51 protein-coding genes, 1 rRNA gene and 1 pseudogene (1 of these 53 cut by a window edge) are annotated in these 52,088 nt (G+C 71.0%); 9 read left to right on the plus strand and 44 right to left on the minus strand.

Features of this window, described 5'->3' with window-relative positions; genetic code table 11:
* From ADL03_RS29000 to ADL03_RS29010, 3 genes are all read right to left on the minus strand, one after another.
* Nucleotides 1-336 carry the 5' portion of a nucleoside deaminase gene (locus ADL03_RS29000; protein ID WP_053736725.1) on the minus strand. 111 nt of this gene lie to the left of the window's left edge, so only the first 336 of its 447 coding nucleotides appear in the window; its start codon is at nucleotides 334-336; its stop codon lies off the left edge, out of view.
* A gap of 10 nt (nucleotides 337-346) precedes the next feature.
* Complete coding sequence (locus ADL03_RS29005; protein ID WP_053736726.1) at nucleotides 347-2,671, minus strand: immune inhibitor A domain-containing protein; 2,325 nt, start codon at nucleotides 2,669-2,671, stop codon at nucleotides 347-349.
* Nucleotides 2,672-2,775: 104 nt separating this feature from the next.
* The gene (locus ADL03_RS29010) at nucleotides 2,776-3,105 is read right to left on the minus strand and encodes a TfoX/Sxy family protein (RefSeq protein WP_053736727.1); all 330 of its coding nucleotides are present in this window, start codon (nucleotides 3,103-3,105) and stop codon (nucleotides 2,776-2,778) included.
* An 84-nt stretch (nucleotides 3,106-3,189) separates the two neighbouring features.
* On the opposite strand from ADL03_RS29010, the gene ADL03_RS29015 reads away from it, so the two are divergent.
* Nucleotides 3,190-3,453: a YggT family protein gene (locus ADL03_RS29015; RefSeq protein WP_157529426.1), complete on the plus strand. Its 264-nt coding sequence runs from the start codon at nucleotides 3,190-3,192 to the stop codon at nucleotides 3,451-3,453.
* Here ADL03_RS29015 and ADL03_RS29020 read toward each other — a convergent pair.
* The 3 genes from ADL03_RS29020 to ADL03_RS48825 are packed head-to-tail and all read right to left on the minus strand — an operon-like array spanning nucleotide 3,416 to nucleotide 8,011.
* Nucleotides 3,416-4,966: an FAD-binding oxidoreductase gene (locus ADL03_RS29020; protein ID WP_053736729.1), complete on the minus strand. Its 1,551-nt coding sequence runs from the start codon at nucleotides 4,964-4,966 to the stop codon at nucleotides 3,416-3,418. The two genes, ADL03_RS29015 and ADL03_RS29020, sit on opposite strands and share 38 nt — an antisense overlap.
* 40 nt (nucleotides 4,967-5,006) lie before the next feature.
* Nucleotides 5,007-7,592: a CHAT domain-containing protein gene (locus tag ADL03_RS29025; RefSeq protein WP_053736730.1), complete on the minus strand. Its 2,586-nt coding sequence runs from the start codon at nucleotides 7,590-7,592 to the stop codon at nucleotides 5,007-5,009.
* Complete coding sequence (locus tag ADL03_RS48825) at nucleotides 7,589-8,011, minus strand: hypothetical protein (RefSeq protein WP_197288724.1); 423 nt, start codon at nucleotides 8,009-8,011, stop codon at nucleotides 7,589-7,591. The genes ADL03_RS29025 and ADL03_RS48825 overlap by 4 nt, the downstream gene beginning before the upstream one ends.
* On the opposite strand from ADL03_RS48825, the gene ADL03_RS29030 reads away from it, so the two are divergent.
* The 3 genes from ADL03_RS29030 to ADL03_RS29040 all read left to right on the plus strand — a co-directional run bounded on the left by ADL03_RS29030 (nucleotide 7,982) and on the right by ADL03_RS29040 (nucleotide 9,985).
* Entirely contained in the window at nucleotides 7,982-8,869 is an 888-nt protein-coding gene (locus ADL03_RS29030) for a S8 family serine peptidase (protein ID WP_197288725.1), read from the plus strand. The two genes, ADL03_RS48825 and ADL03_RS29030, sit on opposite strands and share 30 nt — an antisense overlap.
* A 65-nt stretch (nucleotides 8,870-8,934) precedes the next feature.
* Nucleotides 8,935-9,561, plus strand: coding sequence for an RNA polymerase sigma factor (locus ADL03_RS29035; protein ID WP_082373552.1), 627 nt, complete (start codon nucleotides 8,935-8,937; stop codon nucleotides 9,559-9,561).
* Entirely contained in the window at nucleotides 9,539-9,985 is a 447-nt protein-coding gene (locus ADL03_RS29040; protein WP_053736731.1) for a hypothetical protein, read from the plus strand. The genes ADL03_RS29035 and ADL03_RS29040 overlap by 23 nt, the downstream gene beginning before the upstream one ends.
* A 151-nt stretch (nucleotides 9,986-10,136) precedes the next feature.
* On the opposite strand, the gene ADL03_RS29045 is transcribed toward ADL03_RS29040, so the two are convergent.
* From ADL03_RS29045 to ADL03_RS29065, 5 genes are all read right to left on the minus strand, one after another.
* Nucleotides 10,137-10,652 (minus strand): snapalysin family zinc-dependent metalloprotease, encoded by a 516-nt coding sequence (locus ADL03_RS29045; RefSeq protein ID WP_053736732.1) that lies wholly within the window; start codon nucleotides 10,650-10,652, stop codon nucleotides 10,137-10,139.
* Between the two features lie 268 nt (nucleotides 10,653-10,920).
* Entirely contained in the window at nucleotides 10,921-11,517 is a 597-nt protein-coding gene (locus tag ADL03_RS29050; RefSeq protein WP_053736733.1) for an ATP/GTP-binding protein, read from the minus strand.
* A gap of 32 nt (nucleotides 11,518-11,549) precedes the next feature.
* A complete protein-coding gene (locus ADL03_RS29055; RefSeq protein ID WP_053736734.1) occupies nucleotides 11,550-11,972 on the minus strand; it encodes a roadblock/LC7 domain-containing protein in 423 nt (140 codons plus the stop codon).
* Nucleotides 11,969-14,674: a nitrate- and nitrite sensing domain-containing protein gene (locus ADL03_RS29060; protein WP_197288726.1), complete on the minus strand. Its 2,706-nt coding sequence runs from the start codon at nucleotides 14,672-14,674 to the stop codon at nucleotides 11,969-11,971. Before ADL03_RS29060 ends, ADL03_RS29055 begins: the two co-directional genes overlap by 4 nt.
* Nucleotides 14,675-14,972: 298 nt before the next feature.
* On the minus strand, nucleotides 14,973-15,989 hold the full coding sequence (locus ADL03_RS29065) for an ABC transporter substrate-binding protein (protein ID WP_053736736.1): 1,017 nt from the start codon (nucleotides 15,987-15,989) through the stop codon (nucleotides 14,973-14,975).
* A gap of 179 nt (nucleotides 15,990-16,168) precedes the next feature.
* Here ADL03_RS29065 and ADL03_RS29070 point away from each other — a divergent pair, with 179 nt between their 5' ends.
* Nucleotides 16,169-17,338 carry a 4-hydroxybenzoate 3-monooxygenase gene (locus ADL03_RS29070; RefSeq protein WP_053736737.1) on the plus strand — a complete coding sequence of 390 codons (1,170 nt, stop codon included), beginning with the start codon at nucleotides 16,169-16,171 and terminating at the stop codon, nucleotides 17,336-17,338.
* 155 nt (nucleotides 17,339-17,493) lie between these two features.
* On the plus strand, nucleotides 17,494-18,219 hold the full coding sequence (locus ADL03_RS29075; protein WP_053736738.1) for an IniB N-terminal domain-containing protein: 726 nt from the start codon (nucleotides 17,494-17,496) through the stop codon (nucleotides 18,217-18,219).
* A gap of 302 nt (nucleotides 18,220-18,521) precedes the next feature.
* On the opposite strand, the gene ADL03_RS47515 is transcribed toward ADL03_RS29075, so the two are convergent.
* The 5 genes from ADL03_RS47515 to ADL03_RS29100 form a co-directional block, all read right to left on the minus strand.
* Nucleotides 18,522-18,935, minus strand: coding sequence for a DUF5956 family protein (locus ADL03_RS47515; RefSeq protein WP_053736739.1), 414 nt, complete (start codon nucleotides 18,933-18,935; stop codon nucleotides 18,522-18,524).
* 13 nt (nucleotides 18,936-18,948) lie between these two features.
* Complete coding sequence (locus tag ADL03_RS29085) at nucleotides 18,949-19,746, minus strand: ABC transporter ATP-binding protein (RefSeq protein ID WP_053736740.1); 798 nt, start codon at nucleotides 19,744-19,746, stop codon at nucleotides 18,949-18,951.
* Nucleotides 19,730-20,497, minus strand: a complete 768-nt coding sequence (locus ADL03_RS29090) for an ABC transporter permease (protein WP_053736794.1) — start codon at nucleotides 20,495-20,497, stop codon at nucleotides 19,730-19,732. The genes ADL03_RS29085 and ADL03_RS29090 overlap by 17 nt, the downstream gene beginning before the upstream one ends.
* A complete protein-coding gene (locus ADL03_RS29095; RefSeq protein WP_197288727.1) occupies nucleotides 20,494-21,237 on the minus strand; it encodes an ABC transporter permease in 744 nt (247 codons plus the stop codon). The genes ADL03_RS29090 and ADL03_RS29095 overlap by 4 nt, the downstream gene beginning before the upstream one ends.
* 81 nt (nucleotides 21,238-21,318) lie before the next feature.
* Entirely contained in the window at nucleotides 21,319-24,051 is a 2,733-nt protein-coding gene (locus tag ADL03_RS29100; RefSeq protein ID WP_053736741.1) for a helix-turn-helix domain-containing protein, read from the minus strand.
* Nucleotides 24,052-24,388: 337 nt separating this feature from the next.
* Here ADL03_RS29100 and ADL03_RS29105 point away from each other — a divergent pair, with 337 nt between their 5' ends.
* Nucleotides 24,389-24,619: a hypothetical protein gene (locus ADL03_RS29105; protein WP_157529428.1), complete on the plus strand. Its 231-nt coding sequence runs from the start codon at nucleotides 24,389-24,391 to the stop codon at nucleotides 24,617-24,619.
* Nucleotides 24,620-24,643: 24 nt separating this feature from the next.
* On the opposite strand, the gene ADL03_RS29110 is transcribed toward ADL03_RS29105, so the two are convergent.
* The 9 genes and pseudogenes from ADL03_RS29110 to ald all read right to left on the minus strand — a co-directional run bounded on the left by ADL03_RS29110 (nucleotide 24,644) and on the right by ald (nucleotide 34,070).
* Nucleotides 24,644-27,373 carry a hypothetical protein gene (locus ADL03_RS29110; RefSeq protein ID WP_053736743.1) on the minus strand — a complete coding sequence of 910 codons (2,730 nt, stop codon included), beginning with the start codon at nucleotides 27,371-27,373 and terminating at the stop codon, nucleotides 24,644-24,646.
* Nucleotides 27,374-27,448: 75 nt separating this feature from the next.
* A complete protein-coding gene (locus tag ADL03_RS29115) occupies nucleotides 27,449-28,294 on the minus strand; it encodes a pseudouridine synthase (protein WP_369809033.1) in 846 nt (281 codons plus the stop codon).
* A pseudogene (gene scpB / locus ADL03_RS29120) lies at nucleotides 28,179-28,742 on the minus strand (SMC-Scp complex subunit ScpB); the annotation flags it as partial. The gene ADL03_RS29115 and the pseudogene scpB, both read right to left, overlap by 116 nt.
* Before the next feature lie 803 nt (nucleotides 28,743-29,545).
* Nucleotides 29,546-30,376, minus strand: coding sequence for a ScpA family protein (locus tag ADL03_RS29125; protein WP_053736745.1), 831 nt, complete (start codon nucleotides 30,374-30,376; stop codon nucleotides 29,546-29,548).
* Nucleotides 30,373-30,699 (minus strand): hypothetical protein, encoded by a 327-nt coding sequence (locus ADL03_RS29130; protein WP_053736746.1) that lies wholly within the window; start codon nucleotides 30,697-30,699, stop codon nucleotides 30,373-30,375. Before ADL03_RS29130 ends, ADL03_RS29125 begins: the two co-directional genes overlap by 4 nt.
* Entirely contained in the window at nucleotides 30,696-31,619 is a 924-nt protein-coding gene (locus ADL03_RS29135; RefSeq protein ID WP_053736747.1) for a ParA family protein, read from the minus strand. Before ADL03_RS29135 ends, ADL03_RS29130 begins: the two co-directional genes overlap by 4 nt.
* Nucleotides 31,620-31,761: 142 nt before the next feature.
* Complete coding sequence (locus ADL03_RS29140; RefSeq protein WP_053736748.1) at nucleotides 31,762-32,091, minus strand: helix-turn-helix transcriptional regulator; 330 nt, start codon at nucleotides 32,089-32,091, stop codon at nucleotides 31,762-31,764.
* A 24-nt stretch (nucleotides 32,092-32,115) separates the two neighbouring features.
* Entirely contained in the window at nucleotides 32,116-33,003 is an 888-nt protein-coding gene (xerD, locus tag ADL03_RS29145; protein WP_157529430.1) for a site-specific tyrosine recombinase XerD, read from the minus strand.
* Nucleotides 32,997-34,070 (minus strand): alanine dehydrogenase, encoded by a 1,074-nt coding sequence (gene ald / locus ADL03_RS29150; protein ID WP_053736749.1) that lies wholly within the window; start codon nucleotides 34,068-34,070, stop codon nucleotides 32,997-32,999. Before ald ends, xerD begins: the two co-directional genes overlap by 7 nt.
* Before the next feature lie 53 nt (nucleotides 34,071-34,123).
* Here ald and ADL03_RS29155 point away from each other — a divergent pair, with 53 nt between their 5' ends.
* The gene (locus tag ADL03_RS29155) at nucleotides 34,124-34,765 is read left to right on the plus strand and encodes an NINE protein (RefSeq protein ID WP_053736750.1); all 642 of its coding nucleotides are present in this window, start codon (nucleotides 34,124-34,126) and stop codon (nucleotides 34,763-34,765) included.
* A gap of 37 nt (nucleotides 34,766-34,802) precedes the next feature.
* Here the strand turns inward: ADL03_RS29155 and ADL03_RS29160 are convergent, their stop codons facing one another.
* From ADL03_RS29160 to ADL03_RS29175, 4 genes are all read right to left on the minus strand, one after another.
* Complete coding sequence (locus ADL03_RS29160; protein WP_053736751.1) at nucleotides 34,803-35,198, minus strand: DUF2752 domain-containing protein; 396 nt, start codon at nucleotides 35,196-35,198, stop codon at nucleotides 34,803-34,805.
* A gap of 9 nt (nucleotides 35,199-35,207) precedes the next feature.
* On the minus strand, nucleotides 35,208-35,828 hold the full coding sequence (locus tag ADL03_RS29165; protein WP_053736752.1) for an NUDIX domain-containing protein: 621 nt from the start codon (nucleotides 35,826-35,828) through the stop codon (nucleotides 35,208-35,210).
* Nucleotides 35,825-37,507 carry a CTP synthase gene (locus tag ADL03_RS29170; protein ID WP_053736753.1) on the minus strand — a complete coding sequence of 561 codons (1,683 nt, stop codon included), beginning with the start codon at nucleotides 37,505-37,507 and terminating at the stop codon, nucleotides 35,825-35,827. The genes ADL03_RS29165 and ADL03_RS29170 overlap by 4 nt, the downstream gene beginning before the upstream one ends.
* 134 nt (nucleotides 37,508-37,641) lie before the next feature.
* Nucleotides 37,642-38,271 (minus strand): class I SAM-dependent methyltransferase, encoded by a 630-nt coding sequence (locus tag ADL03_RS29175; RefSeq protein ID WP_053736798.1) that lies wholly within the window; start codon nucleotides 38,269-38,271, stop codon nucleotides 37,642-37,644.
* An 80-nt stretch (nucleotides 38,272-38,351) separates the two neighbouring features.
* On the opposite strand from ADL03_RS29175, the gene ADL03_RS29180 reads away from it, so the two are divergent.
* Nucleotides 38,352-39,035, plus strand: a complete 684-nt coding sequence (locus tag ADL03_RS29180; protein WP_053736754.1) for a hypothetical protein — start codon at nucleotides 38,352-38,354, stop codon at nucleotides 39,033-39,035.
* A gap of 9 nt (nucleotides 39,036-39,044) precedes the next feature.
* On the opposite strand, the gene ADL03_RS29185 is transcribed toward ADL03_RS29180, so the two are convergent.
* The 15 genes from ADL03_RS29185 to rrf all read right to left on the minus strand — a co-directional run.
* The gene (locus ADL03_RS29185; RefSeq protein WP_053736755.1) at nucleotides 39,045-39,983 is read right to left on the minus strand and encodes a copper transporter; all 939 of its coding nucleotides are present in this window, start codon (nucleotides 39,981-39,983) and stop codon (nucleotides 39,045-39,047) included.
* Entirely contained in the window at nucleotides 39,980-41,164 is a 1,185-nt protein-coding gene (gene steA / locus ADL03_RS29190) for a putative cytokinetic ring protein SteA (protein WP_053736756.1), read from the minus strand. The genes ADL03_RS29185 and steA overlap by 4 nt, the downstream gene beginning before the upstream one ends.
* 62 nt (nucleotides 41,165-41,226) lie before the next feature.
* Nucleotides 41,227-41,667 carry a hypothetical protein gene (locus ADL03_RS29195; RefSeq protein WP_053736757.1) on the minus strand — a complete coding sequence of 147 codons (441 nt, stop codon included), beginning with the start codon at nucleotides 41,665-41,667 and terminating at the stop codon, nucleotides 41,227-41,229.
* Nucleotides 41,664-42,095, minus strand: coding sequence for a hypothetical protein (locus ADL03_RS29200; protein WP_053736758.1), 432 nt, complete (start codon nucleotides 42,093-42,095; stop codon nucleotides 41,664-41,666). Before ADL03_RS29200 ends, ADL03_RS29195 begins: the two co-directional genes overlap by 4 nt.
* The gene (locus ADL03_RS29205; RefSeq protein ID WP_053736759.1) at nucleotides 42,092-42,685 is read right to left on the minus strand and encodes a hypothetical protein; all 594 of its coding nucleotides are present in this window, start codon (nucleotides 42,683-42,685) and stop codon (nucleotides 42,092-42,094) included. Before ADL03_RS29205 ends, ADL03_RS29200 begins: the two co-directional genes overlap by 4 nt.
* Nucleotides 42,678-43,277 (minus strand): hypothetical protein, encoded by a 600-nt coding sequence (locus ADL03_RS29210; protein ID WP_157529434.1) that lies wholly within the window; start codon nucleotides 43,275-43,277, stop codon nucleotides 42,678-42,680. The genes ADL03_RS29205 and ADL03_RS29210 overlap by 8 nt, the downstream gene beginning before the upstream one ends.
* Nucleotides 43,270-43,452, minus strand: coding sequence for a hypothetical protein (locus ADL03_RS29215; RefSeq protein ID WP_053736761.1), 183 nt, complete (start codon nucleotides 43,450-43,452; stop codon nucleotides 43,270-43,272). Before ADL03_RS29215 ends, ADL03_RS29210 begins: the two co-directional genes overlap by 8 nt.
* Complete coding sequence (locus tag ADL03_RS29220) at nucleotides 43,445-43,993, minus strand: hypothetical protein (protein ID WP_053736762.1); 549 nt, start codon at nucleotides 43,991-43,993, stop codon at nucleotides 43,445-43,447. The genes ADL03_RS29215 and ADL03_RS29220 overlap by 8 nt, the downstream gene beginning before the upstream one ends.
* Before the next feature lie 655 nt (nucleotides 43,994-44,648).
* Nucleotides 44,649-46,430 carry a DNA repair protein RecN gene (gene recN / locus ADL03_RS29225; RefSeq protein WP_053736763.1) on the minus strand — a complete coding sequence of 594 codons (1,782 nt, stop codon included), beginning with the start codon at nucleotides 46,428-46,430 and terminating at the stop codon, nucleotides 44,649-44,651.
* 95 nt (nucleotides 46,431-46,525) lie between these two features.
* Complete coding sequence (locus ADL03_RS29230) at nucleotides 46,526-47,416, minus strand: NAD kinase (RefSeq protein WP_053736764.1); 891 nt, start codon at nucleotides 47,414-47,416, stop codon at nucleotides 46,526-46,528.
* Nucleotides 47,416-48,210: a TlyA family RNA methyltransferase gene (locus ADL03_RS29235; RefSeq protein WP_053736765.1), complete on the minus strand. Its 795-nt coding sequence runs from the start codon at nucleotides 48,208-48,210 to the stop codon at nucleotides 47,416-47,418. Before ADL03_RS29235 ends, ADL03_RS29230 begins: the two co-directional genes overlap by 1 nt.
* Before the next feature lie 6 nt (nucleotides 48,211-48,216).
* The gene (locus tag ADL03_RS48830) at nucleotides 48,217-48,384 is read right to left on the minus strand and encodes a hypothetical protein (RefSeq protein ID WP_197288729.1); all 168 of its coding nucleotides are present in this window, start codon (nucleotides 48,382-48,384) and stop codon (nucleotides 48,217-48,219) included.
* A gap of 4 nt (nucleotides 48,385-48,388) precedes the next feature.
* Nucleotides 48,389-49,183, minus strand: coding sequence for an HAD-IIA family hydrolase (locus ADL03_RS29245; RefSeq protein ID WP_053736767.1), 795 nt, complete (start codon nucleotides 49,181-49,183; stop codon nucleotides 48,389-48,391).
* Complete coding sequence (locus ADL03_RS48835) at nucleotides 49,180-51,903, minus strand: hypothetical protein (RefSeq protein ID WP_197288730.1); 2,724 nt, start codon at nucleotides 51,901-51,903, stop codon at nucleotides 49,180-49,182. Before ADL03_RS48835 ends, ADL03_RS29245 begins: the two co-directional genes overlap by 4 nt.
* Nucleotides 51,904-51,993: 90 nt before the next feature.
* Nucleotides 51,994-52,088: ribosomal RNA gene (gene rrf / locus ADL03_RS29255) — 5S ribosomal RNA — on the minus strand; the annotation flags it as partial.

The raw sequence follows: 52,088 nt of genomic DNA on the forward strand, positions 1-52,088 counted from the left end.
GGCCAGCCAGTCGTGGCCGCCGTGGAACGTCGTGGCCTCGCCGATCAGCACGTGCGAGATGCCGAACTGCCGCACCAGCCCGCTGCAGTACCAGCACGGCGACAGGGTCGTGACCATCGTCGTGCCGCGGTAGCCGCGCTGCCGACCGGCGTTGCGGAAGGCGGAGGTCTCGGCGTGCATCGAGGCGTCGCCGTCCTGGACGCGGCGGTTGTGGCCACGGCCCAGCAGACGGCCGTCGCCGTCGAAGAGCGCCGCGCCGATGGGGATCCCGCCCTCGGCGAGTCCCATCCGCGCCTCTTCGACGGCGACGGCCAGCATGTCGGAAGCAGCGGTCATACCGCCCAAGCTACTTCGTCTTGAACAGTTTCACCGTCATCGACGTGCCGGACTGCTTCGTCACCCGCAGGCCGACGCCGACCGCGGGCAGCTTGACGCCGGCGTTGGGCTGCTCGGCGAACCAGAACTGCCTGGTGTCGTCGAACACCGGCTGGGCCGCCTGCCCGCGGACGTAGGACGCCTTGCCGTTGACGTGCAGCGTGAAGGAGTCCGACTTCTGCAGCGAGAACGGCGCGTCGTAGCCGCCGATCGTGGGTGACCAGCGCTGGCCCTCGATGTTGTAGAGCGGGGCCGGGTTGGCGTCGATCGGCAGGATCAGGCCCTCGCCGGGGTGCTCGCTCACGTTGTTGTCGAGGTACGAGGTGTTCCACAGCGAGACGAGCAGGCCGTCCTGGTACGGGAAGTGCTCCACGAGGTCGGGCTTGTCCGGGAAGCCGTAGCGGTACGGGCCGGTGCGGTTGTACTGGCCGTAGGACTCGTAGGTGCGGTTCGACGCGATGTAGAACTGGTCGAACGCCTTGGTCTCCTTGCCCTCGGTGGTGCGGAACCCGCGGGTGGTCCACGTGCCGGCCGTCTCGGCGCCGTCGGTCAGCACCGGCGTGCCGTCGGCGACGACCGTGATCGCGTCGGCGAAGAAGCCCTGCGGCGCGAACGCCCCGTCGGTGCGGTAGGCGAGCCGCAGCTTGGTGTTCTTGCCGGCGTAGGCGTCCAGCGGCACGGCGACGTCGACCCACTGGCCGGCCGACGAACCGCTGATCGCCGGTGCGTTGCCGGAGTCGCGCACGAACGGCACACCGTTCGCGGTGCCGTCGAGCTGGGTCCAGCTGCCGTCCTCGTTGGACGCTTCGACGTAGAGGTAGTCGTAGTCGGTCTCGACGTCGTAGCGGGCCTTCAGCGACAGCGCCGCCGTGGTCTTGCCGCGCAGGTCCAGCGCGGCGGTCATCGAGTGGTCGAGGTCGTTGCCCTTCTCGCTCCACCACATCCGGCTGCCCTCGAACGGCGCTCCGTAGTCGAACGACTTGGCGATGTCCGGCAGCACGACGACGAGGCCCTGCGCCTTCTTGCTGTTGTACTCGTGCGGGCCGAGCTGGAACGTCCGCTCCTGGCCGGCGACCGCGATCTCGTAGTCGAGCCAGCCGAGCTGCAGCTTGTCCCACGCGGAGAACTCGTTGGGCCGCTCACCGGTCGCCTCGCCGGGCGCGCTCACCCGGTTCTGGCCCATGATCGACCACCAGTTGACGCCGTTCGAGCCGCCGTTGGTGTCGTAGTGGTCGGGCAGGCCGAGGTCGTGACCGAACTCGTGCGCGAACACGCTGACGCCGCCGTTCTCGGGCTGCACGGTGTAGTCGCCGACCCACAGGCCGGTGTCGCCGATGGGCGCGCCGCCGAGCTTGTTCGCGCCGGGACCGGAGTTGTAGTTCTTGAAGGCGTAGCCGCGGTGGCTCCACAGGGCGTCCTCGCCCTGCCACGGGTCGCCGTCGGCCTGGTCACCACCGGCGTGCACGATCTGGAAGTGGTCGATGTAGCCGTCGGGCTCGTTGAAGTCGCCGTCGAAGTCGTAGTCGTAGCGGTCCCAGACGTCGTACTCGCGCAGCGCCGCGGTGATCTGCTCGCTGGTCTGCCCCGCGGCCTTCCGGTCGGCGACCCACTGGGTGACCGCGTCCTTGATCAGCTCACGGGAGTTGTTGCAGATGTTGTCGGCGCACGGGTAGCCGTTGCTGCGGCCGTAACGGGCCTCGTTGTAGCGGACCTTCACCCAGTCCGTGATCAGGCCGTCGACCGTGTAGCGCCCGGAGGACTGCTTGTCGTAGAAGTTCGCGACGGAGTTGGCGCCCTGGGAACGGGAGAAGTACAGGTCCTGGAAGTACTGGCGGCTGAAGTCCGGGCGCCAGATCGTCGTGTTGTCCACGGCCCGGTCCGGCTCGGGGATCTGGTTGCGCAGCGGGCCGTCGAACCGCTGCGGGCCCGGCGTGGCGGGGCTGGTGTCCCGGTCGGGGAAGTCGGGGTGCCGCTCGTTGCCGAACTCCGCGAGGATCACGAAGATCTTGTCGGTCTTCTCCCGCTTCAGCTCGACGTACTGGTCCTTCGACTGCTTCTTGCCGATCTTCGCGACGGTGCTGGCACCGCGCTTCTCCGTCGTCGCCTCGCCGGTCAGCACCTCGGCCAGCGCCTGCTGCTTCAGTGCGCGGCGCTTGAGCTCCAGCTCGTGCGGCTGCTCGTCGCTCTGCTGCCGCACCTGCGCCTCGGGTTGGTCGACCGGTGTGGCGGTGGCCGGCGTGGCCAGGCCCGCCGTGATCACCGCGAGCGCCGCCGCACCCGCCAGAGTTCTTCGCACGTTCGTTCTCCCCTCTCGGAATCCGAGAGGGGACGCTACGTAGGCGTCCGGTGCCTCGACACGGCCGGAAGTCGGGTAGTTGCGCACGCAACCCGCGGGACGTGTCACTTCGGCGGGAGCGCCGCCACGAAGTCGCGGCACCGCGCGATCCACTCGTCGAGCGCCTCGTCCTCGCTCACCGCCTCACCGGACACGACCACCCACCCGTTCATCGGCCGGCCGGTGAAGTCGAACACCCGCGTGCCGGGCCGGGAGAGCGCGTCCTGCTGCGCCTGCGGCCCGACGCGGGCGATCACGTCCTCGCCGAGCACCCCCACCAGCATGTTCCCGTTCCACAGGAACACCAGGCTGCCGAACATCTTCCGCGTGCTGATGCCGGGCAACGCGCCCAGCGCGTCGCCCAGCCGGTGTGCCAGGCCCTCGTCGTACGCCACGCCACACATCATCCCAGCGAGTTGCCAGGCGCCTCTCAGGTTCGTGTGGCTTGATGGACATACCGGACGTGGAGGAGAAACATCGTGATCGGCTTCGTGCTCGGCTGGCTGCTGACGCTCTTCATCCTGGTGCTGGTCGCCAGGATGATCGTGGACTGGGCGGTGACGCTGGAGGCGCGCGGTGACTGGGTGTTCAAGGCCCGGCGGGTGACGCACGCGGTCACCGAACCGGTGCTCTCGCCCGTGCGCAAGGTGCTGCCACCGCTGCGGTTCGGCGGGTTCGGGCTGGACCTGGCGTTCACGGTGGTGTTCATCGCGGCGCTGGTCCTGCGCTCGTTCGTGTGGTGAGGACGCCGGGGTTGAGCACCCCGGCGGGGTCGAGGGCGGCTTTGGCACCGGCCAGGGCCGCCCCGAACACGTCCGGGCGTTGCCGCGAGTACCACGGCATGTGGTCGCGGCCCACGGCGTGGTGGTGGGTGATGGTGCCGCCCGCGTTGATCAGCGCCTCGGACACGGCGGCCTTGATCTCGTCCCACTGCCGGTGCAGGCTGCCCCACCGGCCGGGTGCGTAGATCCCGTAGTAGGGCGCGGGCCCGTCCGGGTAGACGTGGGTGAAGCGGCACGTGACGATCCCGGCCCCGCAGACCTCGGCGAGCACCGCCGTCGCCGCCTCGGTGACCGCCGCGTGCAGCTCGGCGAACCGGTCCCACGTGCAGGCCGTCTCGAACGTCTCGGTGATCATCGCGTGCTGCGCCAGCGCGTCGCGCTGGTAGGGCATGCGCAGAAACGACCCGCGCCACCGCTGCGCCACCCCCTCCACGACCTCGCCGTCACAGAGTTCGAGCGCCCGCCTCAGGTGCGCGTCCACCGGGTGGTCGGCCGACTCGAAGCCCAGCACCAGCACCGACCCCGGCTCGCCCGCGTTCAGGAACGCCTCCGCCGGGTCGAGCAGCCGGCAGTTCGCCGGGTGCAGCCCGGACTGCGCGATCACCCGCACCGCCTCGACCGCCCGTTCCCACGACGCGAACCGCACCGACGCCCCCGCACGGTGCACAGGCGGCCGCTGCACCCTCAGCCACGCCTCGGTGATCACCCCCAGCGTCCCCTCCGACCCCAGGAACAACCGGTCCGGCGACGGCCCCGCCCCACTGCCCGGCAACCGGCGCGACTCGCTGATCCCGACCGGCGTGACCACGCGCAACGACTCGACGAAGTCGTCGATGTGCGTCCCGAGCGTCGCGTAGTGCCCGCCCGCGCGCGTCGCGAGCCACCCGCCCAGCGTGGAGAACTCGAACGACTGCGGGAAGTGCCGCAGCGTGAACCCGTGCGGCTTCAGCTGCGCTTCGAGCGCGGGCCCGAGCACCCCGGCCTGGATCCGCGCGGCCCGGCTGACCGGGTCGACCTCCAGAACGCGGTTCAGGTGCTGGAGGTCGAGCGTCACCACGGGTCCGTCGAGGTTGCGCGGCTCGACCCCGCCGACCACGGACGTGCCGCCACCGAACGGGATCACGGCGATGCCGTTGCTGCCGCAGTGGTCGAGGATCCGCACGACGTCCTGCTCGGTGCGCGGCCGTGCCACGGCGTCGGGGACCGTGCCGATGTCACCGGCCAGGTTGCGGACGACGTCGCGGTAGGCCTGGCCGCGGGCGTGGGCGAGGCGGTCGACCGGGTCGGTCGAGTACAGCTCCGACGGCGAGATGCGCGGGTCCGGAAGGGCGAGGGTCTTCGGGTCAGGCGGCGTGTGCAGGGTCAGGTCGGCGTTCGGGAGCACCGATCGAACGCGGGTGACCAGGTGCTGTCGTTCGTCCGGCGTGACGGCGTCCTCGACGGTGCCCCAGCCCCACCACGACCTCGTTGTCATGGCGAGCAACGGTAAGCGAGACGCACACGTTTCGTAAGGGCTAACCGGCTCCGAAGCAGACGAACCCCACGGCCGCCGCGTACGAGGCGTCGTCCGCCGCCCGCTGCACCTCGGCCAACGCCTTCGCCGGCGCCGTCCCGGCCGCCAGCTTCCGGTGCAGCTCCACCATCACCGGCGCCGTCCCGTCCGTCGGCACCGGCACGACAGGCGCGATCAACGTCCGCGTCCCCAGCCCCAGCAGCGCCGCCGTGAACCCCATCAGCTCGTCCCCTGGCCGCACGGCGGACTGCCCGGTGTCGCACGCCGACAGCACCACGCGCGTGGGTGGCGTACGGAGACGTTCGATGTCGTAGACCGTCAACGGCCCATCGGCCAGTTCCAGCGCACTGAACAACGGGTTGTCCACGCGGAACGATCCGTGCGCGGCAACGTGCGCGAGGGCGGCACCGTCCATTGCGGACGCGACAGCGCTCACGGTCGCATCGTCGTCGACGAGCACACGACCGGGCACGTGCGCGGAGATGGCCTTGATCTCCTCCGGCGCGGCGGCCATCCGCGGCCCGGCGGCCAGCACCGCCTCCCCGACCGCGTCCGCCACCGACGTCGCCCGCAGCCACACGGAAGCCGACGGCGCGACCGTGACCTCACGGCCCAGCACCGCCCACGGCAGGCTGTTCAACGGACCGGTCGGCACCACCACCAACGGCCGCCCGTCGATCCGCGAGGCCAGCGGCGACAGCAGCCGCGCCGACAGCAGCGCGGCCGCGTGGGTGGCGGAGGAACGGGCCACGGCGAGGTTCGGCAGCTGCGGCGGCAGCGTCACCAGGCGGTGCAACCCGAAGCGCAACAGCCGGATCTCGCGGACCACGCCCTCCAACGCTCCCAGGGAGTGCAGTGACGTGCGGCCGTCCGCCAGGACCACGGCCAGCAGCACACCGTCGTACTCGACGAACTCGATCAGCGCAGACGATCCCAACGCCGCCGCCAGCGACGCGATGGACGGCGGTTTGAACACCGCTCCCCCACCGGACATCTGCCGGGTCAGGTCGCGGACGCGCTGCTCGGCGCGCACCAGCTGCACGCGCAGCGCCTGAGCGGGTCTCCCGGCCAGCACGGCGGACTCGACGTCGGAGGTGACCGCGCGCAGGGACGCCAGCGCGTCCTCCAGCCGGGGGTCGTCCGGTGGCGACACCGACTTCATCCGCAACGCGCCCGCGCGCCAGCTCTCGGTCCACGACAGCACGCGGGCCGCGTTGCCGGAGGCGACGGCGAGCCGCAGGCCCTCCAGCGCGAGCGCCTGGCCCTGCGCCCCGGTCAGCGCCCGCAGCTCGGCCGCGCCCAGCGACACCCGGTACTCGTCGAGCAGCCCGATGCCCCGCCGCAGCGCGGAGGACGTGCCCCGCACGTCGCCGGAGAGCTTGCGCCGCAACGCCTCCGCGTACCAGCCGCGCACGCGCAACCCCGCGGGGCCGCGCCTGCGTGCCGCGGCCGCCACCGAGAGCTCGGCCACCGCACGGGTCCGGTGCCCGAGGTCGGCGGCCACGAGACCGGCGTCGATGCGCGCCTCCAGCGCGGGCAGCCGCCAGTCCATCGCGTCCAGCTCGTCGGCCACCCGTGACAACGCCACCCGCAACGACCGCGTCCGGTCGCCGCGCAGCACGGCCGCGTGCAGCTCCAGGTACCGCGCGCCGGCCGCCCACAGCAGCCGCTGCTCGCGGCGGAACCGGCGGCGGGCCTCCGCGGCGAAGACGTGGGCCGCGTCCAGGTCGTCGTCCAGCAGCGCGATGCGGGCGCGGAAGAACAACGCCTCCGAGGTCGCGAACGGGTTCTTCAGCGCCTTCAGCTCGGTGATCGCCCGGTCGGCGGCGGCGCGGGCCTCGTCGACCAGCGGCACGGAGACCAGCAGCTCCAGCCGGTTCACCAGCAGCGCCGGGCGGGGCACGTCCAGCCGCCGGTAGACCTCGTCGGCCTTGTCGAACAACGTCAGCGCGGCGGGCACGTCACCCGAGCGGGTGGCCATGATGCCCGCGTTCCAGTGCACGTCGGCGACACCGAGCTCCTGGCCCAGCGAGCCCAGCAGCGCCGCGGCCACGTCGAAGTCGGCGGACGCCTCACGCATGTTGCCGACATACGCGCGCACGAGCCCGCGATTGTTGTGAGCGCGCGCCTCGACCAGTTTGTCGTCCACGCGTCGTGCGCCCGCAATAGCTGCCGTGTAATCGCGCTGCGCGTCGTCGTACCGCGTCAGGTAGTGGAAGACGACACCGCGCTGCATCAACGCCGCCACCGCGTCGGCGCCCGACAACGACGGCATGGCCACGTCCAGCGCACGCAGCGCGGCGCGGTGGCGGCCGGTGTAGGCGAGCACCCAGGCCAGTGACATCTGCGCCAGCGCGGACAACCGGGGCAGCGCGGCGTCCGTCGCGACGCGGATCGAGCGGCGCAGGTGGCGGATCGAGCCGCTGTAGTCGTGCAGCTCGCGCAACGCGAGACCGATCGCGCGTTCGGCGATGGCCCGTTCCGACCGGTCCTGCGTCGTGCGGAGGACCGCGCGGGCCATCTCGACGGCCGCACGCGGGTTGCGCTGCCTGGCCGCCAGCGCGTCCTCCGCGGAAAAGTCGGTCACGGCGTCACTTTATCCGCTGTGGTAGCTTGATCAAGCTCGGTCGGGGCCCCCGTCAAACGCTGCTTTGTGAGGCCGTGGTGTCGAAATCGCCGGAACGTTCCGATCTTTACGAAAGAGCTTTTCAGCAGCTCATCGCCGAGGACAAGAACATCGGCTTCCACGCTGAACGCGGGCGCGAGTTCCTCTACCGCCCAGGTCAGCTGCTGGTCGCCCCGGCGGACCGCGACCGGGTGATCGCGAAACTGCGGGAAAACAATGTCGAGGCGCGCCCCGCCGACGGATTCGGTGGAATGGCCCGCTTGATCCTTCCGAACAACCTCGAAGACATTCCCAGGATCGTTCGGTTGTTGAGGGATCAACGGAACTGGCCGAACGCACGAGTGCCGCTCGTGCAGCCGCACCACGTGGTCGTCGGCCACGGCGGCAACGTGATGGGCAACCCCGGCGACCGGCCGCTGCCGACCGACCCGGTGAACCCGGCCAAGCCCGACGACCGGCTCTCCGGCATCCGGGTCGGCATCCTCGACACCGGCATCTCCTCCGGCGCGCAGCTGGAGCACCCCGACTGGTTCTCCAACCGGTTCTTCAAGGAACCCGACGACGTCGACCCCGCCTACACCAGCGGTGTCCTGTTCGGACTGCAGGGCGGCCACGGCACGTTCGTCGCCGGCGTCGTCCAGAGCGCCGCGTGCGGTGTCGCGTTCGACCCCGAGGTCGCGCTCGACGTGAACGGGTTCGGCGACGAGGAGCGGCTGGTCGCCAAGATCACCGAGATGGGCAAGAAGAACGTCGACCTGCTCAACCTCTCCCTCGGCTGCTACACCGAGGACGACGTCGCCTCCGAGCCGCTGCGCAACGCGATCACCGCGCTGCCGCAGCAGACGGTCGTGGTGGCCTCCGCGGGCAACCGCGGCGACCAGCGCCCGAGCTGGCCGGCCGCGTTCCCCCGCGTCACCGCCGTCGCCGCGCTCGCGCAGAACCGGGACGGGTCGATGGTCCCCGCCTGCTACTCGAGCTTCGGCCACTGGGTCGACGCCTGCGCCATCGGCAACCGCTCGTCGACCTACCTCAAGGGCGAGTGGAAGCTGCCCGGCGAGACCGACGCGACCCCGTTCGCGCTGTGGGCCTACTGGTCCGGCACGTCGTTCGCGGCGCCGTGGGTGACCGGGCGGATCGCCGCCACGATGGCGAAAGACGGCCTCACCGCGGTTCAGGCACGTGACAAACTGCTGTTGAACCCGGAGTACCACGCCGGCTACGGGGTCTTCGTCAAATAACCGGCGACGAGTTGTATCTGGGGAGCAGCCTCGGCCTCCGCAAGTCGTGACCGCAAGGAGTCGACGTGACCTCAGCATCCCCGATCGCCGCGCTCGTCAGCGCGGCGGCCGAGGGCGACCAGGGTGCGTGGAACGAGATCGTGGACCGCTACACACCGCTGGTCGTGTCGGTGATCTACAAGCACCGGCTGCGCCCCGTGGACGCGGCCGACGTGAACCAGACGCTGTGGCTCCGGCTCGTGGAGCAGATCGGCCGGCTCCGCGAGCCGGAGGCGCTGCCCGGCTGGATCATGACGACCACCCGCAACGAGTGCCTGCGCGTGTTGCGCGTGCAGCAGCGGACGCACCTCTACGACCCGCTGACGGAGTCCGACGCGCTGGAGCCGGCCGAGGACGCCGAGGTGGAGGCGGACCTGCTCGTCGTGGAGCGGCGGCAGGCGCTGCGCGACGGGTTCGCCGAGCTCACCGAGCAGTGCAAGCGGTTGCTGACCAAGCTGATGACCGATCCCCCTCCGAGCTACCAGGTCGTGAGCGAAGAGCTCGCGATGCCGGTCGGCAGCATCGGGCCGACCCGCATCCGGTGCCTGGAGAAGTTGCGCAAGACCCCCGCGATCTCGGCGTTCCTGGGATCGCCGTCGGCGAAGACGCAGGTGAGAGGAGGTGTGCTGGGTGCGGCACGACTGGGACAGTGACGACGTGTTGCTCGACGCCTTGCGCGACGCGGTGAGCACACCTCCCTCCGAAGACGTCCCGCCGGAGTTCGTCGCGGCGGCCAAGGCGGCGTACACGTGGCGCACCGTCGACGCGGACCTGCTGCTGATCACCTCCTACGACTCGGTGCTGGACGACACGCTGTTCGCCCGCGCCCGGTCGACGTCCACGGCGCGGCAGCTGGTGTTCGACGCGGACGGCGTGACGCTGCAGGTCGAGGTGTCGGCGGCGGGCGTCACCGGGCAGCTGGTGCCCGCGGCCGGCGACGTGACGCTGGTGGCTCCCACCGGTGACGTGGAGACGGCGGCGGTGGACGAGCTGGGCTCGTTCGTGCTGGGCCCCGGCCCGCGCGGACCGGTGAAGTTCCGGTTCACCGGCGGCTGCACCGATTGGTTCATCCTCTGACACGCGGTTCGCCCGTGCGGCCTTCATCTGCGGCCTTCGAGGCCAGTGGGATCGCCGGTCTGTCCACTCTGGACCGCAACGCGGTGTGCCGCCGGGCGTGGACCTGGCGGTGGGCCTCCCGCACCGACCGTGCGGGAGGCCCACCGGTGACTCAGGCCGCGTCCTCGAAGGTGGCCGTCCGCACCACCGCGGTGCCGGCGAAGTTGCGCTCCACGCGCGACTTCTCCGCCGCGTTCGGCACCGGGTTGGTGCACGGGACACCGGCGCTGGCACCCGACATCAGGCTGGAGCACGGCCCCGGCTTGATGTCCGGCAGGCCCAGGATGTGGCCGAGCTCGTGCGCCGCGATGCGGGTCTTGTTGTAGCCCTGGTCGATCGCCTGCTTGCCCATCCACACCCGGCCGTTGCCGAGGCTGGTCGTCTGGGCCCGCGGCCACCCGTCGTCCGCCACGATGATGATGTTCGCGCGGGTCGAGGTGGTCTTGACCAGCTTGACGTTCTGCACGTTGTCGTTCCACACCTTCGCCCCGGCGTCGATGTCCGCCGTGTACTGGGCGGCACCGCTCAGGTTGTAGGTGAGGGTGCGTGCTGCCTGTGCGGTGCCGACGACGCCGATTGACAGGGCGGCGACGGTGGCGAGCACAGCGGTTGTTTTGCGCAGGAACACAGGAATCTCCTCGCAATGCAGGGTAATTGCTCTCCGACTGTATCGAAGCAGCGTTGCCGCACAAGAAGAGTCAAGTGTCAACCGGCACCGGAACGGTCAAGACGCCCGAAGGCGATCCGGCCGTGTGACGGCCGGAGATCCCGCGCTACAAGGAAACCCGTCGCCGGCGCGTCCGGTTCGCCGCCGGGCGCAGCGGGTCGTCATAAGCCGCGCTGATGGTGCTTTGTGATGCGCTCACGGCCGCGGCACCCCGGAGTGCCGCGGCCGGTCAGGCGAACGACGGCTGCCGCAGCGCGTGCTCCACCAGCGCGATGAGGATCTGCTTGGTGGACTGCCGGTTCCGCGCGTCGCACGGGATTATCGGCACCGACGACGCGATCGTCAGCGCGTCGCGCACCTCCTCGGTGCGGTGGTGCATCAGCCCGTCGAAGCAGTTGACCGCGATCACGTACGGCAGGTCGCGGTCCTCGAAGAAGTCGATGGGCGCGAACGCCTCGTCGATCCTGCGCGTGTCGACCATGACGACGGCGCCGATCGCGCCGCGCACCAGGTCGTCCCACATGAACCAGAACCGGTGCTGGCCCGGCGTGCCGAACAGGTACAGGATCAGGTCCCTGTCCAGCGACACGCGGCCGAAGTCCATGGCCACCGTGGTGGTCACCTTGTCGGGCACCGCCGACAGGTCGTCCACCCCGACCGAGGCCTGGGTCATGACGGCCTCGGTGGTCAGCGGGGTGATCTCGGAGACCGAGCCGACGAAAGTCGTCTTGCCGACGCCGAACCCGCCCGCGACGACGATCTTCGCCGACGTCGCGGACAGGTCGGCCCCAGGTGACCCCGGACGGCCCGGAGCACCGTTGCTCATGGGGAACTTCTCTCTACTCAGAACAGAACAGCTCAGGCTCGCATGGACACGTGCAGCTGGGCGCGGATCTCCGGGGTGAGCTGGAGACCGACCCGTTCCACCAGCCGCGTCATCGCGTAGCCGATGAGTCCGATGTCGCAGTTGGGTGCGGCGAGAACGGCGAGGCAGGACCCGTCGCTGATGGACATCAGGAACAGGTAGCCGCGTTCCATCTCGACGACAGTCTGCTTCACGTCGCCTGCCTCGAAGCAGCGCGCCGCGCCGAGGTTGAGCGAAACGAGACCGGAGGAGACTGCGGCGAGCTGTTCCGCGCGGTCGTGCGGGAGGCGGTCCGACGAAGCGAGCAGCAGGCCGTCCGCCGAGACGACGATCGCGTGTGCGACACCGGCGACCCTGCTGACGAAGTCCTCGACCAGCCAGCTGAAGTTGTCCAGTTCCTCAGTCGCGGTGGTCACTGGTGTTCCCTTTCTGCGATCACGGGGATGTTGCCGACGGCCGAGTCGTAGAGCGAGTCGCGGCCCATCTGCACACCCTTCTGGTACGTGGCGAACCGCTGCCGGAGCCGTTCCGCGGAACGGCCGCTCGCGGCGACGGTCGCCAGCTGGGGAACCGGTGACGACGGCTTGGGGGTGGAGCCCGGGATCAGGCGCGCCTTGGGGACGCGCTTGGGCAGGCCGTTCTCCGTCGTCTGCGCGGGCACGCTGGACTCCAACGCCCCCGCGGCACGCCAGCCCTCGTCGGCGGCGCCCCAGTCGGACGCGAAGTCGGCGACCGCGCGCGGCACCGCCGTTGGTGCCTCGGTCCTCGTGGGCTCCGCTGACCGCTGCCGCTTGGGCAGCCCGTTCACCGTGCCCGGTTCCCCGTCTTCCGAACTGGACGCGAGCTCCGGCTCCGCTGCCGGAACAACGTCCTGTGCCGGCCCGGCCTCGGGGGCGGCCGGGGTCTGGAACCACCGCGACAACGCGTCCGCGGAGATCTCCTCGTCGTCCTGCACCGCCGGGAAGATCTCGGTGGCGGGTTCGGACGGTCGTTCGATGGGCGGCTCGTAGGCGTAGCGCTCCTCGTCGGGGAGCTCCGCCGCCTCGATGCGCGCGGTGAACAGGCCGTCCGCCGACGTCTGCTCGATGCGGTGCCGGCCGCTGATCTCCTCCGGCGTCTCCGTCGCCGCGGGCGACGACACGACGACCGGGTACTCCGGCGTCCACTTCGGAACACCGGACAGGCCCTCGCCGCTGGTCTCGGCCGCGGAGGCCGGTGCGGCCACCGCGGTGGCCACCGGCAGCGGCAGCGCGGGCGGCGGGCCCTTGTGCAGCAACGAGACCGGCAGCACGACCTGGGCGGTGACGCCGCCCTCTATGTCGTCGTTGTTCGCCAGCGTCACGCGGATGTCGTGGCGCTTCGCGAGCTGGCCGACCACGTACAGGCCCATCTCGCGGGCCACGGAGACGTCGACCTCCGGCGGCTCGGCGAGCTTCGCGTTGAACTCGACGACGTCCTGCTCCTGCATGCCGACACCGCGGTCGTGGATGCGGATCGCGACCTCGCCCTTGCGGGTCTCTATCGTCCGCACCGTCACCTTGGTGGTGGGCTTGGAGAACGCCGTCGCGTTGTCGAGCAGCTCGGCCACGAGGTGCGCTAGGTCGTTGACCACGCGGCCCTGCACCATCAGCTCCGGCGTCGGCGCGATCTGGACGCGCGCGTACTTCTCGACCTCGGAGACCGCGGCGCCGAGCACCTCGGCGATCGCGACCGGGCGGGTGACGCGGCGGTTGACCGTCGTGCCGGAGAGCACGAGCAGGTTCTCGCTGTTGCGGCGCATCTGCGTCGCGAGGTGGTCGAGCTCGAACAGCGACGCCAGGTGGTCGGGGTCCTGCTCGTCCTGCTCGAGCCGGTCGATCACGCTGATCTGGCGCTCCACGAGCGCCTGCGAGCGCCGCGACAGGTTGATGAACATGTCGTTGACGTTCGCGCGCAGGGCCACCTGCTCGACGGCGAGGCGGACGGCCTCGCGCTGCACCAGGTCGAACGCCCGCGCGACCTGACCGACCTCCTCGGTCGTGTTCAGCGGCACCGGGATGATCGCCTCCTCCGCGGCCCGTTCGGGGTCGCGGTGCGAGCGGATGCGGCGGATGGCCTCCGGCAGCTGGTTGCGGGCCACGTCGAGCGCGCTGCGGCGCAGCACTCGCAGTGGCCGCAGCATCGACTGCGCGACCATCGCCATCAGACCGAACGCGATCAGCAGCGAGATGGCGACCAGGGCCGCGTCACGCCAGGCGTCCGACCGCGCCGTGTCGGCGAGGCGGGTGGTCGTCGCGTCGGCCTGGCCCTCCAGGTCGGCCGCGACCTCGCGAACCAGTTTCGCGGTGTCCTGGCCGATCTTGAGCACCTCGATGTCCGTGATGGACACCGGCTTGCGTTCGAAGTCCTGCGCCAGCGCCAGCCGCACGAGCCGGTTGCGACCGTCCACGGCCGCACCGGACACGACGTCCTGGAACCTCTGCCTGTTCGCCGGCGACGCCACGTCGTTGAACTCGGTGAACGCGGCGTCCAGACGGGACTGCGCTGCCCGCAGCTCGTCGGCGGCGCCGGGCGCGAAGTTCTTGCGCACCGCGGTGGACGTCAGGATCGAGTTCTGCTGGCCGAGCTGCTCCTGGGCGCTGTAGAGCGCCTGCGCCGCGGTGACCAGCGGAACGATCTCCGGCTCGCTCAGGCTCGACACCGCGGCGCGGTGGACCTGGCTGACCGACGCGATGATCTGGTTGTACGCGCTGATGACGGCGATGTCCGGGTACCTCGTGCCCAGCACCGTCAAGCGCAAGCTCGCCAGTCCGTCGAGGGACTGCAACGACTTGGTGAACGCCTCCCGCAGGGACGCGCTCAAACCCGTGGACGTCGTGCCCGCATTCCGGTACTCGCCCAGCTCCGTGTCCGTGAGACCGGTCCGGGCGGCGTGCTCAGGGCACGAGTTCTGCCTGCCCGCGGCCACACACTGCACTGCCCAGTCGCGCTCGACCTGCAGCGCGTTCTCCACCTTCGCCGCCTGGTGGCTCACAGCGAGCTCGCGCTGGACGTTGCCGAAGAGTTCGACGTCGTCGAGCTGGGTGTTGAGCCGCAGGCCCGCGAGAGTCGCGGTGCTCAGGGCCGGAACCAACAACACCACTGCGAGCTTGCTCCGCAACCGCCAGTTGCGTAGGCGGAACCGGTCGATGCCTCGCTGGTCCTCACGACCGCGCACCGTCAACACTCCCCGCCCCGTTTAATAGCTGCAAACCTGGTGGATCTTGGAGTAAAAAGCGCCGTTCTCATACCGCCGTTCGGACGACAAATCGGTGGTTCGAGAATCAACCACTTTGCACAGGGCGGCTAAACGGCCCCTTGCCGATAATTCATACGGCGGAAACGACCGGCGCGAGGGGCTTTGATCACGGCGCGATCACAGCCCCTCGCGCTGTTCGTCAACTACCGGAGGGCTGGATGAGCATCGGCTTGACGTCGAGCTCCTTGTCCAGCATGCCGTACCGCACCATCAGCTGGACGACGCGCTGCAGGCGGGTCGCGTCGAGCGTGGTCGGGAAGGCACCGAAGTGCACGAGACCTGCGGTTTCCTTGTCGACCTTGGCGTACTCGACGAGCAGCGGCTCGACCGTGGGACGGTCGGTGGCGTCGGCCTGGCCCTTGGCCATCGCGCGCTGGAACGCGGCAACGGTCTTGGGGTTGTTCTTGGCGAAGGCGCCGGTGGTCGCGTAACCGGCGATCGGGATGTTGTCGGTCGGGCCGGATGCGGCGTCCAGCACCTTGATCTGACCGGCGGCGCGCTGGGCGCGGGTGATGAACGGCTCGACCATGAAGGCAGCGTCAACGGTCTTGTTCTGGACCGCCGCCTGCATGTCCGGGAACGGCATCTCCTTGAACTTGACCGAGTTCACGTCGACGTTCGCGGCCTCGAGCGTGGCCTTCGCGGTGAGCTCCGCGATGTTCTTGAACGTGTTGATCGCGATGGTCTTGCCGGCGAGGTCGGCAGGACTCTTGATGGCCGAGTCACCGGCCGCCAGGATCAGGAACATGTCGGGCTTGGCCTGGTAGCCGTCGGAGATGAGCTTGATGCCGTCGACGGCCTTGGCGGCGTCCTTCGACTGCGCGGCGAAGAACGAGACCCAGTTGCCGAACGTGAAGTCCAGGTCCTTGCTGACCAGGCCCGGGATGGCCGCCGCACCACCCTGGATGACCTTGAGGTCGACGTCGAGGCCCTCGGCCTTGAAGTAACCCTTCTTGATCGCCACGTGGACGGAGGCCACGTCGAGGATCGGCAGGACCCCCAGGGTGATCTTGGCCTTCTCGACCGGACCGCTGTTGTTCGCGTCAGCCGGGGGTGCCTGCTCTTTGCCGCCGAGCAGTCCACAGCTCGCCACGGTGGCGAGCAACGTGGCGAGGGCGATGCCACGGACGGCCATACGGCGGACTCTTCGAGTCATCGGGAGCACTCTCCTGTCGGAGCGGTGTCGTCGTTGCGGGGAGTTTTGTCGCGACGGTCAACCACTCAGAGTAATGATGCTGCTCCAAAAGACCCCAGTTGACCGACACGAGCAGGTTCCAGTCCACTACCTGCGGTGAGCATCTAAGCACAGCAGGTCTAGCGCTAGGAGAACCCCAGTTGAAGCGCGCTGTAGCCGTCGTCGGCGCCGGGCCGGCCGGTCTGACCTTGGCAAACTTGATCCAGCAGTCAGGTATCGACTGCGTGGTCCTGGAAAAAGCCAGTCGAACCCATGTGGAAACCCGGCCACGTGCCGGAGTCCTGGAGCACCGCTCCGTGACCATGCTGGAGTCACTCGGTCTTGCCGATCGTTTGCTGATGGAAGCAGATCGTCACGGAACGTGTGAATTCCGGGTCAACGGCCGGAGCTTCCAGGTCGCCTACTCCGACTTGTACGGCGGCCGGCACCACTACGTGTACCCCCAGCAGGAAGTGGTCAAAGACCTGATCGGGGCATTTCTGGCCGCCGGGGGTGACATCCGGTTCTCGGTCAGTGACGTCGAGTTGCGCGACCTGACCAGCTCTACCCCGTCCGTGGCCTGGACCAGCACAGACGGGGTACGTGAGGAAATTTCATGTGACTTCGTCGCCGGGTGCGACGGATTCCACGGCGTGTCCCGCCCGAGCATTCCCGCGGGAGTGCTGACGGAATTCACCCACCAGCACGGGATCGAGTGGCTCACGATTCTCGCGGAGGCACCTCCGTCGACTAAAGCCGTCATTTACGCGCTGCACGCCGACGGTTTCGCCGGACACATGTTGCGCAGCCCGTCGGTGTCCCGCTTCTACCTCCAGGTGCCGGTCGGCACAAAAGCCGAGGATTGGTCCGACGAACAGGTCTGGGAGGCGTTGCACAAACGCTTCGCGCTGCACGACTCCCCGTGGGAGCTGACCGAGGGGAAGATCGTCGAAAAGCGCGTGCTCGACATGCGCAGCCACGTGGTCGAGCCCATGTCGTACGGACGGCTGTTCCTGCTGGGTGACGCAGCCCACATCATCACCCCGATGGGCGCCAAAGGCATGAACCTGGCCATGAACGACGCCGCGACCTTCGGACGTGCACTGATCGACTTCTACGCCACCGGTTCGGAGACGGGGCTGAAGACGTACTCCGACGACTGTCTCAAAAGGGTGTGGCGGGCCCAGGAGTTCTCGCAGTGGATGGTCAACATGATCCACACCGACGTGAGCTCCCCGTTCTTCGGACGGTTGGCCCAGGCGCGGCTGGAGCACCTGGCCGAGTCGCCTGCCTACCGGGCGACGTTCGCAGAGAACTACGTGGGGCCCTAACGGGTGAAATCCCCGCACCCCTAACGAGTGAAGCTGATCCCCTAGGGACCTCGTTTCGTCACAATCTGGGGCCAACTCCCGATGCCGGGGGATGTCGCTGATCCATACGGTTCAACCCGACATCCCCCGAACATCACACAGGAGCCTCGTTTCCGATGAGCACCCAGACCCTGCACGACTTCACCCTCAACCTGCTGAGCGACCTGGACGCCCGCGAGGCGTTCCAGCTGGACCCGCAGGGCGTGCTCGAGGCCGCCGGTCTGGGCGACATCACCCCCGGCGAGATCCAGGAGATCCTGCCGCTGGTCCTCGACACCGCGTCCGTCGCGAAGGTCGACGCGCTCGACGACGTGCTCGCGCACACCGGTGACATCACCGCCGCCGACCAGCTCAAGTTCGTGACCGGCAACCTCGGTGGCATCACCTCGATCACCGACGTCGCCTCCGCGCCGACCGCGGTCACCGCGCTGGTCAGCGACTTCGGCAACGTGGGCGACGTGGCCAACACCCTCGACGTGGTCTCCACCGTCACGGACGTGGCCCAGGACAACTCCGTCCTCACCTCGGTGACCGACGTCGCCGGCGTGCAGGACGTCGTGAACACGGACGTGCTGGTCAAGGACCTCGACACCGACGTGCTCGTGAAGGACGTCGTGGACACCGACGTGCTCGTCAAGGACACCGACGTGCTGGTCAAGGACGTCGCGAACCTCGACGCCACGCACGTCGTGGACGTGACCGACAACGTCGTGCAGGACGTGGCGCAGGTCGGCGACATCCACCACTCCGTCGGCCAGGTCGTGGGCGACCTCAACGTCGGTGACCTGGACCTGCTCGACGGCGGTGTCGGCAACGGCAACGACCTGAACATCCACTTCTGAGCCGTCGGGTAGTCACACCGGCGGTGCACGGGGTGGGACGACGGCGGGCGCCTGCTGCTCTGCCCCCGAGCGCGGCGCCTGCTTCGTCCCCTGAAGCCCGGGAACACCCTCCCGCGGTACTCGCACCGGACCGGCCGCACAGCGGCTGGCGGGCCGCACAGCGGCTTGTCCGGGGTGAGACGCGGACGAGCTCCGGACCGCGGCGGTCCGGAGCTCGTCCGTCTGCGTCGACGACCGCGGTCTTCGACCGGGTTCGCGGCGGCTTGATCTTTTTCCCAGGTTTTCCCAGTCGGGCTCTGCACTCACGCCCGGTGGTACAAAGTGTCCAGTCCGCGTTCCATCGCTTGGCGGACAACGCGGAGGTCCACTCGGGACCCGTGCTCACCACCGGTGTCCACCAGGCGCCACACGTCGGCCGGTTCCACTCCGGCCGGCAGGTCCAGGTACCACGAGAACCCGGCCGGACGCGGTGGGGCGCCCGCCTCGACGAGGTAGGAGTTCACGAAGGCGTCGGCGATCTCCTGGTCGGGGTGCACCGGAGCCGGGGTGCGCACGACCCGGCGCGGGCCGGCGACCCACGCCAGCAGGAGCTGATATCCGTTGTCGGGCAACGGGAGCAGCCTTCTGCCCTGCAACGCCACCACGCGGTCCGGTGGCGCGGAGGAGATCTCTTCCGGCTCCGCGTCGACGATGAGGAACAGGTTCCAGTCGCTCACGCGGCGAAGTGTGTCAGGAGCTGACGGTCTCGCTCAGCGACTCCCGCTCGGCGGCGGCCCACTTGTCCACGTCCAGCGCGGGCTTGCCGACGTTGAGCAGCCGCGCGACGCGCGAACGCAGCGCCACGAAGGCCTCGTCGGTCCGCGTCGTCACCTGGTCGCGCTCGGCGGGCAAGGGAACCTCCAGGTCGGCCACGAGGCGTGCGGGAGAGCCGGAGAGGACCAGGATGCGGTCACCCAGGTACACCGACTCGTCGATGTCGTGCGTGACGACCAGAACGGTCGTGTCGTGCTCACGCCGGACGCGCAGCAGCAGGTCCTCCAGCTCGAACCGGGTCTGCGCGTCCACGGAGGCGAACGGTTCGTCCATCAGCAACAGTGACGGCCGGTACGCCAGCGCCCGTGCGATCGCCACCCGCTGCTGCATGCCGCCGGAGAGCTGCCACGGCCGCTTCTTCGCGGCCTTGCCCAGCCCGACCCACTCCAGTGCCTCCGCCGCACGCGTCCTGCGCTCGGCGCGCGGCAGCGTCCGCAGCGGGAACTCGACGTTGCCCTGCACGGTCAGCCACGGGAACAGCGACCGCGAGTAGTCCTGGAACACGACCGCGAGGTGCGAGCCCTTCAGGGACACGTCACCGCGCGACGGTGCGATGAGACCGGAGATGGTGCGCAGCAAGGTCGACTTGCCACAGCCGGAAGGTCCGACCACGCACACCAGCTCACCGGCTCGCACGGTGAACGAGAGGCCGCCGATGGCCTCGTAGTCGCCGTAGGTGTGGCCTAGGTCAGCCACCTCAAGCATGTTGCTCATCCCGACTCCTCGGTTGCCACGCCAACGCCCTGCGTTCCACCGCGAGCAACGCGGTGTTGAGTCCGTAGCCGAGCACGCCCAGCAGGACGATGCCGGCCCACATGCGCGTGTAGTCGAACTCGCGCTGTGCCTGCATGAGTTGCGATCCGATGCCGTTGTCGGTGCCCACCAGCTCGGAGATCACCATCAGCACCAGCGAAAGGGAGAGCGAGACCCGCAGGCCCGCGAAGATCTTCGGAGAGGCCGCGGGCAGCACGACGCCCAGCACCCACTGCCAGCGCGGAATCCGGAAGACCGCCGAAGTGTCCACTTTGGTCACGTCGACCGACCGCGCGCCGTCCACGCTGTTGAGCAGCACCGGCCAGACCACGCCGAACACGATCGTCGCCAGCTGCATCGACGTGCCCGCCTTGAACAGCAGCAGGAACACCGGCACCAGCGCGGGCGGCGGGATCGAGCGCAGGAACACCAGCAGCGGCCCCGCGTACTCCATCGCCCGGTCGGACCGGCCGAGCAGCAGTCCCAGCGACACGCCGATCACGCTGGCGATCGCCCAGCCCGACAGCAGCCGCACCACCGACGGCACGACGTGCCCGGTGAAGTTCTCCGGTTCGAGCACCCACCACTCGTAGGCGGCGACCAGGATCTGCGAGGGCGGCGGGAAGAACGGGTCGTCGGCCAGCCAGCCCAGCAGCTGCCACACGGCGACAAGACCGGCGAACACGGTCCACCGCTGCAAAAATCGGTTCACCAGGCCACCCACCGGCGCCGCACGCGCTCAAGACCGTTGTTGAGCAGGACACCGATCACGCCCGCCACGACCGTGCCGACCAGCACCTGGTCCATCCGGCCCGGCCCGCTGCGGGCTTCCATGATGAAGTAGCCGAGGCCGACCTCGCCGCCCGCCATGAGCTCCACGCTCACCATCACGACCAGCGCCGTCGTGGCCGCGAGCCGGATTCCGGTGAGGACGAACGGCAGCGCGCTCGGCAGCGCCACGCGGAACAGCACACCGACCCGGCCGGTGCCGAAGACCCGCGCCGTCTCGACCTGGAGCGGGTCCAGCTCGTCGAGCGCGTAGATGGTGTTGAACAGGATCGGCCACAGTGCCGCGTAGACCGCGAGCGTGATCTTCGTTTCCGGGCCGAAGCCCAGGATGACCAGCGCGAGCGGAATCAGTGCCACGGAAGGGATCGGGCGCAGGAACTCGATGACGGCGCGGGTCGCGTGCCGCACGGCGGGAATGCTGCCGAGCACGAGTCCACTCGGCACCGCGATGGCGATCGCCAGCACGACGGCGATCAGCAACGCCAGCACCGTCGCGACGACGTGGCCGAGGAACACCGGGTCGATCAGCTGCGCGATGAGTTCACCGAACACGACGGACGGTGGCGGTAGCGCTTCGGCCGGGATGAGGGGGGAACGTCCTAACAGCTCCCAGAGCGCGAGGAACCCGGCGATGCCCAGGAGTCCCCTTGTGAACGCACGCACTCGGTCACCCTAGAGAGTGGATCACCCAATCACAATGCGTACCGGCTCAACTCCGGGTTGTTTCCCGCACACGGGCGGCAGTCAGCAGACCTCCACGCGCTCCGCTTCGCCGAAGCTCTTCGCCCATTCGGAGTCCGTGAGCCGTGCGCGCCCTTCCGAGCACATCTCACGCCTGATGCGACCGGCGTCGAGCTCGTAGGTCAGCAGCTGCGGATCGGTGCCGCCGCTGCGGACGAGGAAGTCGTCGTGCGCCGGCCGGTAGGTGGCGTGGACCGAGCCGCCGTGCCCGGTGACCGAGGCGAGCCGGTCGGGTTGCCGGCCGCCGGGGTAGAGCCGGTACACCTCGAAGGTCTGGCCGCGGACGACGGCGACGCGGTCGTCGGTGCCGAACGTGACCCACGCGCCGCTGGGCACCGCGGTCGACAGCGTGGCGGTGGGCACCGGGGTCCCGCCGGGCACCAGCTGCCAGACCTCGACGGTCGACTCCGGGGTGTGCTCGCCGGCGAGCCAGCGGCCGTCGGGGCTGTAGGTGAGCTTGTTGACCAGTCCGGGCCGCACCAGCGGCTGCGCGGCCGGCTCCAGCGTCCTGCCGATCCGCCACTGGCTGATCGTGGTCGTGCCGCCGGACCTGTCCTGCAACGCGGTGGCGAGCTCGCGGCCGTCCGCGCTCAGCCCGACGCCGTCCGGGCTGCGCATCGGCATCTGGACCTCCTCCGGCGCCTGGCCGTTCGCGAGGTCGAGCAGGACGGCGCGGCCGCGCGTGTTCGGGTTCAGCAGGCCGGGGTCCGCGTTGTCGTGGTAGCCGACGACCCGTGAGCCGTCCGCGCTGAGGTCCTGCGCGCGGAAGCCGGCCGGGAGCGGGTAGAGGAGGGTCATCCTGGTGTGGTCGGTGACCGACCACAGGTACTGCCGGCCGCTGGGGTCCTGCGTGATCGCGCGGCGTTCGGCGAGGTGCGTGACCTGGTGGCCGGCCGGGAACCGCTCCCCCGGCACCGGGTCGACCTCGCCGAGGCGCCACATCCGGTCGGTGCCGTCGCTGTCGCGCACCGCGGCCAGCTCGCCGCGCGGCGCGGTGAGCACCTTGGCGTTGTCGGCGGGCGTGCCGGTGAACCCGATCCTGCGGGTCCAGGCGTTGGCCAGCCGCAGGATCCGCTCCGCGTCCTGCGACGGCGCGACCTTGTACCCGACCAGGGCGAACTTGTCGGCGAACGGCTTGCCCTGCTCCATCAACGCCGTCGACTCGGCCATCGCCTGCCGCCCGAACGCCTCGTCGGTGAGCTGGGTGATGCGCTGCTCGTTGGTGAGCGCGTAGATGACGCTGCCGGGCACGAGCGCCGCGAGCACGGCCGCGACCGAGATCAGCGCCACCGAGCGGCGGGTCTCGCGCCGGGCGCTCAGCTCGACGAACCGGCGTTCCGGCGTCGTGAGGAAGTCGCCCAGCTCGCGGGCCTTGCGCAACCGGGCACCGCGGTAGAGGGCGCCGGGGTCGCGGTCGCTCGACTCCCACAGCTCGATCGCGGTGACGAGCTGCTGGTGCGTGCGGAGGTTCTCGTGCTCCTCCTCGATCCACCCGCGCAGCCGCGGCCAGCGCAGCACCGCGTCGTGGACGAGCTCGACGCCGTGCTCGCCGAGGACGACGAGCCGGGTGGCTGCGAGCAGGTCGAGCAGGCGTGGTTCGAGGTCGAGCTCGCACGTCTTGCGCTGCGGGACCCCGTTGCGCTGCACGGAGACCAGCCGCAGGAACACCTTGCGGACCGCCTGCCGGTCGTCCTCGCCCAGCGCCGCGTAGAACGTCTCGGCGGCCTGCGCCACGACGTGCTCGACGCCGCCGGACTCCTCGTAACCGGCGAGCGACAGCGTCATGCCGCGCTTGCGCCGCCACGTCTCGATCAGCGCCTGGGACACGAACGGCAGCGCGGGCCGACCGGCCGCGTCCGCTACCAGCCGCGCGACGAGGGCCGTCTCGACCGACACGCCGAGCTGGGCGGCGGGTTCGGTGACCGCGCGGCGCAGCTCCTCCGCGGTCATCGGCTCGATGGTGACCTCGTTGCCGGGCAGGACCTGCGCGAGCACGGGGTGGTCGTGGCAGCGCTGCCGGAAGTCGGCGCGGACCGCGACCACGACGTGCGGGCAGCGGGTCAGCGCGGTGACGAGGTCGTCGTGCCCGAGCGCCTTCTCGAAGTCGTCGACGAGCAGGACGAGCTCCGGGCAGTGCTGCCGGACCCGCAGCCGCAGGTGGTCGGGGTCGGCCGCGAGCTCGGCGGCGAGCTGCTCGCGGGTGGTGCCGAAGAGGCCGGCGAGCGCGGCGGCCAGCGCGTCGAGCGGGCGGTCGCCGGGGGTGATGACGACGGCGTGGCCGAGGGCGGGCAGCAGACCGGCTTCGAGCAGGGAGGTGCGGCCGGAACCGGAGGGCCCGACCACCGCGGTGAACGGCCGCGGCGTCGCCAGCACCCGTTCGACGACGGCCTCGCGACCGAAGAACCGCTTGGCGTCCTTCTCGTGGAACGGCGCGGCGCCGACGTACGGCGCGCTGGGCTGCAACGGGGAGACCTGCTCGGCGGCCAGCTCGCGCCAGCGCTTCGTCCACTCCCTGGGGTCGCCCTCGCAGGCCCGCACGAACGCCAGCGTCAGCGCGAGTGACGGCAGCTTGCGCCCACCGGCCGCGTCCGACAGCGCCGTGGGCGAGTAGTTCGCCAGGCGCGCGAGCTCGCGGTAGCTCGGTTTGCCCGCCTGGTCGCGAAGTCTGCGCAGGTCACCGGCGAACCGCAGCAGGGCCGTGTCCTCCGGCCCCAGCGGTCGTTCCCCTCGTGGCATGCCGCCTCCCGGCCGGATTGTCCACCAACGGTTCGCCTGGCGTCCAACACCACGCTAACCGCTCGCGAACCGGATGTTCGCGGACGCGCGAACGTCACACGAACGAGACTCCAGACCGTCACCACCGGGTAGCTCCCGGTCGCCGCGCGCCCCGGTTCCGCTGTCCTCTGGTGAGCCGCTCACGGTCGTTGCGGTGGGTGGTCGAAAACGCCGCCCACCGCTAAACCCTTGTTAACACCACGTTGTCCACTGGCGCGGGACGAAGCCGGACAACGAGATCGTCCCTAGATTCGAGGGTGCCGGGCGGGGAACCGGCATCGACGAGGGAGATCCTGACGTGTCCATTGACTCGACGACGGCACCAGACGCACCGGCCAGGATGGTCTGCGAGATGGCGCGCGGCGTGCACGTGACGTGGCCGGGCGAACCGCTGCGCTTCATCCCGGAGGGCACCCGCTTCTTCGTCGAGGCGTGGGTGGGCGACGGCTGGTACCGCGGGCGGCTGCGCGACGACCCCAGGCCGATGCACGTGAACGCGAGCTGCCTGGGCCTGCCCTGCGGCGACTGACCCGCCGCCGGCACACCGGCGTGCTCAGCACACCGGCCGTTGCGCGATGTCCGGGAAGTAGGTCATCCACTCCTGGGCGGACAACGCCGCGTAGCCGCGGCACTGGTCCCTGACCACCTGGCCGAGGTCGGTGCGCAACGGCCAGACGGTCTCGCCGCGGACCACCACGGCGAACTCGTCCGTCGCGGGCCAGTGGTCGACGGCGGTGACGTCCTCCGGGAAGTCCTCGAACGCGGCGATCCGCTCCGGCCGGTACTGCCGCGTCAGGTCCCAGACGTGCGCGCTGCGGTCCGACGCGACCAGCACGCGGCGGCTGTCGGCGGAGAACTCGACCATGGTCGTGTCGTTGGCCGACGGCAGCGGGAAGTTCGCCCACCGCGACGGGCGGGCCGGGTCGGAGACGTCCCAGACCTGGGCGGTGGCCAGGTTCGAGCCGACCTGGACGAGGAACCGGCCGTCGCGGCTGAACTCGTAGGCGGTCGGCCAGACGCCCATCACCGTCTGGCTCATCAACCGTGCCTCACCGCCGTCGAGCCGCCACAGCTCCCAGAAGCCGTCGAGCCCCTTCACGACGAGCGTGCGGCCGTCCGGGGACAGCCGCACGCCGATCGCCTCCCGGTCGCCGGGCACGGCGACCTCGCGCCAGCTGCCGCCGTCGCGCAGCCACACCTTCGGCGCCCGTCCCCTGCGGGCGTCGGGCACGAGGTCGGCGAGCACGTCCAGGCTGCCGTTCGCGGTGGCGGTGAACCCGGAGACGGGCAGGTCGGCGAGCTTGCGCGGGTGGGCGGGGTCGGTGACGTCGAGCAGTTCGGCGCCCTGGCCACCGGACACGATCACGCGCTGGTCGTCGTCGCTCATGCGCAGCGGACGGCCGGGCAGGGTCAGGTCCGGCTCGGTCCGGTTCGCCCGCACGTCCCACAGCTCCGTGCCCGCGCCGTCGGTGCCGCGCACGTAGAACCGGCCGCCGACCACCTTGTCGAAGCGGGCCGTGGCTCCCGGTGTGGCCGACAGGTCCCGGCGGCGCATGAGCGCGTCGGCGCTGAGCAGGACGTCACGGCTCTCGGCGGTCGCCGCCACCCGGTACGCGGCGAGGGCGACGCGGATCGCGCGGCCCTGTTCCAGGTCGCCGGAGTTGAGCAGCCACCTGGCCTGGGCGGCGGCGGCCGCGGCGACGGCGGCCTCGCTGCGGTCCGCCGCCTCCTCCGACTTGCTCACCGCGAACACCACCGTGCCCGCGAGCAGCACCACCAGCACCGCCAGCACGATGACGACCATGCGCGCGAGCCGGCCGCGGCGCCGGTCGTCCGCCTGGCTCGCGCGCAGGAACGCGCGTTCGGGCGCGGTGAGCGAGTCCGCGTCCAGCTCGGCGGCCTGGGCCAGCCGGGCGCCCTTGTAGAGGACGTCGCGGTCGTGGCCGTCCCAGTCGGCGGCGGCCTCGGTGAGCTGGTGGTGCACGCGCAGGGTGTTGCGGCTGGCGGCGACCCAGTCGCGCAGCCGCGGCCACGAGCGGATGAGCGCCTCGTGGGTGAGCTCGGCGTGCTGCGCGGACAGCGTGACCAGGCGTGCGGTGGCGAGCCGGTCGAGCACCGAGGCGTCGAGGCCGTCGCGCAGGGCTCTGCGCTTGGTGTCCTCGGTGCCCTCGCCGGGCGCGATGAGCCGCAGGAAGATCTGCCGCGCGGTCCGCTGCCGGGCCGGGGAGAGCTCCGCGTACACCGACTCGGCGGTGCGGGCGATGGCGTGCTCGACGCCGCCGACCTCCTCGTAGCCGGCCAGCGTGAGGGTCATGCCGCGGCGCCGGTGCCACGTCTCGGCCAGCGCGTGCTGCACGAGCGGCAACGCGGCCGCCTCACCCGCGACGTCCGCGATCAGCCGGGTGACCAGCGCGTTCTCGACGGTGGCACCGACGTGCCGCGCGGGTTCGGTGATGGCGCGGCGCAGCTCGTCGGCGGTCATCGGGCCGACCAGGAACTGACCGCCCTCCAGCGCCTCGACCAGCTCGGGGTGGCGGCCGACGTGGCCGTAGAAGTCCGCGCGGACGCCGATGACGACGTGCGGCGCCCGGACCAGGGCCTGGACGAACCAGTCCCGCTCCTGCGGCCCGGCGAGGGTGAAGACCTCCTCGAACTGGTCGACCACGAGCACGAGGCGCCGGTCGTGCTGCTCGACCAGCAGCCCCAGCGCCGCCGGGTCGGCCAGGTCCGCGCGCACGGCCACCGCGGACCCGCCGGTGAGCCGGGCGAGCCGGACCGCGCACTCGTCGACCGGGCGCACGCCGGGGGTGAGCACCAGCGCGTGGTCCAGCCGCGGCAGCAGGCCCGCGCGCAGCAGCGACGACTTGCCGGAGCCCGACGCGCCGAACACGCCGACGAACGAGCGACGTGCGACGAGGGCGGCGAGCTTCGCGGTCAGCTGCTCGCGGCCGAAGAACCGGTCGGCGTCCTCCCGCTGGAACGCCTGCAGCCCCACGTACGGCGCCACCCCGGCCGGTTTCGGCGGCGCGGCGATGGTCCGCCAGCGCTGCTCCCACTCGGCGACGTCACCCCCGCACGCCTTGACGTAGGCGAGGGCGACGGCCAGCGAGGGCAGCTTCCGGCCGCCCGCCGCGTCGGACAGCGTGGCGGCCGAGTAGTGCGCCCGCGCGGCGAGCGCGCGGTAGGCCGGCTTGCCCGCCTCGTCCCGCAGCCTGCGCAGGTCGGCGGCGAAGCGGCCCAGTTCGGTGTCGACGGCCTCAAGGGGCCGTTCCGCACGTGGCATGTGGTCTCCCCCTGTGACCACAGGTGTACACCGTGTGGTTCACCGGGGAGACCGGAACTCCCGACGTTGTTCCGCTCAGAGACCGACGAGCTTGTAGAGGCTGCCGACTTCCTGCCGGTTCAGCACCCGCATCGAGCCGGGCCGCTGGTTGCCGAGCAGAACCTCGCCGACCGCGGTGCGCACCAGCGACTCGACCGGGTAGCCGACGTGCTCCATCAGCCGGCGCACGATGTGCTTGCGCCCCTCGTGCACGACGATCTCGACCAGCGCCTTGCCCGGCACCGCCGTGACCAGCTTGAACGAGTCGACCTTGACGGGCCCGTCGTCGAGCTCGACCCCGGCCTTGAGCTTCTTGCCCAGGCCGCGCTCGACCGGGCCGGGCACCTCGGCGAGGTAGGTCTTCTTGACGTTGTAGCTCGGGTGCATCAGCCGGTGCGCCAGCTCGCCGTCGTTGGTGAGCAGCAGCAGCCCCTCGGTCTCGGCGTCGAGCCGGCCGACGTGGAACAGCCGCTCCTTGCGGTTGCGCACCAGGTCACCGACACACGGCCGGCCCAGGTCGTCCTCCATGGTGGAGAGGATCCCGTAGGGCTTGTTCAGCGCGATCGTGACGACGTCCTCGCGGATCTGCACCCGCACGCCGTCGACGTGCACGATCGCCGTCTCGGGGTCGATCCGGCGCCCCTGCTCGCGCACCACCTTGCCGTCGACCTGCACACGGCCCTGGTCGATCAGCTCCTCCGAAGCGCGGCGCGAGGCGATCCCCGCCTGCGCCAGCACCTTCTGCAGGCGCACGCCCTCGTTCTCAGACATCGTCGATCGCATCCACTTCGGGCAGCAGCGGGGCGATTGGCGGCAGGTCGCGCAACGACGACAGCCCCAACCGCTCCAGGAACAGTTCGGTCGTCCGGTACAGGATCCCACCCGTGTCGCTGTCGGTGCCCGTCTCCTCGATGAGCCCCCGCGCGACCAGGGTGCGGATCACACCGTCCACGTTGACGCCACGCACCGCCGCAATCCGCGCCCTCGTCACAGGCTGCCGGTAGGCGATCACCGCAAGCGTCTCCAGCGCCGCGCGCGTGAGCTTCGCGCGCTGGCCGTCGAGCAACAGCTTCTCCACGAACGGGGCGAACCGGTCCCGCGTGTAGAACCGCCAGCCGTCTCCCGCCCTGCGCAGGTCGATGCCACTGCCGGACTCGGTGTACCGGCTGCTGATCCTACGCAGCGCCTGCTTGATTCGCTTAATCGGCTGCTCGAGAGCACTGCTGAGCTGGTCCTCCGCGATCGGGCTGTCGACCACGAGGAGCACGGACTCGAGCGCGCCGTCCAGCTCGGCGTCGTCGGTGAGGTCGGGGAGACCGGAGTCCTCGATCTGCTCCTCGGGGGTGGTGGAGAGGAGCTGGGTCTCGAGGGTGGCGGCGTCCTGGGAGTCGCCGGGCCCGGCCTCGGCGGCGGGTGCGGCTCCGGGCTCGGGAGCAGCGCCCGGCTGGGGCGCGGGGGCCGCCTCGGGCGCGGAGCCCGGCTCGATCGTTGCCCTGGACGCCTTGGCACGGGGCTTGGCGGCGGCACGCTTGGTGGCGGCCGGACGCTTGGCCCCGGCAGGCCCGGTCTCGGCAGGCCCGGTCTCGGCTGCGGGGGTCGGCACGGCCGCTTCGGCGGGCGCGGTCCTCCACTTGGCGGCCAGCGCGGCAGCGGCAGCGTCGTACTCGGCGGCCTCCTGCCCGGCCGAGGTGCCGGCGCCTCCGCGGTTGTCCACAGGCGCGCCAGCTGACGTGCCGTTTTCGTCGGTGCCGGCCGATAGAATGGAAACCGGGGGGACCCCCGCGGCCTTGGGCTTGATTGTGCGGGCAGCGGCCTCCGTTGCCTCGCCTTCGGCAACGTCAGCCGCGCCACCATCAGCCAGGTCTCGCACGGCAGCACCAGCCGCAGCACCCTGGCCCGCGCCGCCTTCGGCACCGTCACCGGCGGCCACATCTCCCTCGGCACCTCCGGGCGCGGCACCCTCCGCTGCGGCAACCCCGGCCGCGTCTCCCCCGGCCACATCTCCCCCGGCCACATCTCCCCCGGCCACATCTCCCCCGGCCACATCTCCCCCGGCCACGTCTCCCGAGGCACCGTCGAACGCCGGCCCCGGCCGTTCGACCTCCGCCGCGTCCGGCCCGACCACTGGGTCGCTCATGCGTAGTCCTCGTCCTCGTCGCCGACCGGCACCGCGGCCTGCGCTTCCTGCAACGTCCCGCCGACCCACGTCACCCGCAGCGGCCCGAGCGGGTCCTCCTGCTCGAAGGCGAGCGACTTCTCCCGGTACAGCTCCAGCAGTGCCAGGAAGCGGGCGACGACCTGCATCGTCTCGGTGCAGTCGGCGACGATCTCGGTGAACGTCGCCGTGCCGCGCTCGACCAGGAACGTGCGCAGCTCGTCGGCGGTCTCGCGGATCGACACGCGGTGCTGGTGGACGTGCGCGGTCGACAGGGTGCGTGTGGGTTTCGGGCGGAACGAGGCCGCGGCGATCAGGGCGAACCGGTCGGGGGTGACGCCGAGCATCACCTCGGGCAGCAGGCCCTCGAAGCGCGGTTCCAGCGACACCGAGCGCGGGTAGCGGCGGAAGGCGCCCTGTTCCAGCTCGGCGAACAGGGCGGCGACCTGCTTGTAGGCGCGGTACTGCAGCAGGCGCGCGAACAGCAGGTCGCGGGCCTCCAGCAGGGCCAGGTCGTCCTCGTCCTCGACGTCACCGGCGGGCAGCAGGCGGGCCGCCTTCAGGTCGAGCAGGGTCGCGGCGATCACCAGGAACTCGGTGGTCTCGTCGAGGTCCCACGAGTCGCCCATGGCGCGGATGTGCGCGATGAAGTCGTCGGTGACCTGGTGCAGGGCCACCTCGGTCACGTCCAGGGTGTGCTGCGAGATGAGCTGCAGCAGCAGGTCGAACGGACCTTCGAAGTTCGTCAGCCTGACCTTGAACTTGCCATCGTCCTGAACAGCAACCTCAGCCGGTACTTCCTCGGTCACCGCTCGCGCAACCTGCGTACCAGCAACGAGGCGTCGCCCTGCGTTTCGAGGTCGTCCAGCACGATCGCGATCGCCTCGCGCACCACGCGGCCGCGGTCGACGGCCAGGCCGTGTGCGGCGCGCAGCGACAGGCGGGCCTGTTCCAGGGCGAGCAGCTCCTCGTCGGAGACGTACACCGTGATCTTCGTGGTGTGCTTGGTGCGGCCGGAGCCACGGCGTTGCTGCGGCGCGTCGGCCGTGCCGGGCACCTCGTCGGGCGCGGGGGCGGCAGCGGTCACCCGGAACAGCTCGGCCGCGCCCGGCAGTGAGGGGCGACGGGTCACCGGGCGATCACCTCTCGGGCCAGCGCGCGGTAGGCGTTGGCGCCGGACGAGCGCGGGGCCCACCGGGTGATCGGCTCACCGGCCACGGTGGTCTCCGGGAAGCGCACCGTGCGGTTGATGACCGAGTCGAACACGATGTCGCCGAACGCCTCCACGACGCGGGCCATGACCTCGCGCGAGTGCAGGGTGCGGGGGTCGTACATCGTGGCGAGGATGCCGGTGATGGTGAGCTTGGGGTTCAACCGTTCCTTGACCTTCTCGATGGTGTCGATGAGCAGCGCGACCCCGCGCAGCGAGAAGAACTCGCACTCCAGCGGGATCAGCACTCCGTCCGCGGCCGCGAGGGCGTTCACCGTGAGCAGGCCGAGCGAGGGCTGGCAGTCGACCAGCACGTAGTCGTAGTGGTCGATGACGGGGCGAAGGGTGCGCACGAGCGTGTGTTCGCGGCCCACCTCGGACACGAGCTGGATCTCGGCCGCCGACAGGTCGATGTTGCTCGGCAGCAGGTCCATCTCGTCGACCATGGTCTTGCGGATCACGTCGGGAACGGCGGTGTGGTTCTCCATGATGACGTTGTAGATCGTGGTTTCCAGCTGGTGCGGGTGCACGCCGAGGCCCACCGACAGCGCGCCCTGCGGGTCGAAGTCGACGAGCAGCACCCGTCTGCCGTACTCGGCCAGCGCGGCGCCCAGGTTGATGGTCGTCGTCGTCTTGCCGACGCCGCCCTTCTGGTTGCAGATCGCGAGGATCTTCGCGGGGCCGTGGTGCAGCAACGGCGGCGGGTCGGAGATGTGGCGGCGCTGGCGGCCGGTCGGGCCGATGCCGTCGACCTGCTCGTGAGCGACGTCGTCCACGGGTGCGGCGTGCGGGGCCAGGCTCAGGTCGGCACGGGGCGCGAAAGCGTGCTCCGGTGTCGACATGGCTGACGTTCCCTCACTGCTCGTAATCGTCTCTTCGGGCGCAGCCTAGGCCGCACCCGTTCGAGCGGCAACGCGCCTCGCCGGACGGGTGGAGGTCGGAAAATGTGCTGTTGGGGGTCGGGGCGCCGCTGTCAACCCTCGGTCACGCCGGAACATCCGAACGTGTACGGCGGTCGGCCGCTGTCAGGACCACGTCGAGCAGACCCGGGAACAGCAGGTCCAGGTCGTCACGGCGCAGCGACACCCAGCGCTGGTTGCCGCGGCACCGGGTCCGTGTGATGCCCGCTTCCCGCAGCACGCGCAGGTGCTGCGAGAGGGTCGACTTCGCGACGTCAACCTCGAAGGCCCCGCACAGCCTCTCCCCGCTCGACTGGATCTGGCGAACGACCGCGAGCCTGGTCGGGTCGCTCAGCGCGTGCAGCACAGCGGCTAGGTCAATGGCCTGTGGGGACGGCTCGTCCAAGTTCGGCACCCACCCACCGTACCCGTGGAAGCCTCATGTTCCAGTGGCCCGAGGGTGTGCAGTTGCGTAGACCTCCCTCAAAGTCGTAACGGTTACCAGTGTGTACACCTGAGTGGTCGTAACCGATGCGTGCCCGAGCAGTTCCTGCACCACCCGAACGTCCGCACCCCCTTCGAGCAGATGGGTGGCGAACGAATGCCGCAACGTGTGCGGGGACACCGCCGCGGTGATGCCCGCTTCCTCCGCGGCCGTCTTCAGCACGGTCCACGCGCTCTGCCGTGAAAGCCGCCCGCCGCGCGCGTTCAAGAACAACGCCGGCGTGCCACGGCCCTTGGCCGCCAAAGCGGGACGCGCGCGCACCAGGTACGCGTCCACCGCCGCCAACGCCGGACGCCCCACCGGCACAAGCCGTTGCTTGCCTCCCTTCCCGTCGAGCAGCACGGTCCGCTCGGCCGCGTCGATGTCGTCCACGTCGAGCCCGACCACCTCGGAAATTCGCGCTCCAGTGGAGTACAGCAGCTCCAGCAGGGCTTTGTCCCTGAGGTTTCCCACAGTGTTGAGCAAGGTCAGGACATCGTTGACGGGTAAGGCTTTCGGCAGTCTCTTCGGCGGTGATGGCGGGTGCACGGCCCGTGCGGCGTCATGGGGCACCACGCCTTCACGGTGTGCGAATCGATGAAGTCCGCGCACGGCAACCAATGTGCGCGCTGCGGACGAAGCGGCCAAACCGCTCTCCCGCAACGCCGCCAGGAACTCGCTGACGTGCAGCTCGGTCACCGCCGCCAGGTCGGTGATCCCGAGCGACTCCAGGTGCTCGGTGTAGCGGCGCAGGTCGCGGGTGTAGGAGTCCAGTGTGTTGCGCGCGGTACCACGTTCGACCGCCAGGTGGTGGAGGTAGCTCGCCACCAGGTCCGCTACCACGCGAGTCCTTCCAGCACGATCTCTCCGGCGCGCGCGTTGACACCCTTCGCCAACGCCGGATCATCTGCGACAGCACGGTCAAAACCCTTGTCCGCCAACGCGATCACGTACGGCAGTGTGACGTTCGTCAGCGCGTACGTCGACGTGTTCGGCACCGCGCCCGGCATGTTCGCGACGCAGTAGAACACCGAGTCGTGCACACGGTAGGTCGGGTCGTCGTGTGTCGTCGGCCGCGAGTCCTCGAAACAGCCGCCTTGATCGATCGCGATGTCCACGAGCACGCTCCCGGACCGCATCCGCGCCACCAGCTCGTTGCTGACGAGCTTCGGCGCGCGGGCCCCCGGCACCAGCACCGCGCCGATCACCAGGTCCGCCCAGCGGCAGGCCTTCTCGACCTCGTAGGCGTTGGACGCGATGGTCTGCAGGTGCCCGCGGTAGCTGAAGTCGATCTGCCGCAACCGGTTGACGTTGGTGTCGAGCACGACGACCTCGGCCTGCATGCCGACCGCCATCGTCGCCGCGTTCATGCCCGCCACGCCCGCGCCGATCACCACGACCTTGCCCGCCGCGACACCGGGAGCACCGCCGAGCAGCACGCCGCGGCCGCCCTGCGCGCGTTCCAGGCAGTGCGCGCCGACCTGCGCGGCCATCCGGCCCGCGATCTCGCTCATCGGCGCCAGCAACGGCAACGACCCGTCCGGCAGCTGCACGGTCTCGTACGCGATGGCCGTGATGCCGGAGTCCGCGATCGCCTGGGTGCACGCCGGCGAGGCCGCCAGGTGCAGGTAGGTGAAGAGGACCTGGTCCCGGCGCATCCGGTGGTGCTCGGGCTCGATCGGTTCCTTGACCTTCAGCACCAGGTCGGCCGTCGCCCACACCTCGTCGGCGGTGGCGGCGATGCGCGCTCCGGCCGCTGTGTACTCGTGGTCGGGGAACGACGACCCCGCTCCTGCCTCGTGCTCGATCACGACGTCGTGCCCGCGGCGGACCAGCTCGACCACCCCGGCGGGGGTGATGGCGACGCGGTACTCGTGGTTCTTGATCTCCTTTGGGACACCGACCAGCATCGTCGCAGCGTATTCCGCAACTCGATCTCCTGCATCGGATAACGTGCGCAGCCGTGTCACAACCTTTCGGGCCAGAGCAGCAGCGCATCGGCAACCAACAGCGCGAAGAGGCGATCACCGCGCTCAACGACCACTTCGCGCAAGCGCGGCTCGACATCACCGAGTACCAGGAACGGGTCAACCGCGCGTCGAACGCGCAGTCGTACGCGGAGCTCGCCGAGCTCTTCCGCGACCTGCCGCAGCCGCACCCGCCGTTCCTCGCGCCGCCGTCGGTGCCGTTCGCCGCCGTGCCGCCGCCGCAGGCCACACAGCCGTACGTGCCGCCGCAGCAGTACACGGGCCCGCAGCAGCAGTACACCGGCCAGCAGCCGTACACGGGTCAGCAGTACGCGCAGCCGCAGTACGCCACGCCGCCTCCTCCCGGTATGGCACCGGGCATGGGATACCCCGGCGCGCCCTACGGCTACGACCCGGTCACCGGCATCCCGTACTCGGACAAGTCGAAGGTCGCCGCGGGTGTGCTGCAGCTGTTCCTCGGCCACTTCGGTGTCGGCCGCTTCTACATGGGCGACACCGGGATCGCGGTCGCGCAGCTGCTGACCTGCGGTGGCTGCGGCATCTGGGCGCTGGTCGACGGGATCATCATCCTGGTCAACGGCGGCACGGACGCCGAGGGACGACCGCTGCGCGGCTGAGTCCGGTTCGACGGCGCGGGGCCACGGTCCTGCGCCGCTAGATCCCCGCCAGGTTGCGCCCGACGCCCCACACGAGCGCGAAGGCGAGCACCAGCCACGGCACCTGCTTGGGCAACTGCCGGCGTTGCCCGGTCCACGCCGTCCGGACCCACCGCGCGAACAACCACGCGGCGAGAGGCACGCCGACCACGAGCATCGCGGCGTTGAAGTGCCACGCGGCAACGACATCACCGTGCAGCAACGCGTGTGCCATGCGCGTCATGCCGCAGCCGGGGCAGTTCAGCCCGGTGAGCCAGTTGAACGGGCACCTGGGCAGCAGGTTGTCCGGCTGGTTCGGGTCGACGAACAGCAGCACGACGGCACCGGCGCCGCCGGCCGCGAGCACGCTGAGGGGCGCCCGCAACCTCCACAGGGCGCCCTTCAGCGTCTTCATCGCTCTTCCCTACTTCTTGCGCGCGGGGAACCGCGTGGGCTTGTCCCGGAACGGCGCGTCGGCGGGACGCGGTTCGGTGCGGCCCTCCAGCACCTCGCGGGCGGCGAGCAGCCCGGCGACGGAGGACGCGTTCACGATGTCACCGGCGAGCACCATGCGCACCGCCTCGGCGAGCGGGAAGCGGTGGACCTCCAGGTCCGCCTCCTCGTCGCCCTGGACGTCGCGGTCCACCTCGGAGAGCTCCCGCGCGAGGAAGACCCGCACGACCTCGTCGGTGAACCCCGGTGAGGCGGCGACGTCGACCAGGACGTGCCACGTGGCGGCGTCCAGGCCGACCTCCTCGGCCAGCTCGCGCCGGGCGCCGGCCACGGGCGGTTCGCCGTCGTGGTCGAGCAGACCGGCGGGCAGCTCCCACAGGTGCCTGCCGAGCGCGTGCCGGTACTGGTGGACCAGCGTGACCTGGCCCTCGTCGTCGACCGCGACCACGGCGACGGCGCCGGCGTGCTCGACGATCTCGCGCTTGGCGGTGCCGCCGCCGGGCATCTCGACCTCGTCGACGCGCAACGCCAGGATCTTGCCGACGTGCAGGTCCTCGCTGGAGACGGTGCGGAAGTCGTGCCGAGTGGTCACTTCGCGGCTCCCGCGGTGAGGGGGAGGCGGTCGGCCACCCGGTAGTCGATCGCGGCCTTCACGAACGCCGCGAACAGCGGGTGCGGCTTCGTCGGGCGGGACTTGAGCTCCGGGTGCGCCTGCGTGGCCGCGTAGAACGGGTGCACGTCGGCGGGGAGCTCGACGAACTCGACCAGGCGGCCGTCCGGCGAGGTGCCGGAGAAGACCAGGCCGGCGTCGGCCAGCTTGCCGCGGTAGGCGTTGTTGACCTCATAGCGGTGCCGGTGCCGCTCGGACACCTCGGTGGCGCCGTAGGCGTTCGCGACCACCGAGCCCGGCGTCAGCTGCGCGGGGTACGCGCCGAGCCGCATCGTGCCGCCCATGTCGCGCTGACCGGAGACGACGTCCTCCTGGTCGGCCATCGTGGAGATGACCGGCGAACCGCCCTCGTCGAACTCCGACGAGATCGCGTCCTCGATGCCCGCGAGGTTGCGCGCGGCCTCGATGACCATGCACTGCAGGCCCAGGCACAGGCCCAGCGTCGGCACACCGCGGGTGCGGGTGTGCTTCAGGGCGCCGATCTTGCCCTCGATGCCGCGCACGCCGAACCCACCGGGGATCAGCACCGCGTCCATGCCGGACAACGCCCGTGCCGCGCCCTCGGGCGTCTGGCACTCGTCGGACGGCACCCACTTGATCTCGACCTTCGCGTGGTGGGCGAACCCGCCGGCGCGCAGCGCCTCGGTGACCGAGAGGTAGGCGTCCGGCAGGTCGACGTACTTGCCGACCAGCGCGATCTTCACCGTCTCCGACGGGTTGTGCACGCGCTCGAGCAGGTCGCCCCACACCGTCCAGTCGACGTCGCGGAACGGCAGGTCGAGGCGGCGCACGACGTAGGCGTCCAAGCCCTCGGCGTGCAGCACCTTCGGGATGTCGTAGATCGACGGCGCGTCCACGGCGGCCACGACGGCGTCGGTGTCGACGTCGCACATCAGGCCGATCTTGCGCTTCAACGCGTCCGGGATCTCCCGGTCGGCGCGGCACACGATCGCGTCCGGCTGGATGCCGATGTTGCGCAGCGCCGCCACCGAGTGCTGGGTCGGCTTGGTCTTCAGCTCGCCGGACGGCGCCAGGTACGGCACCAGGCTGACGTGCAGGAAGAAGACGTTGTCGCGGCCGACGTCGTGGCGGACCTGGCGGCAGGCCTCCAGGAACGGCAGCGACTCGATGTCACCGACCGTGCCGCCGACCTCGGTGATGACCACGTCCGGGGTGACGCCGTCGGCGTCCGGCTCGGCCATCGCGCGGATGCGGCGCTTGATCTCGTCGGTGATGTGCGGGATCACCTGGACCGTGTCGCCCAGGTATTCGCCGCGCCGCTCCTTCGCGATCACCTCGGAGTACACCTGACCGGTGGTGACGTTGGCGTCGCCGCTCAGGTCCCGCGCGAGGAACCGCTCGTAGTGGCCGATGTCGAGGTCCGTCTCCGCGCCGTCGTCGGTCACGAAGACCTCGCCGTGCTGGAACGGGTTCATCGTGCCGGGGTCCACGTTGAGGTACGGGTCGAGCTTCTGCATCGTCACCCGCAGACCGCGCGAGGTCAGCAACTGACCGAGGCTCGACGCGGTGAGCCCCTTGCCCAGCGAGGAGGCGACGCCCCCTGTGACGAAGACGTGCTTGGTCGTACGTGCCTGCTGCACCAACGGGGCTCCCGTGAAAATCGTGGGGGAAAGTCCCCCGTCCACGGGCCCTAACGCTAACACGCCGCCGGTCACTCAGCGCACCACGACCCGGCAGATCACATCACCCGATCGGCCCAGCAGGTGGAACGGGCTCACGCCTGCCTGCGCGCCAGCAGCAGGCCGGAGCGGAACCGCTCACCCTCGTGCGGCTCCCGCGTCAGCCGCCCGGCCTCGGCGAACCCGTTGCGCCCCAGCAGATCCGCGAGCACGCCCGGTGACCACTCGTGGGCGGGGGCGACCCGGTGGTCGACCTCGCGCGGCAGCGGATCGTCACCGGCCAGGAACCCGAGCAGCAGGTGACCGCCCGGCGAAAGCACCCGATAGAACTCCTCGAACGCCATCGGCAGCTGCCGCGGTGGCAGGTGGATCGTCGAGAACAACGCGAGCACGCCGCCCAGCGAACCGTCGGCGAGGTCCAGCTCCAGCATCGACCCGACGTCGAACCGCACGTGCGGCTGGGCCGCGCGGGCCAGCGCGACCATCTCCGCGGACACGTCGATGCCGAACGCGTCTAGCCCGAGCGCGCGCACGTGCGCCGTGACGTGTCCGGGCCCGCAACCGATGTCGGCGACCGGTCCGGCGTCGTGGGCCAGCACGAGCTCGGCGAATGCGGCCAGCAGCGCGCGTTCCAGCGGCAGGGTCGCGAGCACGTCGCTGAACAGCTCGGCGTAGCGGACAGCGACGGCGTCGTAAGCGGCGGCGGTGTCGGCGGTGTCGGTCACGACCGGCAACCGTAGTCCGCCGCGGTACGGGATTCTCCGAACCACGCGCGGCCCGGCGCCCGATCGGGAATCGTGGGCGCGTGACCTTCGACGTGGTGGGAGCGGCGGCCAGGGCGGTGCGGAACCGCGCGGCCGCGTGGCGGTTCATCGAAGGGTTCGCGGCCGGGTGGGCCGAGCCGATCGAGGCGCAGGACGGCTGGAGCAACGCGGACCTCGACGCGGCCGAGGCACGGCTGGGTGTGCGGATCCCGGCGGCGTTGCGCGAGGCCTACGCGCTGTTCGGCAAGCGCCCCGACCTGACCAGCAACCAGGACCGGTTGCTGCTGCCCGCCGAGCTGCGGCTGGACGGCGACGTGCTGGTGTTCCGCCACGAGAACCAGTGGGTGGCGGCCTGGGGCACGACCGCGCGGGACGAGGACCCGGCGGTGCTGATCAAGCTCGACCTGGTCGACAAGTCCGAGGAGACGTGGGACCCGTGGCTGCCGCGGCTGTCCCAGGCGTGCGTGGAGCTGGTGCTGTCGGAGGCGTTGTTCCGCGACGGTGCCCAGACGGCCGACAGGGAGATGTCCGAGGCGGACATCTCCCTGCTGGAGAGCCAGTTCCGGCCGTTGCCGCTGCACAGCCCGAACTCCAGGTGGTTCGGCACCGACGACGTGCTCATCCGCGAGGACGACCGGCAGTGGCTGTGGGCCCGTGCCCGCACGCCGGAGGCGCTGGAGGAGCTGCTGGCGGTGCTGCCGGGCGACTGGACGACCGAGTACTGAGACCCCGGTCTAGCTGGCGGTGCCCGGCGACGAGGCCTCGGCGTTGCCCGCGACGCCGTACCGGCCGGACCGGCCTTCGAGCTGTTCGTGCAGCGCCAGCACCGCGACGACCTGACCGGCCGAGGTGTCGGAGTTGTCCACCGTGGACAGAACCGACGTCGCGTTCGTGTCCGCCCGCACCACACCGATCGCGCCGGTGCCGTTCGCGGAGCCGTTCGCACCGGCCAGCACGACACCCGCGCCGGCGCGGTCGAGCTGGGTGGCGAACCGCGCGACCGTCGAGGCCCGGTCCGCGGCCGAGTCGCCGAGCGCCGCGCCGCCGGTCAGCACGATGGCGAGCTGCGCGGGCTTCATGCCGGAGGTGGCCTTCACGAAACCGGCGTTGGAGAGCCCGGCGAGGGCGGCCGCGGTCTCGTCGGGGGAGGCCTGCGGCTGGTTGGTGGTGGGGTTGAGCAGCAGCAACGCGCCGAACAGGCCACCGGCGCGGGTGCCGGGGTCGGCGGCGGTCGGCAGCTGCGTTCCCGCGGGCTGCAACCGGGCCACGAGCTCGCGCAGCTGGTCACCGCGCGCCGGGTCGGCGAACGCGTCGGTCAGCTGGAGCTCGCCGGTGACCGTGGCGCCCGCGGCCTTCAGCAGGCCGGACAGGGCGTCGCGGTCGGACGGCCGGGCGTCCGAGGTGGTCACGAGCACCACGGTGCGGTCCGTCAGCCGGCCCTTCACGGCGAGCGGGCCGACGGACGCGGCGAACTTGTCGGCCTCGGTCAGCTTGGCGTTCAGCCCGTTGCGGTCGTTCTGCAGGTCGTTCACCTGCTGTGCCAACGAGTTCTTCTCGTCGCTCAGCCCGGACAGCAGCCGCCCGCTGATCGCGGTCGAGCCGAGCACGACCCCCACCGCCAGTGCGAGGAACACCGCGGTGATCGAGACGATGTGGTAGCGCAGCGAGATCACGAGAAGAACCCCTTGAACCAGTTGACGACGGATTGCCAGCCGTCGACCACGATGTCGACGTAGACGTGACCGACGCCGGACACGGCGAGTGCCGCGGCCATGGCGGCGATCGCGGCGGCCACCAGCAGGACGATCACGCCCAGCGAGACCCGGCTGCGGTGCAGGGTCGCGACGGCCTCCCCGTCCACGAGCAAGCTGCCGAGCTTCAGCCGGGTGAGGAACGTGGAGGGGTTCGAACCGGAGTGCCCGCGGTCGAGGAACTCGCGCAGCGTCGCGCGCAGCCCGACCGTGACGACGAGGGACGCGCCGTGCGCCTCGGCCAGCAGCAACGCGAGGTCCTCGGCGTTGCCGGACGCGGGGAAGGTCACCGCGCCGATGCCGAGGTCCTGGATGCGTTGCAGGCCGGGCGCGTGGCCGTCGGTCTGCGCCGGGACGACCACCTCGGTGGCGGCGCGCAGTGACGCGGTGCCGATGCCGTCGGGGTCGCCGACGACGATGTCCGGCTTGAGTCCCGCGTCGTGCAACGTGTCCGCGCCGGTGTCGACGCCGATCAGCACCGGCCGGTACTCACGGATGTACTTCCTGAGCTTGCGCAGCTCCTCCGCGTGCGACGGCCCGCCCGCGACGACGAGCACCTGCCGGTCGCGCATCGCCACGTACACCTCGGGCACGCCGACGCCGTCGAGGACGAGCGCGCGTTCCCTGCGCAGGAACTCGATGGTGTTGGCGGAGAACGCCTCCAGCTGCGCCGACATGCCGGCCTTCGCCTCGATCATGGCGTCGGCGACGCTCTCCGCGTTCTGCTCGACCCCCTTGGCGAGCTCGCGTTCCCCCGCGTACACGACACCCTCGTGCAAGCGGATCTTCGTGCCTTCCCTGATCTCGCGCAACGCGGTGGCGCCGACGTTGTCGATGAGCGGGATGCCCGCCTCGATCAGCAGTTCCGGCCCCAGGTTGGGAAAGCGGCCGGAGATGGACGGGGAGGCGTTCACCACCCCCACCACCTCGGCGGTGACGAGCGCCTCCGCGGTGCGCCGGTCGAGGTCGACCAGGTCGAACACGGCCACGTCCCCGGGACTGATCCGCCGCACCAGGTCGCTCACGCGCCGATCGACCCGCGCGACACCCGTCACACCGGGAAGTTCGTGGTTGGTGCGGCTCAGCAACCCGGAAAGCTTCATGTGCCGATAGTGACTGACGCTGCGCACGGGACAGGTGAGGCACGCCGGGCGGTTGGTGCTGGTCAGTCGTCGGGGTGAACCACCACGGCACCGAACGCGACCACCACGGCGGCCAGCAGCACCCAGATCCCGGCGCCGAACCCCGCTTCCAGCGCCGGGTCGATGGTGATGTTGCCGGTTTTGTGGAAGTTGATGGCGTTCACCAGGTACACGAACACCATCCCGGTCGTCCCGGCGAGCGCGGCCGCCCCGGCGAACGCGAACTTCCTGAGGAAGATCCCGGCGACGAGCACCAGCGCGGCGACCACGACGGGAATGCCGAACATCGGCCCGTGCGGGTCGACCGTGTCACCGAAGTGCGTGCGCCAGCCCGTGGTGACGAACTCCGTCTGCGGCTGGTCGGGCGCGAGGCGGATCCGCAGCTCGGACAGCGGCAGGAACGTCGCACCGGCCGCCGCCACCGCAGCGAGCACCAGCAGCCCGGCGTGCAGGAGCTTCCTCACGCCGCCTCCCGTTGTGCCGCAACGGCACCGACCAGCGCCACGACCGTGCCGACGACCAGGAACACCAGGCCGTACCCGAGCGCGAAGTCGCCCTGCTGGTCCGCGGCGTGCCCGCGGTCCGAGACGACCAGCGCCGCCACGACCGCGGTCGCCCCCGCCTGCGCCACCGCCCCGGCGAGCGCGGCCCAGCGCACCTTCACCCCGGCCACCAGCAACGCCATCGTGGCCGCGACCGGGATGCCGTACCAGGGCGAGAGCTCACCGGCCGGCCAGTCGCCGGGCTTGTTCACGACCTGCGTGCCCCAGGCCCGCACGACCACCTCCACGTCACCGGCGTACGCGGTGGAGTACCACGGCAGCACCATCGCGCCCGCCGTCAGCACCACCCCCACCGCGATCAACGCGATCGCCGTCGGCCGCCCGATCACCGTGCCTCCTGTTCCCCGACCGGAATCCCGAACGGCGGCGTGGCGTCGTCCGCGTTCCCGGCCGGCTCGGCGTTTCCGGTCCGGCCCGCGGCCGGTCCCACGTCGGGAGGCCGCGACCGGTGGGCCAGCACCGCACCGGCCAGCCCGACCAGCGCACCCGCCGCCAGCAGGTACAGGCCGGGCAGGCTCGTCTGCTCGTAGCTGGACTGCGGGTCGTGCTCGACCTTCGCCAGCACCGCGTCCCAGTACCGGACCTCGACCACGAACGCCAGCACGACCCCGAAAAGGGCGCCCGCGCCGACCACCGTGACGATCCGCGCCGTTCTGGCGATCTTCTCACCGGCGAGCGCGCACACCGCGGCCAGGACCATCACCCCGGCGGCGAGCAGCACGGGCAGCGCGGCGGACATCGTGGTGCGGGTCGCGGGGTAGCCGGGCGCGTCCGACGTCACGCCCCACAGCGAGAAGAACACGCTCAGGCCCGGCGACGTGCCGCTGTAGCGCGTGACGTACATGTCCAGGGAACAGCTGACCGCGGTGAGCACCCCGCCCAGCAGCACGACCCCCGCGGCGATCCTCCGGTCAGTCACCGCGCGGCTCCCCGGTCATCGGGATGGCCAGCCCGAACGGCGGCGTGTCGTCGTCGGTCATCTGGTGCACCACCACCGCGTCGTCGTCAGGCTCCGGTGCGGCCGGTCGCGGCCGCTGCACGAGCACCGCGCCCGTGAGAGCCAGCACCGCGGCCGCCACCAGCAGGTAGAAGCCGGAGTTGAAGTGGTACGCGAACGGCGGTGTCGCCCCGGCGTCGAACGCGTTGACCATCTCCTCGTCGCGCAGCACCCCGACCCCATACGCCACCACGGCACCGAGGAACGCGGCCGCCGCGGCCAGCGCCACCACGCGGGCGGGCGGCGCGATCCGGTCGCGGCGCAGCGCGAGCAGCCCGGCCACCACCGCGACGACGAGGGTGACCAGCACCGGGGTGCCGGCGTTGAGCAGCGGGCTCACGTCGCGTTCCGCCGCGGGCGTGGCCGACGAGGGCACCCACAGCGACCCGTCCCACGCGAACGCGTCGACCGGGCTCGTGTGCATCACGGTGTACATGGGCAGCAGGTTGCTGACGCCCGCCAGCACTCCGGCGAGCACCAGGAGCAGCGCGGCCCGTCTTCCCCGGTCAGTCACGCCGGTGCTCTCCTACCTCGACGGGTACCACGATGCCGAACGGCGGCGTGTCGTCGTCCACGAACCGGTGCACCACCACCGCCTCCTCCTCCGGTTCGCCGACCGGCTGCCGCGGCCGGTGCACCAGCACCACCGCAGCGATCCGCCATCGTTCGACCAGCACGCGCTCACTCACGCTTCGGCTCCACGACCACCGGAAACCCGTAGGGCGGCGTCTCCTCTTCTTGGTGGTTCCCCACACCGCCCGCACCCGGCAGCTCCTGGTGCAACAACGCCGCCACCACCCCCACCCCCGCGGCGACGAGCAAGACCGTGACCCCGTTGCCCCGCACCACCTCCACCGGCACCGGCAGCTCCAGCTCCGCGAGCCGCTCCACCACCCGCTGCACCTGGTTGAGCGACAACCAGGCGAGCCCCACCAGCACCCCGGCCCCGAGCAACGACCCCAGCCGCGCCACCGGCCGCCGAAACGCCAGCACCGCCGCCCCCGCCATCAGCACCGCCGCCGCGACCGCCGGCCACCCGAAGTCGATCGGCGCCAACATCAACGCCCCGCGGAAGTCGTCGTGCTCGACCCCCCACGTCGTGGCCTCGAACCGCAGCCTCCGGTTGCCGACCTGCGTCTGGACCGAATACCCGACCAGGAACGTCGCGGCCACCGCCAACCCCGCCGCCACGAGCACCAGCACCGCCCCGAACACCCGGCGCGTGGTCACAGCTCCGGTCCACCTTCCACCGCACCACCGTGTGCGTCCGCTGACCGGGCTTCGGTCACGTTCCCCCCATCATGCCCAACCAGCGCACGTTGGGCGCGGACGAACCGACGCGCCGGTCGCGCCGGCGCGCGGACCGGGTCGGCGCGAGTCGGGCGGCGCGGGGGTCGGGGCGGCGCGGCGGTCTGGGCGGTATGAGGTGACGCGGCGGTCAGGGGTAGCGCGGCGGCCCAAGCGGCGCAGCTGCGCGAGGGCCACAGTGGCGCGATCGCCCAAGCAGCATGGCCAGTCCAGCGGCGTGGCCAGTCCAGCGGCGTGACGGTCCGAGCCTCGGCTTCGGCGGCCGAACTCGCACCACGGGATTCACCAGCGCGCGCAGACCCAGCCCACCTGCGACCAATTGCCGGCGATCATGCGGTCAGCGCCGATCCAGTGGCCCACCGGTCCAGGCAACCCAGCCCGCGCCAACCTCCGGCCAGCACTCAACCCCAGGCCAACGCTCAACCTCAGGCCAGCGCCGAACCCCAGCCGCCGGGCCACCGGCCCCGTCAGAGCCAAACCGCCGTCCGCGCCAGCCAATCACCGCCACCGGCCAACTCCAGCCAGCGCCCAACCCCACGGCCAGCCACCACCCCAGGCGGCGCCCAAAACCCAACCCTCAGGCCTTCTTCTTCCGCCTCCGCACCACCGGCGTCGCCGACTTGTCGGCCTTCGCCGCCGCCAGCAGCTCCTCCGCGTGCGCCCGCCCGGTGTCGGTCGAGTCCATCCCGGCGAGCATGCGGGCCAGTTCGACCACCCGCTGCGTCTCGTCGAGCTTGCGGACCGCGGAGCGGGTGAAGCGGCCGTCAGCGGACTTGTCGACCACCAGGTGCCGGTCGGCGAACGCCGCCACCTGCGGCAGGTGCGTCACCACGATGACCTGGTGGGAGCGGGCCAGGCGGGCGAGGCGGCGGCCCACCTCGACCGCGGCTCGGCCGCCGACGCCGGCGTCGACCTCGTCGAAGACGAGGGTCGGGACCGGGTCGGAGTGCGACAGCACGACCTCCAGGGCCAGCATGACGCGGGACAGCTCGCCGCCGGACGCGCCCTTGTGCACGGGCAGTGCGGGGGCGCCGGGGTGGGAGATCAGGCGCAGTTCCACGTCGTCGACGCCGGACGAGCCCGCGTGCAGGATCGAGCGGCCCACCGCGAGTGCGTTGGGGTCGCCGGACTCGGCGTGGCGGGGGCGGACCGCGATCTCGACCGTGGCGTGCGGCATGGCGAGGCCGTCGAGCTCCTCGGTGACGGCCTTGCCCAGTTCCAGGGCGGCCTCGGTGCGTGCGGCGGTGACCTGCGTGGCCAGTGCCGCCAGCTCCACGGCCAGTTCGTCGCGGCGCTTGGCCAGGCCGGCCAGCGCGTCCTCGGAGGTGTCCAGGCCGTCCAGCCGCGAGCGGGCCTCGGCGGCCCACGCGATCACGCCGTCGACGTCGGCGGCGTACTTGCGGGTCAGCGCCTTCAGCTCGGCCTGGCGCTGCAGCACCTGCTCCAGCCGGCCGGGGTCGGCTTCGAGGTGGTCGAGGTAGCCGGAGATCTCGCCGGCGACGTCGGACAGCAGCGTCGCGGCCTCGACGAGGCGGGGTTCCATGTCGCGCAGCTTCGGGTCCTCCGACGCGCCCAGGCGGCGGGCGGCCTCGGAGATCAGGCCCAGCGCACCGGGGTTCTCCGGGTCGCCCTCCAGCGAACCGGACACGGCGAACTGCGCGCCCTGGGCCGCCTCGCGCAGCTGGTCGGCGTCGGCGAGCCGGCGGGCCTCGTCGTGCAGCTCGGCGTCCTCGCCCAGTTTCGGGTCGACGGCGTCGATCTCGGTGAGGCCGTGCCGCAGCAGGTCGGCCTCGCGGGCGAGCTCGCGGGAGCGCTCCGTGCGTTCGCGCAGCTCGGTCGCGACCTTCAGCCACTCCTCGCGGATGCGCTGGTACTGGCGCAGCGGCGCGGCCACGTCGTCGCCCGCGAACCGGTCCAGCACACCGCGCTGCTCCGTCGGGCGCATGAGCCGCAGCTGGTCGTTCTGGCCGTGCACCGCGATCAGCTGCTCGGCCAGTTCGGAGAGCACGCCGACGGGCACGGAGCGGCCGCCGACGTGCGCGCGCGAACGGCCGTCCGCACCCACGGTGCGGATGGCGATCAGTGAGCCGTCCTCGTCCGCCTCGCCGCCGACCTCCTCGGCGACCTTGGCGGCCGGGCTGCCCGCCGGGGCCTGGAAACGGCCCTCCACCACGGCTTTGTCGGCTCCGGTGCGGACCCGGGACGCCTCCGCCCGGCCTCCGCCGAGCAGGTGCAACCCGGTCACGACCATGGTTTTGCCCGCGCCCGTCTCACCGGTCACGACGGTGAATCCGGGATCGAGTTCGAGAGTGGCCTCGTCAATCACGCCAAGGCCATTGATGCGCATCTCGGCCAGCACAGGGCGAACCTTACTTGTCGGGTCCGACATTTCCGGATGGGGCGTGTCTCTGGTGGCACCATAACGAGCCAGCGCGGACGCACCGAGCGGCGCGGTCAACCTCCCGATGGTCCCCGCCACCCCTTCACCGGCAGGTCGAACTTCTCCACCAGCCGGTCGGTGAACGGGGCGTGGCGCAGCCGCACGACCTTGAGCGGCACCTCGCCCTCGACGATCTCGATCCGAGCACCGGCGGGCAGTTCGAACGTGCGCCGCCCGTCGGCGGACAACGCCGCCGGGTGCCCGGTCGCCTCGATCTCGAACGCCACGTGCGACTTCGGCGAGACGACCAGCGGCCGGGCGAACAGCGCGTGCGCGTTGCTCGGCACCACCAGGATCGCCTGCACGTCCGGCCACACGACCGGCCCGCCCGCGGAGAACGCGTAGGCCGTCGAGCCCGTCGGCGTCGCGCACAGCACGCCGTCGCAGCCGAACGCCGACACCGGCCGCCCGTCGACCTCGACGACGACCTCCAGGATGCGTTCGCGGATCAGCTTCTCGACGCTGATCTCGTTGAGCGCCCAGGTCTTGACGACGACCTCGCCGGCGACCGTGGCGACGAGGTCGAGCGTCATGCGCTCTTCCACGAAGTAGTCGCGTTCCAGCACGTGGCCGACGGCCTCGTGCAGCGCGTCCGAGTCGGCCTCCGCGAGGAACCCGACCCGGCCCAGGTTGACGCCCAGCACCGGCACCCCGGCCGGCCGGGCGAGCTCGGCGCCGCGCAACAGCGTGCCGTCACCGCCCAGCACCAGCACGAGCTCGGTGCCCTCGGCCGCGTGGTCGTCGGCGGGCACGACCTTGGTGCAGCACGACGGCCCGAGGTCACGGGCCTCGTCGTCGAGCACCCGTGTCGTGACGCCGCCGACGGCGAGCCGGCCGGCGACCTGACGGGCGAGATCGATGTTGCTCTGGTGCCCGGTGTGGACGACCAGCAGGACTTCCCTCATCAGGGCCCTTCTTCGACGGCGGTGCGCACCATCTCTGCGGCATCGACGGGTTCGCCTTTGCGCAGCCAGAGGAAGTACTCGACGTTGCCGGACGGGCCGGGCAACGGGCTCGCGACGACCCCGTGCACGGCCAAGCCCAGTTCCGCCGCGGCCCCGGCCACGTCCAGGACGGCTTCGGCACGCAGCTCGGGCTCGCGCACGACACCACCCGAGCCGAGGCGTTCCTTGCCGACCTCGAACTGCGGCTTGACCATCGGCAGCAGGTCGCCTTCCTCGTCGAGGCACGCGGCGAGTGCGGGGAGCACAAGCCTCAACGAGATGAACGAAAGATCCGCTACCACGAGTTCAACTGTGCCGCCGATGTCCTCTGGGGTGAGGGCACGGACGTTGGTCTTGTCCTTCACGACGACCCGCTCGTCGGTCTGCAGCTTCCAGTCGAGCAGGCCGCGTCCGACGTCGGCCGCGACGACCTGACGGGCGCCGTGGCGCAGCAGCACGTCGGTGAAACCGCCAGTGGATGCGCCCGCGTCGAGACAACGCTTCCCGACCGGGTCGACCTTGAACGCCGCCAGCGCGCCGACCAGCTTGTGCGCGCCCCTGGAGGCGTAGTTCGGGTCGTTGTCGAGGTCTTTGACGACCACCGCGTCGGAGGTCTCCACGGCGGTGGCCGGTTTGGTGGCGACGGTGCCGCGCACCGTCACGCGCCCGTCCGCGACGAGCTGGCTGGCGTGCTCACGGGACCTGGCGAGCCCCCTGCGCACGAGTTCGGCGTCGAGCCGCACCCTGCGTGGCACTGTGCATCACACCTTGTCGATGCTCGACAGTGCTTCGGTGAGCGTGGCGTGCACGGCGTCGAACCGCGCCACGTGCTCGGCCAGCGGCACGTCCTCGAGCCCGTCGAGCCGTTCCAGCGCGCCGTCGATGGCGTCGGCCGGGTTGGGCGGCGGTCCGGGCAGGGGGTAGCTCACGCCCTTACGGTAGCCGATGCAGTACCGACAGGTCCGCGCCGACATACGTGGGGCGCTGGTCTTCCGGAAGCGCTTGCGCCTCCTCGGCCGTCGACACACCCGTGCACACGAGCAACGAGTCCATGCCGGCGTTGACGGCGCCCAGGATGTCCGTATCAAGCCGGTCGCCGATGACCAGCGGGCGGTGAGCGCCGAGGTCCTTGGCCGCCTGCCGCAGCAGCGGCGTGGCGGGCTTGCCGGCCACGAGCGGCTCCTGGCCGGTGGCCGTGCGCAGCGCCGCGACGAAGCTGCCGTTGCCGGGCAGCAGACCGCGCTCGGTGGGCAGGGTCGCGTCGACGTTGCACGCGACCCACAGCGCGCCGTTGCGGATGGCCACGGCGGCCTCGGCCAGCTCACGCCAGCCGAGGTCCATGCTGAGGCCCTGCAGGACGGCGCGCGCCTCGGCCGCAGTGTCGACCGGGGTGAGGCCGCGCTTGAGCACCTCGGCCTGCAGGGCCTCGGTGCCGAGCACGAGAACGTTCGTGCGCGCAGGCAGGCGGTCGGCCAGCATGGCCGCGCCCGCCTGCGCCGACGTGCTCACCTCGTCGACGCTCGTGTCGAACCCGAGCTCGACGAGGTGGTCCGCTACCGCCTGCGGTGAGCGGGAGGCGTTGTTGGTGACGTACCGGATTCCGACGCCCTTGCCCCTGGCCTCCGCAATCGCTTCGGCGGCACCGGGCACGGCCTCTTGTCCGCGGTAGACGGTGCCGTCGAGATCGATCAGCAACGCGTCGTACCGGTCGACCAACGTCTCGCTCACGCCTGTCCAATCTCCTCTGGGGAGTTCTTCGCCGGAGAGGTCTCCTCCGAAGAGTTCGCCTCCGGGGAGGTTTCCTCTACAGGGGTCTCGTCCTGGGTCAGCTCGAACGCGCGCTCGGCGGCGTCCGTCTCCCCCTCGTCGTCGGCCTCGGCGGCGTTGAGGAACCACTTGACGGCTTCCTCGGTGCGGCCGGCCGCGGCCAGGTTGTCGGCGTAAGCGTAGAAGAGCCGCGCCGAGTACGGGTTGCGCTGTCCCGGGTCGAGGTCGGGACCCTGCAACGCCACCACGGCGGCGTCCAGCTGACCCATGTCCCTGCGCGCACCGGCCGCGACGATCCGCAGCTCGATCGCGTCCTCCTGGCTGAGCTCGGCCGCGGCCGGGTCCTTCGCCAGGTCGATCGCGCGCTCGGGACGGCCCAGCGCCCGCTCGCAGTCCGCCATGATCGCGAGGTGGCCCGGTCCGGCCATCATCCGGCGGGCGGCGCGCAGCTCGCTCAGCGCCTCGGCCCACTCGTCCGCGAAGTACGCGGTGAGACCCGCCGCCTCACGGACCACGCCGACCCGCGCCGCCTTGCTGCGCGCGTACCGGGCGTGCTCCAGCGCCAGCTCCGGGTCTTCGTCGATCAGCAGCCCGGCCGCGGCCAGGTGCCGTCCGATGATCTCCGCGAGGCCCTTGGGGAGGCTGCGGAGCTCGGCCTTGATCTCCGGGTCGAGCAGGGAGAGGTCGGCCTCCTCCGGGAGCTCCGGCCGGCCGCCACGGGGACCGCTCGGCACCTCGTCGCGGTCGTCGGCACGCTCGTCGCGGGTGACCCGCTCGTCGCTCTGGCCGCGGTCGTCGCCCTCGGCACGGTCGTTGCCCTCGGCACGGTTGTCGCTCCCGGCACGGGGGCCGTCGGTGTCGCGTGCTTCGCTGCCGCCACGAGCCTCGTCGCTCTCGGCGCGCTCCGACTCGTCCTCAGCGGCGCGGACGTCGCTGTCGGCGTCGGCGGTGTCCTGGTCGACGCGAACGTCGGCGTCGGTGTCACCCTCGACGTCGCCGTCCACGGCGTCGGCGGAGACCGCGTCGTCGGCGTCGGACTGCCCACGGGACGCGGCACGCGAGGCAGCCGCACCGTCACCGAGGCGGTAGCCGGCACGCGCGGGGGTGGCGTCGCCGTCGGAGGTCACGTCCGGGGTGGCGGTGCTTTCCTGGCCCGTGGACTCCTGGTCGGAGATGCGGTCCTGGAAGCGCGCGGCACGTTCCCGGCTGCGCTCGTCACGACGGTCGTCCCGGCGGTCGTCGCGCTGGTTGCCGGAGGTCTCCGAGCGGTTGTCCGAGCGGTAACCGGGACGGTCGCCGTCCTTGCGGAAGCCGGGACGGTCGTCGGAACGGTTGCCGCGATACCCGCCGCGGTCACCGGAGGTGTTGCCCCGGTAGCCACCGCGCTCGCCGGAGTCGCTGCCCCGGTAGCCGGGACGGTCGCCGCCACGGTCGCTGGAGCGGTCGTCACGACGGTCGCCGCGGTAACCGCCACGCTCGCCGGAGCCCTGGCCGCGGTACCCGCCGCGGTCGCCGCCGGAGCGGTCGTCCCTGCGGAAGCCGCCGCGCTCGCCACCACGGTCGCTGCCGCGGTCATTGCCGCGGTCGTCGGAACGGGTGCCGCGGTACCCACCGCGATCACCGGAGTCGCTGCCGCGGTAGCTCGGACGGTCGCCGTCCTTGCGGAAGCCGGGACGGTCGTCGGAGCGGTTGCCCCGATAGCCGCCACGGTCACCGGAGTCGTTGCCGCGGTAGCCGGGACGGTCGCCGCCACGGTCGCTGGAGCGGTCGCTGCGGAAACCACCGCGGTCGCCGCCGCCGGAACGGTCATCCCGACGGAAGCCGCCGCGGTCGCCTTCCTTGCGGTATCCGCCGCGGTCGCCGGAGCTGTCGCCCCGGTAGCCGGGACGGTCACCCGTGCGGGAGCTGCCGCGGTCGTTGTCCTTGCGGAAGCCGCCACGGTCGCTGGAGTCGCTGCCCCGGTAGCCGGGACGGTCGCCGGAACGCGAGCCGCGGTCGCTGGAACCTTCCTTGCGGAAGCCGCCGCGGTCGCCGGAGTCACTGCCCCGGTAACCGCCGCGCTCGCCGTCCTTGCGGAAGCCGGGACGGTCGTCGGAACGGTTGCCGCGATATCCACCACGGTCACTTGAAGTGTTGCCCCGGTAGCCACCGCGATCGCCCGAGTCGCTGCCGCGGTAACCGCCGCGGTCGTTCGAGTCGCCGCCCCGGTAGCCGGGACGCGAGCCGCGGTCGCTCGAAGAGCGGTCGTCACGGCGGTAGCCGCCACGATCGCCGGAGTCGCTGTTGCCGCGGTAGCCCGGACGGTCGCCTTCCTTGCGGAAGCCGCCGCGGTCGGAGGAACGGTCGTTCGACCGGTAACCGCCGCGGTCGCTGGAGCCTTCCTTGCGGTAGCCCCCGCGGTCGTTCGAGTCGCTGCTGCCCCGGTAACCGGGACGGTCGCCGGAGCGGTCCGAGCGGAAGTTGCCGCGGTCGGACGAGTTGCCGGCGCGGTTGTCTCGACGGTCACCGCTCTGGGGGCGGTCGCCGGAGCCTTCACCACGCGAGTAGCTGCCGCGGTCGTCGCGGCTGTTGTTGCTGAACTTGCGGTCGCCTGCTGCTGAGCGGCCACCATCGGCGGAGCGGCGCGGTCGGTCTCCCTGGCCACGCTGACGGTCGCCGGGACGATCCCCGAACCTTGACACCAAATCCTCCTACTGTAGACACGCTGAAAGGGGCCTGTGAGCGAGCACTGTTTTTGTGCCCCGCATCACAAGCCCCTTTCAGGGAAGTAAGTTCGGCGGCGACCTACTCTCCCACACCGTAACCAGTGCAGTACCATCGGCGCAGAAGGGCTTAACTACCGGGTTCGGAATGGGACCGGGTGTTT

The organism is Nocardia sp. NRRL S-836, from assembly GCF_001279525.1.
In the GTDB taxonomy this organism is placed as follows: domain Bacteria; phylum Actinomycetota; class Actinomycetes; order Mycobacteriales; family Pseudonocardiaceae; genus Lentzea.

Coding starts and splice junctions, on each gene's coding strand:
- ADL03_RS29020 (WP_053736729.1), bottom strand. CDS start 4,966: ATGACAACGAGGTCGTGGTGGGGCTGGGGCACCGTCGAGGACGCCGTC.
- ADL03_RS29050 (WP_053736733.1), bottom strand. CDS start 11,517: ATGAGCAACGGTGCTCCGGGCCGTCCGGGGTCACCTGGGGCCGACCTG.
- ADL03_RS29065 (WP_053736736.1), bottom strand. CDS start 15,989: ATGACTCGAAGAGTCCGCCGTATGGCCGTCCGTGGCATCGCCCTCGCC.
- ADL03_RS29075 (WP_053736738.1), top strand. CDS start 17,494: ATGAGCACCCAGACCCTGCACGACTTCACCCTCAACCTGCTGAGCGAC.
- ADL03_RS29085 (WP_053736740.1), bottom strand. CDS start 19,746: ATGAGCAACATGCTTGAGGTGGCTGACCTAGGCCACACCTACGGCGAC.
- ADL03_RS29100 (WP_053736741.1), bottom strand. CDS start 24,051: ATGCCACGAGGGGAACGACCGCTGGGGCCGGAGGACACGGCCCTGCTG.
- ADL03_RS29110 (WP_053736743.1), bottom strand. CDS start 27,373: ATGCCACGTGCGGAACGGCCCCTTGAGGCCGTCGACACCGAACTGGGC.
- ADL03_RS29135 (WP_053736747.1), bottom strand. CDS start 31,619: ATGTCGACACCGGAGCACGCTTTCGCGCCCCGTGCCGACCTGAGCCTG.
- ald (WP_053736749.1), bottom strand. CDS start 34,070: ATGCTGGTCGGTGTCCCAAAGGAGATCAAGAACCACGAGTACCGCGTC.
- ADL03_RS29160 (WP_053736751.1), bottom strand. CDS start 35,198: ATGAAGACGCTGAAGGGCGCCCTGTGGAGGTTGCGGGCGCCCCTCAGC.
- steA (WP_053736756.1), bottom strand. CDS start 41,164: ATGAAGCTTTCCGGGTTGCTGAGCCGCACCAACCACGAACTTCCCGGT.
- ADL03_RS29230 (WP_053736764.1), bottom strand. CDS start 47,416: ATGAGGGAAGTCCTGCTGGTCGTCCACACCGGGCACCAGAGCAACATC.